General features: G+C 68.6%; 47 protein-coding genes and 2 tRNA genes. 30 read left to right on the top strand and 19 right to left on the bottom strand.

The window, feature by feature from the left end:
• Positions 1-734: 23S rRNA (guanosine(2251)-2'-O)-methyltransferase RlmB (gene rlmB / locus E4O86_RS10305; RefSeq protein ID WP_161140449.1), on the top strand; the 734-nt coding region annotated here is incomplete at its 5' end.
• Positions 735-778: 44 nt separating this feature from the next.
• Here the strand turns inward: rlmB and E4O86_RS10300 are convergent.
• Positions 779-855, bottom strand: a tRNA-Pro gene (locus E4O86_RS10300).
• A gap of 130 nt (positions 856-985) precedes the next feature.
• On the opposite strand from E4O86_RS10300, the gene E4O86_RS10295 reads away from it, so the two are divergent.
• Entirely contained in the window at positions 986-1,201 is a 216-nt protein-coding gene (locus tag E4O86_RS10295; protein WP_161140448.1) for a hypothetical protein, read from the top strand.
• Positions 1,202-1,247: 46 nt separating this feature from the next.
• Here the strand turns inward: E4O86_RS10295 and E4O86_RS10290 are convergent, their stop codons facing one another.
• The 3 genes from E4O86_RS10290 to E4O86_RS10280 all read right to left on the bottom strand — a co-directional run bounded on the left by E4O86_RS10290 (position 1,248) and on the right by E4O86_RS10280 (position 3,258).
• Positions 1,248-1,712: a DUF192 domain-containing protein gene (locus tag E4O86_RS10290; protein WP_161140447.1), complete on the bottom strand. Its 465-nt coding sequence runs from the start codon at positions 1,710-1,712 to the stop codon at positions 1,248-1,250.
• A 14-nt stretch (positions 1,713-1,726) separates the two neighbouring features.
• Complete coding sequence (locus E4O86_RS10285; RefSeq protein WP_161140446.1) at positions 1,727-2,302, bottom strand: cold-shock protein; 576 nt, start codon at positions 2,300-2,302, stop codon at positions 1,727-1,729.
• 146 nt (positions 2,303-2,448) lie between these two features.
• Positions 2,449-3,258 (bottom strand): SIR2 family NAD-dependent protein deacylase, encoded by an 810-nt coding sequence (locus E4O86_RS10280; protein WP_246206329.1) that lies wholly within the window; start codon positions 3,256-3,258, stop codon positions 2,449-2,451.
• Here E4O86_RS10280 and E4O86_RS10275 point away from each other — a divergent pair.
• Positions 3,257-3,697: a VOC family protein gene (locus tag E4O86_RS10275; RefSeq protein WP_161140445.1), complete on the top strand. Its 441-nt coding sequence runs from the start codon at positions 3,257-3,259 to the stop codon at positions 3,695-3,697. The two genes, E4O86_RS10280 and E4O86_RS10275, sit on opposite strands and share 2 nt — an antisense overlap.
• Positions 3,698-3,785: 88 nt before the next feature.
• Positions 3,786-3,861, top strand: a tRNA-Glu gene (locus E4O86_RS10270).
• 334 nt (positions 3,862-4,195) lie between these two features.
• Here the strand turns inward: E4O86_RS10270 and E4O86_RS10265 are convergent.
• Positions 4,196-6,376: a hypothetical protein gene (locus tag E4O86_RS10265; protein WP_205520821.1), complete on the bottom strand. Its 2,181-nt coding sequence runs from the start codon at positions 6,374-6,376 to the stop codon at positions 4,196-4,198.
• A 1,392-nt stretch (positions 6,377-7,768) separates the two neighbouring features.
• Here E4O86_RS10265 and E4O86_RS10260 point away from each other — a divergent pair.
• From E4O86_RS10260 to E4O86_RS10250, 3 genes are all read left to right on the top strand, one after another.
• Complete coding sequence (locus E4O86_RS10260; RefSeq protein ID WP_161140444.1) at positions 7,769-8,755, top strand: HWE histidine kinase domain-containing protein; 987 nt, start codon at positions 7,769-7,771, stop codon at positions 8,753-8,755.
• 33 nt (positions 8,756-8,788) lie between these two features.
• On the top strand, positions 8,789-9,157 hold the full coding sequence (locus E4O86_RS10255; RefSeq protein WP_343039140.1) for a response regulator: 369 nt from the start codon (positions 8,789-8,791) through the stop codon (positions 9,155-9,157).
• A gap of 330 nt (positions 9,158-9,487) precedes the next feature.
• Entirely contained in the window at positions 9,488-10,231 is a 744-nt protein-coding gene (locus tag E4O86_RS10250) for a Crp/Fnr family transcriptional regulator (protein ID WP_161140442.1), read from the top strand.
• 51 nt (positions 10,232-10,282) lie between these two features.
• Here E4O86_RS10250 and E4O86_RS10245 read toward each other — a convergent pair whose 3' ends face one another.
• The 4 genes from E4O86_RS10245 to E4O86_RS10230 all read right to left on the bottom strand — a co-directional run bounded on the left by E4O86_RS10245 (position 10,283) and on the right by E4O86_RS10230 (position 11,487).
• Positions 10,283-10,549, bottom strand: coding sequence for a hypothetical protein (locus E4O86_RS10245; RefSeq protein WP_161140441.1), 267 nt, complete (start codon positions 10,547-10,549; stop codon positions 10,283-10,285).
• Between the two features lie 91 nt (positions 10,550-10,640).
• The gene (locus tag E4O86_RS10240; RefSeq protein WP_161140440.1) at positions 10,641-10,874 is read right to left on the bottom strand and encodes a hypothetical protein; all 234 of its coding nucleotides are present in this window, start codon (positions 10,872-10,874) and stop codon (positions 10,641-10,643) included.
• Positions 10,875-11,024: 150 nt separating this feature from the next.
• Complete coding sequence (locus E4O86_RS10235; protein WP_161140439.1) at positions 11,025-11,216, bottom strand: hypothetical protein; 192 nt, start codon at positions 11,214-11,216, stop codon at positions 11,025-11,027.
• Positions 11,217-11,277: 61 nt separating this feature from the next.
• On the bottom strand, positions 11,278-11,487 hold the full coding sequence (locus E4O86_RS10230) for a cold-shock protein (RefSeq protein WP_161140438.1): 210 nt from the start codon (positions 11,485-11,487) through the stop codon (positions 11,278-11,280).
• A 453-nt stretch (positions 11,488-11,940) separates the two neighbouring features.
• Between E4O86_RS10230 and E4O86_RS10225 the strand changes: the two genes are divergently transcribed.
• The 12 genes from E4O86_RS10225 to E4O86_RS10170 all read left to right on the top strand — a co-directional run bounded on the left by E4O86_RS10225 (position 11,941) and on the right by E4O86_RS10170 (position 22,295).
• Positions 11,941-12,876 carry an ABC transporter permease subunit gene (locus E4O86_RS10225; protein ID WP_161140437.1) on the top strand — a complete coding sequence of 312 codons (936 nt, stop codon included), beginning with the start codon at positions 11,941-11,943 and terminating at the stop codon, positions 12,874-12,876.
• On the top strand, positions 12,876-14,339 hold the full coding sequence (gene livM, locus E4O86_RS10220) for a high-affinity branched-chain amino acid ABC transporter permease LivM (protein ID WP_161140436.1): 1,464 nt from the start codon (positions 12,876-12,878) through the stop codon (positions 14,337-14,339). The genes E4O86_RS10225 and livM overlap by 1 nt, the downstream gene beginning before the upstream one ends.
• Positions 14,340-14,341: 2 nt before the next feature.
• On the top strand, positions 14,342-15,280 hold the full coding sequence (locus tag E4O86_RS10215) for an ABC transporter ATP-binding protein (protein WP_161140435.1): 939 nt from the start codon (positions 14,342-14,344) through the stop codon (positions 15,278-15,280).
• Complete coding sequence (locus E4O86_RS10210; protein ID WP_161140434.1) at positions 15,277-16,017, top strand: ABC transporter ATP-binding protein; 741 nt, start codon at positions 15,277-15,279, stop codon at positions 16,015-16,017. Before E4O86_RS10215 ends, E4O86_RS10210 begins: the two co-directional genes overlap by 4 nt.
• 10 nt (positions 16,018-16,027) lie before the next feature.
• The gene (locus tag E4O86_RS10205) at positions 16,028-16,393 is read left to right on the top strand and encodes a DUF6867 family protein (RefSeq protein ID WP_161140433.1); all 366 of its coding nucleotides are present in this window, start codon (positions 16,028-16,030) and stop codon (positions 16,391-16,393) included.
• 153 nt (positions 16,394-16,546) lie between these two features.
• Complete coding sequence (locus E4O86_RS10200; RefSeq protein ID WP_161140432.1) at positions 16,547-17,653, top strand: branched-chain amino acid ABC transporter substrate-binding protein; 1,107 nt, start codon at positions 16,547-16,549, stop codon at positions 17,651-17,653.
• A 112-nt stretch (positions 17,654-17,765) separates the two neighbouring features.
• On the top strand, positions 17,766-18,773 hold the full coding sequence (locus E4O86_RS10195) for a P1 family peptidase (protein ID WP_161140431.1): 1,008 nt from the start codon (positions 17,766-17,768) through the stop codon (positions 18,771-18,773).
• A 40-nt stretch (positions 18,774-18,813) separates the two neighbouring features.
• Complete coding sequence (locus E4O86_RS10190) at positions 18,814-19,293, top strand: Lrp/AsnC family transcriptional regulator (RefSeq protein WP_161140430.1); 480 nt, start codon at positions 18,814-18,816, stop codon at positions 19,291-19,293.
• Positions 19,294-19,370: 77 nt separating this feature from the next.
• Positions 19,371-19,820: a hypothetical protein gene (locus E4O86_RS10185; RefSeq protein WP_161140429.1), complete on the top strand. Its 450-nt coding sequence runs from the start codon at positions 19,371-19,373 to the stop codon at positions 19,818-19,820.
• A 50-nt stretch (positions 19,821-19,870) separates the two neighbouring features.
• Positions 19,871-21,184: an adenylosuccinate lyase gene (gene purB, locus E4O86_RS10180; protein ID WP_161140428.1), complete on the top strand. Its 1,314-nt coding sequence runs from the start codon at positions 19,871-19,873 to the stop codon at positions 21,182-21,184.
• Positions 21,181-21,726, top strand: a complete 546-nt coding sequence (locus E4O86_RS10175) for an RBBP9/YdeN family alpha/beta hydrolase (RefSeq protein ID WP_161140427.1) — start codon at positions 21,181-21,183, stop codon at positions 21,724-21,726. The genes purB and E4O86_RS10175 overlap by 4 nt, the downstream gene beginning before the upstream one ends.
• Positions 21,727-21,818: 92 nt before the next feature.
• A complete protein-coding gene (locus E4O86_RS10170) occupies positions 21,819-22,295 on the top strand; it encodes a hypothetical protein (protein ID WP_161140426.1) in 477 nt (158 codons plus the stop codon).
• Between the two features lie 86 nt (positions 22,296-22,381).
• Here the strand turns inward: E4O86_RS10170 and E4O86_RS10165 are convergent, their stop codons facing one another.
• On the bottom strand, positions 22,382-22,705 hold the full coding sequence (locus E4O86_RS10165; protein ID WP_161140425.1) for a DUF1476 domain-containing protein: 324 nt from the start codon (positions 22,703-22,705) through the stop codon (positions 22,382-22,384).
• A gap of 201 nt (positions 22,706-22,906) precedes the next feature.
• Here E4O86_RS10165 and purC point away from each other — a divergent pair, with 201 nt between their 5' ends.
• The 5 genes from purC to E4O86_RS10140 all read left to right on the top strand — a co-directional run bounded on the left by purC (position 22,907) and on the right by E4O86_RS10140 (position 25,477).
• Complete coding sequence (gene purC, locus E4O86_RS10160) at positions 22,907-23,671, top strand: phosphoribosylaminoimidazolesuccinocarboxamide synthase (protein ID WP_161140424.1); 765 nt, start codon at positions 22,907-22,909, stop codon at positions 23,669-23,671.
• A 7-nt stretch (positions 23,672-23,678) separates the two neighbouring features.
• Complete coding sequence (gene purS, locus E4O86_RS10155) at positions 23,679-23,924, top strand: phosphoribosylformylglycinamidine synthase subunit PurS (RefSeq protein ID WP_161140423.1); 246 nt, start codon at positions 23,679-23,681, stop codon at positions 23,922-23,924.
• A gap of 154 nt (positions 23,925-24,078) precedes the next feature.
• Positions 24,079-24,756, top strand: a complete 678-nt coding sequence (gene purQ / locus E4O86_RS10150; RefSeq protein ID WP_161140422.1) for a phosphoribosylformylglycinamidine synthase subunit PurQ — start codon at positions 24,079-24,081, stop codon at positions 24,754-24,756.
• Positions 24,753-25,172, top strand: coding sequence for a hypothetical protein (locus E4O86_RS10145; RefSeq protein ID WP_161140421.1), 420 nt, complete (start codon positions 24,753-24,755; stop codon positions 25,170-25,172). Before purQ ends, E4O86_RS10145 begins: the two co-directional genes overlap by 4 nt.
• Before the next feature lie 26 nt (positions 25,173-25,198).
• The gene (locus tag E4O86_RS10140; protein ID WP_161140420.1) at positions 25,199-25,477 is read left to right on the top strand and encodes a hypothetical protein; all 279 of its coding nucleotides are present in this window, start codon (positions 25,199-25,201) and stop codon (positions 25,475-25,477) included.
• 31 nt (positions 25,478-25,508) lie between these two features.
• Here E4O86_RS10140 and E4O86_RS24025 read toward each other — a convergent pair whose 3' ends face one another.
• Complete coding sequence (locus E4O86_RS24025; RefSeq protein ID WP_246206327.1) at positions 25,509-25,652, bottom strand: DUF1127 domain-containing protein; 144 nt, start codon at positions 25,650-25,652, stop codon at positions 25,509-25,511.
• A gap of 169 nt (positions 25,653-25,821) precedes the next feature.
• Here E4O86_RS24025 and E4O86_RS10130 point away from each other — a divergent pair, with 169 nt between their 5' ends.
• The 4 genes from E4O86_RS10130 to grxD all read left to right on the top strand — a co-directional run bounded on the left by E4O86_RS10130 (position 25,822) and on the right by grxD (position 30,379).
• The gene (locus tag E4O86_RS10130) at positions 25,822-27,240 is read left to right on the top strand and encodes an aminotransferase-like domain-containing protein (protein ID WP_161140419.1); all 1,419 of its coding nucleotides are present in this window, start codon (positions 25,822-25,824) and stop codon (positions 27,238-27,240) included.
• Between the two features lie 143 nt (positions 27,241-27,383).
• Positions 27,384-29,606, top strand: coding sequence for a phosphoribosylformylglycinamidine synthase subunit PurL (gene purL, locus E4O86_RS10125; protein ID WP_161140418.1), 2,223 nt, complete (start codon positions 27,384-27,386; stop codon positions 29,604-29,606).
• A 170-nt stretch (positions 29,607-29,776) separates the two neighbouring features.
• A complete protein-coding gene (locus tag E4O86_RS10120) occupies positions 29,777-30,010 on the top strand; it encodes a BolA/IbaG family iron-sulfur metabolism protein (RefSeq protein WP_161140417.1) in 234 nt (77 codons plus the stop codon).
• Positions 30,011-30,046: 36 nt separating this feature from the next.
• On the top strand, positions 30,047-30,379 hold the full coding sequence (gene grxD, locus E4O86_RS10115; protein ID WP_205520820.1) for a Grx4 family monothiol glutaredoxin: 333 nt from the start codon (positions 30,047-30,049) through the stop codon (positions 30,377-30,379).
• 96 nt (positions 30,380-30,475) lie between these two features.
• On the opposite strand, the gene ttcA is transcribed toward grxD, so the two are convergent.
• From ttcA to E4O86_RS10095, 4 genes are all read right to left on the bottom strand, one after another.
• On the bottom strand, positions 30,476-31,357 hold the full coding sequence (gene ttcA / locus E4O86_RS10110) for a tRNA 2-thiocytidine(32) synthetase TtcA (protein WP_161140416.1): 882 nt from the start codon (positions 31,355-31,357) through the stop codon (positions 30,476-30,478).
• Positions 31,358-31,447: 90 nt separating this feature from the next.
• Positions 31,448-32,065 (bottom strand): 30S ribosomal protein S4, encoded by a 618-nt coding sequence (rpsD, locus tag E4O86_RS10105; RefSeq protein ID WP_161140415.1) that lies wholly within the window; start codon positions 32,063-32,065, stop codon positions 31,448-31,450.
• 159 nt (positions 32,066-32,224) lie between these two features.
• Positions 32,225-33,040: a glutamate racemase gene (gene murI / locus E4O86_RS10100; RefSeq protein ID WP_161140414.1), complete on the bottom strand. Its 816-nt coding sequence runs from the start codon at positions 33,038-33,040 to the stop codon at positions 32,225-32,227.
• A complete protein-coding gene (locus tag E4O86_RS10095; protein ID WP_343039139.1) occupies positions 33,033-33,821 on the bottom strand; it encodes an RNA methyltransferase in 789 nt (262 codons plus the stop codon). Before E4O86_RS10095 ends, murI begins: the two co-directional genes overlap by 8 nt.
• Positions 33,822-34,029: 208 nt before the next feature.
• Between E4O86_RS10095 and E4O86_RS10090 the strand changes: the two genes are divergently transcribed.
• A complete protein-coding gene (locus E4O86_RS10090; protein WP_161140412.1) occupies positions 34,030-35,241 on the top strand; it encodes an NADP-dependent isocitrate dehydrogenase in 1,212 nt (403 codons plus the stop codon).
• 46 nt (positions 35,242-35,287) lie between these two features.
• Here the strand turns inward: E4O86_RS10090 and E4O86_RS23935 are convergent, their stop codons facing one another.
• The 4 genes from E4O86_RS23935 to cckA form a co-directional block, all read right to left on the bottom strand.
• A complete protein-coding gene (locus E4O86_RS23935) occupies positions 35,288-37,039 on the bottom strand; it encodes a cation:proton antiporter domain-containing protein (RefSeq protein WP_161140411.1) in 1,752 nt (583 codons plus the stop codon).
• A 21-nt stretch (positions 37,040-37,060) separates the two neighbouring features.
• A complete protein-coding gene (alaS, locus tag E4O86_RS10080) occupies positions 37,061-39,724 on the bottom strand; it encodes an alanine--tRNA ligase (protein ID WP_161140410.1) in 2,664 nt (887 codons plus the stop codon).
• 173 nt (positions 39,725-39,897) lie between these two features.
• Positions 39,898-40,974 (bottom strand): recombinase RecA, encoded by a 1,077-nt coding sequence (gene recA, locus E4O86_RS10075; RefSeq protein ID WP_161140409.1) that lies wholly within the window; start codon positions 40,972-40,974, stop codon positions 39,898-39,900.
• Between the two features lie 101 nt (positions 40,975-41,075).
• On the bottom strand, positions 41,076-43,598 hold the full coding sequence (cckA, locus tag E4O86_RS10070) for a cell cycle histidine kinase CckA (protein WP_161140450.1): 2,523 nt from the start codon (positions 43,596-43,598) through the stop codon (positions 41,076-41,078).
• Between the two features lie 206 nt (positions 43,599-43,804).
• On the opposite strand from cckA, the gene E4O86_RS10065 reads away from it, so the two are divergent.
• On the top strand, positions 43,805-44,211 hold a 407-nt coding region (locus tag E4O86_RS10065), incomplete at its 3' end, for a flagellar biosynthetic protein FliO (protein ID WP_205520819.1).

Here is a 44,211-nt window from a genome sequence, read left to right as displayed (position 1 = left end):
GCGCGCCCGGCCCGCGGCGCGCCGGCGACGGGACCGTCCTCTACGGCTGGCACAGCGCGCTCGCGGCGCTCGCCAATCCGGCCCGCATTGTCCACAAGGTGCTCGCGACGCGGAACGCCGCCGACCGGCTCGCGGAGGCGGCGCCCGGCCTCGCCGTGCCGCTGGAGATCGCCGAGCCGCGGGCGCTCGACCGCCTCGCCGGGCCGGACGCCGTGCACCAGGGGATCGCGGTCGTCGCCGACCCGCTCCCGGAGGTCGCGATCGAGGACCTTTCGGAGGCCCGGCTCGTCCTCGTGCTCGACCAGGTGACCGATCCGCACAATGTCGGGGCGATCCTGCGGAGCGCGGCCGCCTTCGGCGCCGACGCCCTCGTCATGACCGAGCGCCACGGCGCGGCGGAGAGCGGCGTGCTCGCCAAGGCCGCTTCCGGCGGCCTCGAGCACGTGCCGATCGTGCGGGTCACGAATCTCGCCCGCGCGCTCGCCTGGCTCGGGGAGCGCGGCTTCGTCCGGCTCGGGCTCGACAGCGAGAACAGCGTGCCGATCGAGGCGGTGGCGGCAGTGGAGCGCATGGCGCTGGTGCTCGGCGCGGAGGGCAAGGGCCTGCGCCGGCTGACGCGCGCGCATTGCGACCATCTCGTCCGCCTCGACGTGCCGGGTGCGATCCGAAGCCTCAACGTCTCCAACGCGGCCGCCGTCGCGCTCTATGCGGTGACGCGGGCAAGGCGCTGCTGAGCGGCACGGCGGGAGGCTCGTCGGGGAGCGCCGCGGGCGGCGGCTGGTCGGGGCAGCAGGATTCGAACCTGCGACCCCCTGCTCCCAAAGCAGGTGCGCTACCAGACTGCGCTATGCCCCGACGCAGGATTTCCTAGGGATTTCGGGCGCCGATTCCAAGGGGCAAGGCGATGGCGGGGGGAAATTCGGGCGCCCAAGCCGGCCGCGACGCGCGGAAGTGATAGACTGGCGCCGCAGGAGGAGACGATGCCATGAAATTCAAGGTGAGCCGCGCGAGCGCCGGCGAGGAGCGCGCCTACCTGCCGCCGGTTCCCGGGGCGCTGCGGGTCGACGCGGCGACCGGCTTCCAGCACTGGGAGATCGAGCTGATGACGCTCGAGGACCTCGCCAGGCTGGTGGAAACGGTCGGCTGCGACCTCGTCGTCGGCGAGGGCACCATCACGGTGCTCGACGGCCGGATCGACTGACCGCCTGCGGCCCGGCCCGGAGCGTTCCGCGCGGCGGACGCGCGGCTCATCGCAGCAGCGGCGCGATCGCCGCCCCGGAGACGCGGTCGCCGGGCCTGATCCCGGCCTCCGCGGCGCGGCCGGCATTGATCTCGAGCACGAAGCGGACCGGCACCCTGGAGCTGATGATGCGGTCGGAGAGCGGCGTGGTGCGCTCGGCGACGGTCTTCACCCGGCCGTCGGCGCCGATGAAGACCATGTCGAGCGGCAGGTAGGTGTTGTGCATCCACATCGTCACTTCGCGCTCGCTGTCGAAGTCGAAGAGCATGCCCTCGTCGGCGCCCATCTCCCGGCGGAACATCAGGCCCCTGGAGCGCTGCTCGGAGGTCGTGGCGAGCTCGACCATGAAGCGGTGGGAGCCGCCCGAGGCCTCGATCTCGAGCGGAAGCCGCTCGGGGGCGGCCTGCCCCTGCGCACCGGCGGCGAAGAACAGCGCGCTCGCCAGCGCGACAATGAGCGACCATCCGGGCATGACGCGGAACTATCTCAGTGCGGAGCGGGTATCTTGCCGCCGTTATCCGGCCTGATCTCGGCCGCGGTCAACCCCTTCTCGCCCTGGCCGTAGCGCACCAGCACCTGCTGGCCGGGCCGCAGCTCCGCGATGCCGTACTGGCGCAGCGTCTCCATGTGGACGAAGATGTCCGGGCTGCCCTCGCCCTCCGTCACGAAGCCATAGCCCCGCATCCGGTTGAACCACTTCACCGTCGCCGGCACCAGCGGGCTCGACGGCGCGACTGCGCTCCGCTGCCGCCCGGACGGCAGCTGCGACGGCGGCGTCGCGGAGCTCTCGTCGAGCGAGAGGATGCGGAAGCATTGCAGGCCCTTCGGGCCCGGCACGATTTCGCAGACCACGCGGGCGCCTTCATAGGCGGTCTGGAATCCGTCGCGCCTCAGGCAGGTGACATGGAGCAGGACGTCACCCATGCCGTTGTCCGGGACGATGAAGCCGTATCCCTTGGCGACGTCGAACCACTTGATGACGCCGCCGACGACCGACAGATCGATGGCCGCGCCTTCTTGCGCGATCTCCGCCGAGAAATTCCCAGTCGCTTTCGCCACCATGATCGCCCCACTCCGTCCGAGGAACGTACAAGCGCCGCGCGGGATCGACTTGAGTTCTGCCGTCTAAGCTTGATTCGTACTCAAAAGTTAACATCGGGCCGGCAGGCCCGGACAAGCGATTTCATCCGTACAGGAACAACAAAGGCCTATTTTTCCCCGAGCTGTGGAAACAGACGCAAGAAGACAGGGCCGATCGCCTCCCGGAGGACGAGCGTCGCGACGCCGTCGAGCGGGGTCGGGTCGCGGTTGACGATGACCAGATCGGCGCCCGATTCGCGCGCCACCACCGGGATCATGGCGGCGGGATGGACCACCAGCGAGGACCCGAGCACGATCAGGAGGTCGGCGCTCTCGGCGAGCCGCACCGCCCGCTCCATCGCCGCCTGCGGCATCGCCTCCCCGAACGAGATCACCGCCGCCTTCACGAGCCCTCCGCAGGCCGGACAGCGCGGCGCGCGGCCGGTCGCGTCGATCTCGGCGCGGACGTCCTCCAGCTCGCGCCGGGCGCCGCATTCGAGGCAGCGCCCGTAGGTGGCGTTGCCGTGCAGCTCGACGAGGCGCGCGGGCGGGACGCCGGAGCGCTGGTGCAGGCCGTCGATGTTCTGGGTGACGACATTAAGGTCGCGCCCCTCCGCGAGCAGGAGCGCGAGCGCCCGGTGGCCGGCATTCGGCTCGGCGCGGGCGAACTCCGCGTTCATCACGAAGCGCCGGCGCCAGTCCTCCAGGCGCGCGGCCTCCGAGCCGACGAATTCCTGGTAGGTGATCGGCGCCATCCGGCTCCAGATCCCGCCGGGGCTGCGGAAATCGGGTATGCCCGACTCGGTCGAGATGCCGGCGCCGGTGAAGGCGACGATGCGGACCGCCTCGGCGAGGAGTTGCGCGAGCACGTCCCCTGCTCCATTGCCCGTCACGTCCATCGCCATATTCTGCCGTCCGACCGTCAAGGAGGATCCCATGCGCTATCTTCACACCATGGTTCGCGTCGCCGACATCGACAAGGCGCTCGACTTCTACTCCGGCAAGCTCGGCATGCAGGAGGTCCGGCGCACCGAGAACGAGAAGGGACGCTACACGCTCATCTTCCTCGCCGCTCCCGGGGACGCCGAGCGCGGCCGGGCAGAGCGGGCGCCGCTCCTCGAGCTTACCTATAACTGGGACCCGGAGGCATACGGGGAAGGCCGCAATTTCGGACACCTCGCCTTCGAGGTCGAGGACATCTACGAGACCTGCGCGCGCCTGATGGCGGGCGGCGTCACGATCAACCGGCCGCCGCGCGACGGCAACATGGCCTTCGTCCGCTCGCCCGACAATATCTCGGTCGAGCTCCTGCAGAAGGGCCCGGCCAAGCCGCCGCAGGAACCGTGGTCGTCGATGCCGAACACCGGCCATTGGTAGGGCGGGAGCGCCGGCCGCACCGGAAGCCGCGCCGGGCGGCCACGGACGCTTGCCGCGCAGGCCGGCCGCCCCTATAAGCCCCCGCGAAGCACCCTTCGTCTAGCGGTCCAGGACGCCGCCCTTTCACGGCGGAAACACGGGTTCGAGTCCCGTAGGGTGCACCAGAGATTTCAAGGGCTTAGCCGCCAACACGCGGCGCCCCGCCTAAATCCCGCCCAATATGACCCGGATGCGCGAGGCCACTTGTCGGCCCCGGGGTGGGCAGCCGCACGCTCAGCTCGTCAGCGGCTAGGATGATCCGGCGCCTCGCCCTCCATCCGCCGGGCATAGTTCAAGAGCGCTCGGGCACGTCCTGCCAGTCGCGAGCGTGGGCGCCGCCCCCCGGTGATCTCAGGCCGCTCCCCGCGTTGACAGCAGAGATGTTCTCTATATGTTCAATCCTACGGACCGCGACTCCTGCAGATTCTCTCGATTGCGCTGGCGCCCGTTGTTAACACCTCACTTTCGGGGCTCCGGGTCGCCGGGGATATTGATCGCCTTGGCGAGGTTCGCAGTCGGTCGCTGATGATCGTCTGCGACGACGGTGCCCGACCGGCGCCGCATAAGTGAAAGCTCATAATAGAGATCAGCCGACCCAGTCGTAATATGACGGCATGTCCACAAAGCCGCTCGGAAACCGGCGGCGTCGCTCACGCCGTCCAACAGGATGAGTAACTGCGGCACGCTCATGAACCAGCAGTTGAAGAAGGGATGCTCGACTTGCTCACGTCTGGGATAATTGAGGGCAATCTGATCCCGTATCTCAGCCAGGCTGACATTGATCTCGTCGAACCTCTTGCTAAGCTGCAGGTCGACGGGCCTGAACGTCGCATTCATCGTCGTCTCAAGAAAATGTCTCAGAACGATCCGGTCTTGAAAGCTGCCATAGTCGAGCATCGACATGGCGACCTTCTCGACCTCTCGCCCGTTAAGACTGAGGGTCCTCGTTACCCCATCACGAACGAGCTCGAGTGTCCCGGCCTGTTTAAGCCGAACTTCATGCCATCCTGCCTGCGCGTGGGCCTTCAGCAGACTACCCGCCAAATCGAGCAGCAGGTCGGCATCCATCCCGGCTTGGGCCCGTCGGGTCAGAGCCTTCTTCTTTAGTTCAAAAAATATGAGGGTTTGCGGTGTGTCCGCGATCACGTCGCACTGCCCATGCTTCGTGTCATGATCATAGTCGCCGCTCAATGTCGGGACACCGTGCGCTACGAACTCACGCTCGACAAACCGCTCCATGGCCAGACCGACGGCATTGTCTAATCCCTCTCGTTGAGGGCGCAGGGCAGCGAGAAGGGCCTCAATGAAGGCGGGTGCGCATACCGACCGATCAATCAAACAATAGCACGTGCCAAGCTTCAGAAGCGGGCGCGACGAAAAGGTGATGCCAAGCGTGTTGTCTGCAGTTGTCGGCGCGTCGGTCGGATAAGAGAATCTTCGATTGACCCCCGCAGCAGCGTGGCAAAGGACCTCGTCCAAAAGGCAATAGACAATTTCCTTCGGAATGTCGGGCATTGCCCGGCAGATGTCGCTCTTGCGCAAGATGATGGGGCCGCGAACATCGCGGATCGGATCCAGGATATGGGCGATGAGAGACAGAGCCTGATCGAGTGACCACCCACTCGTTGTCGGGGCGGCTGAGTCGAGGAAGTCGAGCATGCCTCTAGCAATGCGGTCGACGTCGGAAGGCCGAAGCTGAGGAATTCGGAACAGCGTATCATAGAGCGCGACGTCGCGCAGAAATACGAGGAGGTCCTCTGCGTCGAATGTACGGTACGCTATCGGCGCATAGGGCTGCACATCGAGGACCGCGGCATAGTTGGTCGAAAGATGGAGCAGATGCCCCCATCGTCTGTCGTCATCATCCAGCGGTCGGTCGCCTTCGAGATGCTTCGCGGCGAGTTGCAGAAGATAGCCCCATGGCACCTGGGGAGCGCCACCCCCGGTCAATGAAATGCGGGGCACCAGATGATACCGACCTTGACCAGGGTCAAAGGTGGAGGCGATCTTGGCAAAGATCCGCCGAGCAACGTTGAGGCCACCCATCTTCGCGATGGTGGTTTCGATCGCGCGGACTAGCTTGGCCTCTCCCGTCTTGCTGAGGCTGATCCAACCGGGTGAAAGGTCGATCTCATATCCCGAATCCTCAAGCGCCTTGGCAGCGCGCGCAACCGCGAATTCGCGTGCGTAAGTTCTTCCGGGCAGCGTCTGCCACGAGTTGATCTCGACATGATCACGCGCGGCGGCAATCGCGGCTTTCCAGTCGTCCCGAATACCGCTGGGTTTGTCGTCCGAGCGCATGGCGTCTTTAAGGTGGCAGAGAACCTCAAAATAGGGATTGAGCGGTACGTCCCGAAGCACATGTTCTCGAATGAGATCCGTTTGGAGCAATCGGCAGGCCTGCCAAACCGCCTTGTGGCCGGAGGCGAATGCATCGCGCATACGCGCGCAGAGCGCCTCCGAAACCTGTTCTCGCGCCAGAGATCCGGACTTGTTCAGACCGACATAGGAATAAAGTTGTTCGAGGTTCTGTCCGCAGGACGAAATGCCTGGCGGGTTAGCATCCACGATGGCGCGAAATGCCGGGAGGTCGATAGCGCACCCTTCTTTCGGCGAGGCCGGTTCGGTGTGTTCCGTCATGATATGGCGCTCATTTCAACGCAGCCAGATCAGGTGTCAAATGGTAATTCAGCGGTTCTCTCAATCCACCGCCGACGCTGACATCAACCGTACGTCCAACTTCGTGGATTCCTAGAGCACTCCGCATAGATGCGGCGGCCATTGAGGACGAGCGGTTCAAATAGAAGAATCAAGAGTATCGCTCCTCGTGACGCAAGGACATCGCGTCTCATATAAATTCCGCTCCACGATAGCCGCAGTTCACTCTCGAAAGGGCGACGGTTGCCTGCTCGGCCGCGCAGCTTACCCGGTAGCTCATGACAGCGCCGCAATTGGTGCGCCCGGTTCTGCCAGCTTCTGACGACCGCCTGGCCCACCCATCGACACCGGGGTGGCTTTTTCGCGGGACCCTGCGCGGCTGTCGCCGCGCCCTGGACGATGTGTAGGATGACGCTGCAGGTTGAACGGGCGCCAGATGGATCACGGGACGAACCTCGCGCGCATCAGCCAAGCAGTACGATGCCCGGGCTTAGTCAGCTCAACCTCGGGTCCGTGCTCCGCAAGTAGGTCTGCCAGCTGAGGCTCCGCTGCGCAGCATCGAACTGCCGAGCCTTGTCGCGGGCGACGGCTGCGGACCAGCGCGACATCAGCGCGCGCACCTCGCGCTCGCGCGCCTCTGGGGCCTAGTGAGGAGGGTCAAGGGCTAGCCTCGGTGACAAGTATCTGGAAAGACGTGTACTTCCGGATGCCAGCGTTAGCCACCGCTAGCCCAAGATGCGCCTTTCACGGCGGAAACACGGGTTCGAGTCCCGTAGGGTGCACCAGAGATTTCAATCCCTTGGAGCCAGTCGGCCGCCGCCCTGTCCGATCGACGGACGCTATACGCTGTCGGACGGCGTTGGATTTTGTCCGGAAGCTTGGGCACACCGAAGGCGCCCTCCCCTCCGCACCGTCGCGAACCGCAACTCGCCCGAAGGCCGCCCCATTTTCCTGCCGGCTTCCGATGGAACCGCGCCTATGCCGCCCGGCAGAGCTCCAGGGGCATCGCCTTCACCAGCTCCGGCTCGTCGGCGTACCAGCCATGCTGAAACTGGCGTGTTCCCGTGATCCATTCGCGCTTGCGCTCGGCCGCGGCGGTGCTTCGTGCTTGGGCCGGTCAAGCGCCAGCGCGCGGCTGGCGGCGCTCTTGCATTCAGAGGCCCGGTCCCCGTTCCCGAGCTGCCGGTGAGCCCTGATGCGTCTGCCTCCGGCTGCATGGCCGCCCCGGGGGGTGGGTTCCAGGTCGGCCGGCAACCTGCCCTCCTCCACTCTGGTCGCGACCAGTGACCATCCCGCGCTTGACCCCGGCGCGTCCGGCAGACCATGAGCAAAGGGAACTGATGGACCGCCGTCTTCTGTAGCCGAGGCGCCTTGATGAATCTGGAAGATCTCTATCGCCTCCTGCGCAGCGGCCATGTCCAGGCCCAGGGCATCGTCGACACGCTCCGAGAGCCGCTCCTCGTTATCGATCAGGCCGGGTGTGTGGTCACCGGAAACCGCGCCTTCTTCGAGAAGTTCAGGGTCGATCGCGACGACACGATCGGCCACAGCCTGTTCGAACTTGGCACGGGGCAGTGGGACATACCCGAACTGCGGCGCCTCTTGAGCGAAGTCGTTCCGAAGTCGGTCGCCGTCATCGGGTACGAAGTGACCGACGAGTTCGCTCCTCTCGGACGGCGAACGATGCTTGTGAGCGCGCGACGGCTGATCCATCCCGACAACACCAGCACAAACATGCTGGTCACGTTCGAGGACGTGACGGACCAGATCCGCAAGGAGGCCGAAAAGGACATCCTTCTGGCCGAGACGCGCCACCGGATGAAAAACCTCCTGGCCGTCGTGCGGGCGCTCGCTACCCAGACCGAGGTGGAAGGACGTTCCGCCGAGGAATATCGGGACGCTTTCCTGGGTCGCTTCGAAGCCGTCTTGCGCGCGGAGGACCTCTCCCTCGCAAACACGGCGGAGACCGATCTCGGCACGCTCGTCGGCCAGGCGCTCGAACAGGCAGGTGCCGAGCGTTGTCGCGTCGAGCCAGGGCCTCCGGTCGCATTGAAGACGGAGCAGGTCCTGCCGATCAGCATGATCCTTCACGAACTCGTCATCAACGCCAGCAAGTACGGAGCGCTTTCGACGCCCGGCGGCATCGTCCATCTCACCTGGAGCGTGGCATCGGAAGCCGGCCGGAATGAACTCTGCCTCGATTGGCGCGAGGAGAACGGACCGCCCGTGATTGCGCCCGAACGCGCCGGCTTCGGAACCCGGCTGATCGAATTCAGCGCGGAGCGGTCGCTGGGCGGTGCAGCGGAACTGACGTTCAAGCCAGCAGGTTTACGAGTTCGTGTGACCGCACCTCTGGATTAGGGGCGAGGGGTCGGCTGCGAAGGTTTGGTCATAGTGGATCCAGCTCACCAGATCCTGGTTGTCGAGGATGAGTTTCTCATTGCGATGGAGCTCGATCTGACCCTGCGGCGCGCGGGCTATGCCGTTCTCGGCCCGGCGGCGAGCGTCAGGGTGGCCCTTGATCTCCTGCAGCGGGGGTATCCCGACGCCGCCATACTCGATGTCGATCTCGCTGGTGAACGAGTCACGCCGGTGGCGGAAGTGCTCCGGCGAATGTCGATCCCCTTCATCCTGGCCAGCGGCTACGGCTCGGCGGACCTGGCCGCGGACGGGGTGCTGCGGGATGCAATCAACGTCGGAAAGCCGTTCGGAGCCGGGCGGCTTCTACGCGAATTGAACGGCCTTCTCTCTCCGACCGGATGACACGGGCGGTCACGGCTCCCCGCGAAGGGAAGCAGAACCCACCACGATCTCTGCCCGTGCCTTGCGGCGTGCGGCCGCGCCCCGCCCCCCTGTCGTCATCGCCGGATGGAGTCTCGACCTAGCCGCCAGCCCGTCCCGCGCCGTTCGCGGCTGCCGCGGGCGCGGCCGGCCGAGCCGGGACGGCAACTAACACAGGCTAAGCTCTGCGCCTAACATTCTGATAGGATCGCAACACAAACGCTGATAGGATCGAAGCATCATCAGCAGGATCTTCCAGGCGCTGATGGCTGAGAGTCCCCACGCTCCCGCCTACTCACGGTGAGCGCGGCAATGACCAGCCTTTCCATCTCTGCGATCCGTCCGTTTATCCGCAAGCTCGAAGCCTTCCGGACGATCTCGGACGAAGAACGCTCGGACCTGGAGGCGCTCCCGATGCAGATCACGGAGATCAGAGCCGACCAGGACCTCGTGCGCGAGGGCGACCGCCCGTCGCGCTGCTGCGTTCTCCTGCGCGGGTTCGGGCACACCTACAAGATGACCGAGGACGGCAAGCGGCAGATCACCGCCTTCCACGTGCCGGGCGACATGCCCGACCTGCAGAGCCTCGAACTGCAGTACCTGGACTGCAGCATCGGAACGTGCAGCCCGTCCGTCGTCGGCTTCATTCCGCACGAAGCGCTGAGGGAGATCTGCCGGTTGCGTCCGCAACTGGCGGCAGTGTTCTGGCGCACCACCCTGGTCGACGCCTCGATCTTCCGCGAGTGGATGCTCAATATCGGCAGGCGGGAAGCCTACAACCGGGTGGCGCACGTCTTCTGCGAACTGCTCGTCAGGCTGAATGCGGTGGGCCTCGCGCGCAATCACAGCTGCGAGATGCCGTTCACGCAGATCGAATTCGCCGATGCGACCGGGATCTCGACCGTCCATGTGAACCGGATGATCCAGGACCTGCGCTCGGCCGGCCTCATCGTCCTCAGGGGCGGCATGCTGACGGCTCCCGACTGGGCGGGCCTGAAGGCGGCCGGCGGCTTCGATCCGGGCTATCTGCATATGGAGCGCGCGCTGGCGGCGTGAGGTAGGGCGGCCACCTGAACCCGCGGGCCATCCGTGCCATTTGCCCCTGCGTCAGGCGAACGGAATGGAATCGGAGGCAGGTGGCGTGAGCAGCGGCTTCCGGCCCCTCACCATCAAGTCATCATCGAGACCGGTTCTCCCGACGAAGACGGAAGGCTGGGCTTCCCCGGCGACCGGCTGGTCGCGGTGCTGGTCCGATTGTCGTCCGAGCACCCGCAGGCCGGCCAGTGGTTCCTCGAAGCCGGATTGGGCCAATTCCACGGCCAAGGCGGGCCGGTGTTCGCCGATCTCGGCGCCGCGACCGCGTGGATCGAGCACCGGCTCCGGACGCGCCGCGCCGGCGGGCTGCCCGGCGGGCTGCAATGAGGCTGCATGCCGGGCCGCGGTTACCGGTCCGGGTCCGGTCGTCTCACGCCTTGCGGGCGCGGACCTTCTTCGGCGCCGCTGCGGACGCGGTCTCGCGCTCCGCCGCCTCCTTGGCGAGCCTCAACTCGCGCAGCCTGGCCGATTTCTCCCGCACCGAGGCGGCTTCCAGTTCGTAGGCAGCGAGCGCTTCGGAGCGATCCCGTTCGCGGGCGTCCCTGACGGTCTGCTTGAAGAGCGCATCCGCGTTCCTGCGGTGCTTCGTCGTCGTGTCGGCCATGCCGTCTCCCTTTCCCTTTCGCCGGCGGGCAGAAGGATCCCCGGGGTTCACCGATCGCCGGTCCCGACCGTGCGCATGACCGGCAGGGTCTGCCGCAGCGTCGCCAGGCCAACGATCCGCACCGCCCGGATTCCGCCGGCCCGCAGCGGCCTAGGCGGGCGCGAGCTGGCTCTGCCAGACGACACGCTGCTGATTTCCGTCGGTGCTCTGGACGCGGTACTGCCAGTCCCCGCGTTCCTCCGGGAGCAGCGCCACGATCTTGTAGGTCCCGGCGGCTCCCCGCATCAGGGACGATCCGGAGAGGAGAACCTTCTGGCCGACTTTGAATGCATGGCTCGGCATCGGAGTCTCCTTCGGCTCGGTGGATGAGGGGCGCGGGGGCCGCCCGCGCCTCCTCGGATCGTCAGGCGTGCTGCAGGTTCGCAGCCGCCGCCTTGCCGGAGCGGCGATCGGTCTGCACCTCGAAGGCGATCTTCTGGCCTTCGACGAGCCCGCGCATGCCGGCGGCCTCGAGCGCGGTGGCGTGGACGAAGACGTCCTTGCCGCCGTCATCCGGCTGGATGAACCCGAAACCCTTCTGCGAATTGTAAAACTTCACCGTGCCTACGGCCATGTCGTGTCCTTTCGTGACGCGCGTATGTGCAGGCGCAAAAGCGCCCGCTCTGAAAGTCGAATTTTGGAGAGAAAGTCTGAACGTGCGCCCGACATTCGCAGGCAGTACGGCCAAGTCGTCCGGCCCAAAGATCGATATGTCCAATATGGGCCTCGCCTGGCAGGAGGGCAAGGCGGAATTTTCTTTTCGGCACCATCCGTCCGGAGACGGCGAAGCCCGGAGCTACGGCAAGCCGGCCGCTGCGGCCGGACCGCGACCGTCGCGGGCCCGGCCCCGCGCGATCTCCTCAATTGGACGCAGATGCGCACCATGCGTGCGATTCGGGCAGTGCCGTTGGTTGTGCAGCCGCAAACCCCTTGCTAGGCTCACGACCATGCGGGCATCGGCCGCGCCGCGCCGGCGAGACTGCGCAGCGCCGGATGCCCGGAGGCCGAAACGGGAGCGCGGTCGCGTATGGAATATTTCCTCCAGCAGCTCATCAACGGGCTGACGCTGGGCTCCATCTACGGTCTCATCGCCATCGGCTACACGATGGTCTACGGCATCATCGGCATGATCAACTTCGCCCATGGCGACATCTTCATGGTGGGCTCCTTCATCGCGCTCGCCATGCTGGTCGTCCTCGGCGTGACGGCGGCGTCGAGCCTGCCGATCATCATCCTCGCCATCCTGCTCGTGCTGCTGATCGCGATGGTCTTCACCTCGGTCTGGGGCTGGACCGTGGAGCGGCTCGCCTATCGCCCGCTCCGCGGCTCGTTCCGGCTTGCGCCGCTCATCACCGCGATCGGCATGTCGATCGTGCTGCAGAATTTCGTCCAGGTCACCCAGGGCGCCCGCGTAAAGCCGCTGCAGCCGATCGTGACCGACGGGATCACCCTCCTGCAGGGCGGCGGGCCGGGCGGCGGCATCGTCGTCCAGCTGTCCTACATGCAGATGATCATCATCGTGACGACCGTCGCGCTGATGACGGGATTCTCCCTTCTCATCGCGAAGACGCCGCTCGGACGCGCCCAGCGCGCCTGCGAGCAGGACGCCAAGATGGCGTCCCTGCTCGGCGTCGACGTCGACCGGACGATCTCGCTCACCTTCCTGATGGGGGCCGCGCTCGCCGCCGTCGCCGGCACCATGTACCTGCTCTATTACGGCGTGATCGACTTCTACATCGGCTTCCTCGCCGGCGTTAAGGCGTTCACGGCGGCGGTCCTCGGCGGCATCGGCTCGCTTCCCGGCGCGATGCTGGGCGGCCTCCTGATCGGGCTCATCGAGACGTTCTGGTCCGGCTATTTCAGCGTCGAATACAAGGACGTCGCCGCCTTCTCGATCCTCGCCATCGTCCTCATCTTCCTGCCTTCCGGCCTGCTCGGCCGGCCCGAGGTGGAGAAGGTGTGATGGCGGAGGCCGGGAGCGTGGCGGACGCCAGCGATCTCCGTCCGGCCGGCGCCGAGATCGAGGAGGAGAAACGGCGCGACGCGGTTTCCGGCGAACCGCCGTTCAAGCAGCCCCGGCGCCGCGACGGCGGCCTGCGGGCCGCCCTCAGGGACGCGCTCTTCGCTGCGCTGGTGGCGGCGGTCCTCGGCTTCTTCTTCCTCGGCCTGCGCACCGAAATCGGACCCGGCGGCCTCGTGCTCAGCACGCGCTGGGGGCTGTTCGCGACCGCGGTAGCGATCGTCTTCGCGGGGCGCCTCCTTCTCAGGCTCTTCGTCTTCCGCGACGCCCGACCGCGCACCGTCACCGCCGCCGCACCCGGCTGGGCCGCCGCCCTGACGGCGCTCGGACGCCTCCTCGGGCCGGGCCTCCTCGTCCTCGCGCTCGCCTTCCCGTTCCTCATCCTCTGGCTGTTTCCGCAGCGGGACCGGCAATATCTCGACCTCGCGATCCTGATCCTGACCTACGTGATGCTCGGCTGGGGCCTCAACATCGTGGTCGGCCTCGCGGGTCTCCTCGACCTCGGCTACGTCGCCTTCTATGCCGTCGGCGCCTATTCCTTCGCGCTCATCGCGCAGAATTTCGGGCTCGGCTTCTGGCTCTGCCTGCCGCTCGCCGGGCTGCTCGCCGCCTGCTGGGGCCTGATCCTCGGCTTTCCGGTGCTGAGGCTCCGGGGCGACTATCTCGCGATCGTGACGCTCGCCTTCGGCGAGATCATCCGGATCATCCTGCTCAACTGGTACGACTTTACCGGGGGCCCGAACGGCATTTCCGGCATCCCGAAGCCGACCTTCCTCGGAATGGACTTCAGCCGGGGCGAGGACGGCGTGGCTGCCTTTCTCGGTATCCCCTACGATTCCATCCACCGCTTCGTCTATCTCTACTACATCATCCTCGGCCTCGCCCTTCTCACCAATTTCGTGACGCTCCGGCTGCGGCGCCTGCCGATCGGCCGCGCCTGGGAGGCCCTGCGGGAGGACGAGATCGCCTGCCGGTCGCTCGGCATCAACACCACGAACACCAAGCTCACCGCCTTCGCCACGGGGGCGATGTTCGGCGGGATCGCCGGCTCCTTCTTCGCGACCCGCCAGGGCTTCATCTCGCCGGAGAGCTTCACCTTCCTGGAATCGGCGATCATCCTCGCCATCGTGGTGCTCGGCGGCCTCGGCTCGCAGATCGGGGTGGTGATCGCCTCGGTGGTCATGATCGGGGGCATCGAGCTCCTGCGCAATCTCGGCTTCCTGCGCGACATATTCGGGCCGGGCTTCGACCCGACCCAATACCGGATGCTGATCTTCGGCCTCGCGATGGTGGTCATCATGGTGTGGAAGCCGCGCGGGCTCATCTCCAGCCGCGAGCCGTCGGCCGTGCTGAAGGAGAGGAAGCTCATCGGCGCGGACATGGTCGCCCAGGGCGAGGGCCACTGAGGATGGAGAGCGCCCGCCCCCGCTGGGATCTCGATCCCGTCCTCACCGTCGAGCACCTGATGATGCGGTTCGGCGGCTTGGTCGCCGTCAACGACCTCTCGTTCAATGTCGGCCGCGGCGACATCACCGCTTTGATCGGCCCGAACGGCGCCGGCAAGACGACCGTCTTCAACTGCGTCACGGGCTTCTACAAGCCGACCAGCGGCCGCATCGTAATGCGCCACGGCGAGAAGGTCGGGACCGGGCTCATCGAGGACCTCACCCGCTCGGGCCGCCAGTATCTCGCCCGGGACGGGCACGCGGCCTTCCTGCTGGAGCGCATGCCGGATTACGGGATCGCCCATCACGCCCGCGTCGCCCGCACCTTCCAGAACATCCGCCTCTTCGGCGGCATGACGGCTCTCGAGAACCTGCTGGTCGCCCAGCACAACAAGCTGATGCTCGCCTCCGGCTACACGATCGCCGGCGTCCTGATGCTGCCCGGCTACCGCCGCGCCAAGCAGGAGGCGATCGACAAGGCGGTCTACTGGCTGGAGCGCGTCGACCTCATCGAGCGTGCCGACGATCCGGCCGGCGACCTGCCCTACGGCGCGCAGCGGCGGCTCGAGATCGCGCGGGCGATGTGCGCGGACCCGCATCTCCTCTGTCTCGACGAGCCGGCCGCCGGCCTCAACCCGCGCGAATCCGCGGAGCTCAACGAGCTCCTGCAGTTCATCCGCGCCGAGCACGGCGTCTCGGTGCTCCTCATCGAGCACGACATGGGCGTGGTGATGGAGATCTCGGACCACGTCATCGTGCTCGATTACGGCGTGAAGATCTCGGACGGCCCGGCCGATTTCGTCCGCAACGACCCGAAGGTGATCGCGGCCTATCTCGGCGTCGAGGACGAGGAGGTCGAGTTGGTGGAGAGCGCGCTGGAGACGCGGGAGGCCGGGATTTGAGCGCGGCGAACGGCGAACGCCCGCTCCTCTCCGTCGAGGGCGTCCACACCTATTACGGCAAGATCGTCGCGCTGCGCGGCGTCGACATCGCGGTGCCGGAAGGCAAGATCGTGGCGCTTATCGGCGCGAACGGCGCCGGCAAGTCGACGCTCATGATGACGATCTGCGGGAATCCGAAGGCACGCCAGGGCCGGATCGTCTTCGACGGCGAGGACATCACCGCCCTGCCGACGCACGCGATCATGTCGCGCGCGATCGCCCAGTCGCCGGAGGGCCGGCGCATCTTCCCGCGCATGACGGTGCTGGAGAACCTCCAGATGGGCGCCGCGATCAACCGCTTCGCGACCTTCGACGAGGACCTGCGGCGCGTCTTCGACCTCTTTCCGCGCCTGAAGGAGCGGCAGAACCAGCGCGGCGGCACGCTTTCGGGCGGCGAGCAGCAGATGCTCGCGATCGCGCGCGCGCTGATGAGCCGGCCCCGCCTCCTCCTGCTCGACGAGCCATCGCTTGGTCTGGCGCCGCTCGTCGTCAAGCAGATCTTCAGCGTCATCCGGGACCTCAACCGCGAGCAGGGCCTCACCGTCTTCCTCGTCGAGCAGAACGCCTTCCATGCGCTCCGGCTCGCCGATATCGGCTACGTGATGGTCAACGGACGGATCACCATGTCCGGGAGCGGGCGCGAACTTCTCGCACGCGAGGACGTCCGGGCCGCCTATCTCGAAGGCGGACGCCATTGAGGACCCTGCCGTGACCGCGATCTGGGAAGTGTCGATCTCGGAATTCGTGTTCGTGACGATCGTGCTCGGCTGCGGCGCCGCCTGGCTGACGGGGCGCGCGACGGCGCGCGTCTGGGCCCCCTGGTGGCAGCTCGCCGTCTATGTCGTGCTGCTGGGGATCGCCACCCGCTTCATCCATTTCAGCCTGTTCAACGGGACCTTCTTCCTGCCGCTCGCCGGGTTCGGCACGGGGGTCTACTATTTCCTCGTCGACCTGGTGTTCCTCGGCATGGCGGCGGCGGCCGGGCGGCAGGTCACGCGCGCCCGCCAGATGGCGTCCCAGTATGGCTTCCTCGCCGGTCGGCCGCACGCCGCCGAGAACGCCTCGGAAGCCTGAAAATGGGCACGCATCCGGAGCGGAGGACCGGTATCTTTCGCTGGAGAAATCAGCTTAGATGCGGCCCAGGCGGGCCATTTCGGCCTTCTCGTTCCGGTCCGGTGCGCAGCTGGGAACACGTCATCGGACCTTGTTAAGTCAGAGGGAGACGACATGAAGAAAGCTCTGTTGACCAGTGCCGCCCTCACCTTCGCGCTGACCGGCGCAGCCTGGGCGGACATCCTGATCGCGACAGCGGGGCCGATGACCGGGCAGTACGCCTCGTTCGGCGCGCAGATGAAGGCCGGCGCCGAGCAGGCGGTGGAGGACATCAACGCCGCCGGCGGCGTCAACGGCGAGAAGCTGGTGCTCGAGATCGGCGACGACGCCTGCGACCCGAAGCAGGCGGTGGCGGTCGCCAACCAGTTCGCCGGCAAGGGCGTCGTCTTCGTCGCCGGCCATTTCTGCTCCGGCTCGTCGATCCCCGCCTCCGCGGTCTATTCCGAGGAAGGCATCATCCAGATCTCGCCGGCCTCGACGAACCCGAAGTTCACCGACGAGCGGCCGGGCCCGGGCATCTACCGCGTCTGCGGCCGCGACGACCAGCAGGGCGCGGTCGCGGGCGCCTATCTCGCGAAGAACTTCGCCGACAAGAAGGTCGCCATCATCAACGACAAGACCGCCTACGGCAAAGGCCTCGCCGACGAGACCCAGGCCGCCATGGAGAAGGCCGGCAAGAAGGCCGACCTCGTCGAATCCTACACGGCCGGCGAGAAGGACTACACCGCGCTCGTCTCCAAGCTGAAGCAGGCCGGCATCGACGTCCTCTATGTCGGCGGCTACCACACCGAGGCCGGCCTGATGGCCCGCCAGATGCGCGACCAGGGCATGAACACGGTCCTCGTATCCGGCGACGCGCTCGTCACCGACGAGTACTGGGCGATCACCGGCGATGCCGGCGAAGGCACGCTGATGACCTTCTCGCCCGACCCGCGGAAGAACGAGAAGGCGGCCCCGGTCGTCGAGAAGTTCCGCGCCAAGGGCATCGAGCCGGAAGGCTACGTGCTCTACACCTATGCCGCGATCCAGGCCTGGAAGCAGGCGGTCGAGACGGCGAAGTCGACCGAGTTCGAGGCGGTCACGAAGGCGCTCGACGACGGCAAGTTCGACACCGTGCTCGGCCAGCTCGAATTCGACGACAAGGGCGACGTGACGCTGCCGGGCTACGTCTTCTACAAGTGGCACGACGGCAAGTACGACTATCTCGAGGCCTCCAAGTAGGCTCCGGACCGGCGCGCCGCGCCGCCGCGAGACCATCGACGCCCCGGCGCGGCAACGCGCCGGGGCGCTTGCTTTCCGGCAAGCCCGCCCTCCGCTCGCCTCAGGATAGGCCATGACGCACACATTCCCCGTCCTCTCCGGCCTGCGGATCGGACACGCGGGCGACCCGGCGCTGAAATCGGGCGCGACCGTCCTCCTTCCGGACGTCCCCGCCGTGGCCGGCGTCCATGTCGGCGGCGGCGCGCCGGGCACGCGCGAGACCGACCTGCTGCGCCCCGAGGCGACGGTCGAGCGCGTCGACGCCATCGTCCTGTCGGGCGGGTCGGCCTTCGGGCTCGCCGCGGCGGACGGCGCGATGTCCTGGCTTGCCGGCCAGGGACGCGGCTTCGCGGTCGGGCCGGTGCGCGTGCCGATCGTGCCGGCGGCGATCCTCTTCGATCTCGCCAATGGCGGCGACAAGACGGCCGTGGCCGGCGGCGGCCCCTCGCGCTACCGCGCGTTCGGCACAGCGGCCTGCGAAGCGGCCGCGACGACGACGACGCTCGGCACCGTCGGCGCGGGCACCGGCGCCTTCACGGCCGATCTCAAGGGCGGCTTCGGCGCCGCCTCCGCCGCGCTCGCCTGCGGCGCGACCGTGCAGGCCTTCGTCGCGGCCAATCCGCTCGGCCGCGCGACGCTCGGCTCGACGCCGCATTTCAGGGCGGCGCCCTTCGAGATCGACGGCGAGTTCGGCGGGCTCGGACTTCCGTCGCCCATGCCGGCCGATGCGGGCGCCGCCGTCACGAAGCTCGGCGCGCGCGCGGGCGGCAACACGACCATCGCCGTCATCGCGACCGATCTCGCGCTCGCGCCCGCGCAGGCGACGCGGATCGCCGCCGCCGCGCATGACGGCCTCGCCCTTTCGATCTACCCGGTCCACACGCCGATGGACGGCGACACGGTCTTCGTCCTCTCGACCGGGCGCGTTCCGCTCCGCGACCCTGCGCGCGACCTCACCGAGCTTTCGGCGGGCGCGGCGGCGGCGCTCGCCCGTGCGGTCGCGCGCGCCGTCTACGAGGCCGCGCCGGCGCCCGGCGATCCCGCCCCCACCTGGCGCGAACGCTATGGCCTGACGGCCTGATCCGCGCCATGCTCGCCCGATCGTCGGCTGTTGGCGGATCATGACGGCTTCGCTCGACCTCGACCCCGGAGACATCCGCATCCTGCGCGTCCTGCAGCGGGACGCGTCGCTTCCCGTCAACGAGGTGGCCCGCCTCGCCGGCATGAGCCAGACACCAGCCTGGCGGCGGATCAAGCGGCTGAAGGAGGCCGGGGCGATCCGCGCCGTCGTCGCCCTCGTCGACCGCCAGGCGGTGGGGCTCGACTTCGTCGCCTACGCGTTCGTGAAGCTCGGCCTGCCGAGCCGGCAGAACATGGAGACCTTCGACCGGATGGTGAACACATGGGCCGAAGTGCTTCTCTGCGAGCGCATAACAGGAGCCGTCGACTACATGATCAAGGTCGTGACCCGGGACATCCAGGCCTATGACGAATTCCTCCGGTTCAAGCTTCTCGACAACGAGCTGGTCACGGACGTCCAGTCCCGGATCGTGGTCGCGACCGTGAAGGACACGCCGGCCTTGCCCTTGCGCGAATCCTGAACCCGAGCGGTTCTCCCGTCGCCCCGCCCGGCGACCTTCGCGCTCGACGGCGCGCGCGCATTCGGGCATGAGGCCGCGTGGCCCGCTCCCTCGCACTCGCCCTCCTCTTCGGCCTCGCCATGACGGCGTCCTTCGCCGTGCCATGGCTGCAGATCGGCAGGCCCGCCAGCGAGCGGTTCGCGCTCGCCTGCACGTTCCTTCTCGTCGGCGCGACGCTCGCCGGGCTGCTGACCGGCGCGGTGCTCGGCCTGCTGCGGCGCCGCGCCGCCTCCGCGCGGCTGGCGGCAGCGCTTCTGGGGCTCTTCGGCGGGACCTCCGCGCTCACCTGCTTTCTTCTCTTCCTCGAGGATATCGGCTGGGGCGACATACCGTGGAGCCTCGAGCCCGGGCATCTCGCCTTCTGGACGCTCATCCAGGCGGCGAGCGCCATCTACGCCTATCTCACCGTCATGGGCTGGCTGCTCCTGCCGGCCGGCGTGCCGCTCACATTCCTCTTCGCATATCTTCTGATGCGTTCCGCGCGTTGAACCGGACCGCCACGGTCTGGTACGGCAACGCCTTCGGAGAAGGTCGACACATGATCCCACGCTACAGCCGGCCCGAAATGGCCGCGATATGGTCGCCGGAGACGCGCTATCGCATCTGGTTCGAGATCGAGGCGCACGCCCTCGACGCGATGGTGGCGCTCGGCCTCGTGCCGAAGGCGGCCGCCGAGACGGTCTGGGCGAAGGGCGGCGCCGCCACCTTCGACATCGACCGGATCGACGCGATCGAGCGCGAGGTGAAGCACGACGTCATCGCCTTCCTGACCCATCTCGCGGAGATCGTCGGTCCGGAAGCGCGCTTCGTGCACCAGGGCATGACCTCGTCGGACGTGCTCGACACCTGCCTCAGCGTGCAGCTCGTCCGCGCCGCCAACATCCTCCTCGCCGACCTCGACGCGCTGCTCGCGGCGCTCAAGCGGCGGGCGTTCGAGTACAAGACCACCCCGACGGTCGGCCGGTCCCACGGCATCCATGCCGAGCCGACCACCTTCGGCCTGAAGCTCGCGCAGGCCTATGCCGAGTTCGCGCGCGCGCGCCGGCGCCTCCATGCCGCGCGCGAGGAGATCGCCACCTGCGCGATTTCCGGCGCAGTCGGCACGTTTGCCAACATCGATCCCCGCGTCGAGGAACATGTGGCCCGCGCCATGGGCCTGCATCCCGAGCCGATCTCGACCCAGGTCATCCCGCGCGACCGCCATGCGATGTTCTTCGCCACGCTCGCCGTGATCGCCTCCTCGCTCGAGCGGCTCGCCACCGAGGTGCGGCACCTGCAGCGCACCGAGGTGCTCGAGGCGGAGGAATATTTCTCGCCGGGGCAGAAGGGCTCCTCGGCCATGCCGCACAAGCGCAACCCGGTGCTCTCGGAGAACCTCACCGGGCTCGCCCGCATGGTCCGCGCCTACGCGCCTCCCGCGATGGAGAACGTGGCGCTCTGGCACGAGCGCGACATCTCACATTCCTCCGTGGAGCGGATGATCGGGCCGGACGCCACGATAACGCTCGATTTCGCGCTCGCCAGGATGACCGGCGTCATCGACCGGCTGGTGGTCCATCCCGAACGCATGCAGCAGAACCTCGACCGCCTCGGCGGCCTGGTGAACTCGCAGCGCGTGCTGCTGGCGCTGACGCAGGCCGGCGTATCGCGCGAGGACGCCTACCGGCTGGTGCAGCGCAACGCGATGAAGGTCTGGACGGAGGGCGCCGACTTCCTGACCGAGCTCCTCGCCGACCAGGACGTGCACGCCGCGCTTTCGGAAGAGGATATCCGCGACCAGTTCGATCTCGCCTATCATACGAAGCACGTCGACACGATCTTCCGGCGCGTCTTCGGGGTCGAGGCCGAATGAAGGCATCCGAAGCGGACATCCTGATCGTGCCGGGCCTCGGGGGTTCCGGTCCCGATCACTGGCAGAGCCGGTGGGAGCGGAACCTCTCCACCGCCCGGCGGGTCGAACAGACCGACTGGGAACGGCCCGACCCGGTCGAGTGGCCGGCGGCCCTGATCGCCCAGGCGAAGAGCGCGGAACGGCCGGTCGTCATCGTGGCGCACAGCCTCGGCGTGCTCGTCTGCGTCAACGCGGCAAGGCATCTCCGCGGCGTCGTCCGCGGCGCTTTCCTCGTCGCGCCGCCGGACCCCGCGGGCGCCGCCTTTCCGGAGGCGGCCTCCGGCTTCGCGACGGTTTCCACCGATCCGCTGCCGTTCCCGTCCTTCGTCATCGCGAGCCGGACGGACCCGTACTGCCTTTACGAGACGGCGGGAGACATGGCGAACGCATGGGGTTCGCTCCTCCTCGACGCCGGAGACGCCGGGCACATCAACACCGTGTCGGGACACGGTCCGTGGCCGGAGGGAACCCTCGTCTTCGCCCGATTCCTGCAGCATCTCTGACCTGCGGGGACGCCGCCGCCGCCCCGGAACGGAGCGGAACGAACGCCGAATCCAGCCGTTGCCTACCCGATGAACCGCTCGGGAGAAGCGCAATGGCTGTTGCCAGACAGACGAGACCCACCGATCCCGCCGCCGAGCGGGAAGCAGTCGCGAACGATCCGACCTTTCCGCGGCCGGCGGATGCGCAGCTGCCGGAAGCGGATCCCCTGCTCGGCAGCCCGGATACCGGCGTGGCGCCGGCCCAGGCGCTCCGGGAGGGGGACGCGACCATTCGCGGGGACCGCGTGCATCCGATGCCGCCGACCCGGCGCGACTACGGCTGGCGTGCGATCCTGCTCGGCGTCGCGGCCTTCGCCATCATCTTCCTGATCGCGATCTTCGCGGGCATCTTCGAGCTGGGCAGCGACGAGGCGAGCGCCCCGCCCGCGCCGATCGCCGACAGCCCCGGCGACAACAACGTGATCGACAACGATTCCGAGACCGGCGGCGCCGCGCCGGGCGGGATGACCGCCGAGCCGAACGCGGCCGACGTGCCGGGCGGCGGCACGCCCGCCCAGCCGAACCAGTAGCACCGATAGCGAACCGGGCACGCAAAAACGCCGGCACGTCGAAAGACGCGCCGGCGTCGGCGAATTCGGCGGCCGGCGGGCCGCGATCAGCCTTCCTTCTCGATCTGCTCCACGGCGGTGGCGAGCAGTTCGTCCATGGTCCGGCGCAGCTGGTGATCCGAGCAGGTGACGCCGGCGGCATCGAAATCCGCGCGGATCTTGCGGAAGACGTCCTGATCGCCCGGCTCGGAGACGTCCGAGCGCACGACCTCGCGCGCATAGGCCTGCGCGTCGTCGCCCGTCCGGCCGAGCTTCTCGGCCGCCCAGACCCCGAGCAGCCTGTTGCGGCGGGCGGTTGCCTTGAAGCGCAGTTCCTCGTCGCGCGCAAACTTCGCCTCGTAGGCGTCCTTGCGATCCTCGAACGTCGTCATCACATACTCCTCGCCCGCTGTCGGCCGTTCCTTAGCGGCGCCTTTGTTGGCGCGCAACGCCGCCGGATTCGGCGCGTTGGCGTTTAGATTGTAACGGAGCGGGCTTTCCGCTAGGTTCCGGCCGCGCGAGGGTCGCTCGACGGCCGCGGCCTGATATAGACCCTTGGGCTCATGATCCACCGATTCACTCCGAAGACTCCTATGACCCGTCGCCGCCGAATCTACGAAGGCAAGGCCAAGATCCTTTACGAGGGTCCGGAGCCGGGCACCCTGATCCAGCACTTCAAGGACGATGCGACCGCCTTCAACGCCAAGAAGCACGAGATCGTCGACGGCAAGGGCGTGCTGAACAACCGGATCTCGGAGTACATCTTCAACCATCTCAACGCGATGGGGATTCCGACCCACTTCATCCGCGCGCTCAACATGCGCGAGCAGCTGATCCGCGAGGTGGAGATCATCCCGCTCGAGATGGTGGTGCGGAACGTCGCGGCCGGCTCGCTGTCGCAGCGCCTCGGCATCGAGGAGGGCACGCCGCTGCCGCGCTCGATCATCGAGTTCTACTACAAGAACGACGAGCTCGGCGATCCGATGGTCTCCGAGGAGCACATCACGGCCTTCGGCTGGGCGAGCCCGCAGGAGATCGACGACATGATGTCGCTCGCGATCCGCGTGAACGACTTCCTGTCCGGCCTCTTCCTCGGCGTCGGCATCCGCCTGGTCGATTTCAAGATGGAATGCGGCCGGCTGTGGGAGAACGATCTCATGCGGATCGTCGTCGCCGACGAGATCTCGCCCGATTCGTGCCGGCTCTGGGACATCGAGACCAACAACAAGCTCGACAAGGACCGCTTCCGCCGCGACATGGGCGGCATGCTGGAAGCCTACCAGGAGGTGGCGCGCCGGCTCGGCCTCATCAATGCCAACGAGCGCGTGACGGGCTCCGGCCCGGTCCTGGTCCAGTAAGCCGGGCATGAGGGCGCGCGTCTTCGTCACCCTGAAGTCCGGGGTGCTCGACCCGCAGGGCCAGGCGATCCAGGGCGCGCTCGGCGCGCTCGGCTTCGCGGGCGTGCAATCCGTCCGCCAGGGCAAGGTCTTCGACATCGAGCTCGCCGACGGCGCCGATGCCGAGACCGAACTGAAGGCGATGTGCGAGAAGCTCCTCGCCAACACCGTGATCGAGAACTACCGGGTGGAATTCGGTTCGGACCGGGGCTGACCCGCATGGCCGAGGTCACCAGGGATCCGATCCACGCGCGGCCGGAGGGGCTCCGAAAGCGGGTGGCGGAGTGCCCACGCGGCCTCCGCGGGCATATTGCCGCCCCGCAGGCGGATATGACGACGCGGCCGATCGACACGGAACCGGAGACAGCATGAGATCCGCCATCATCCTCTTCCCGGGCACCAACCGCGAGCGCGACATGGCCGCCGCGCTGAAGCGCGCCTCCGGCCGCGATCCTGCGATCGTCTGGCACGCCGAGACAACGCTCCCCGCGGTCGACCTCATCGTGCTGCCGGGCGGCTTCTCCTTCGGCGACTATCTCCGCGCCGGGGCGATCGCGGCACGCTCGCCGGTGATGGCCGAGGTCGTGAAGCGGGCGAACGAGGGCGTGCTCGTGCTCGGCGTCTGCAACGGTTTCCAGTCGCTCTGCGAGGTAGGGCTCCTCCCCGGCGTGCTGATGCGCAACGCCTCGCTGAAATTCGTCTGCCGCGAGGTGAAGCTCGAGATCGCGAACACCCAGACGCCGTTCACGCATGCCTACCGTCCGCGCCAGATCATCCGCTGCCCCGTCGCGCACCATGACGGCAACTATTTCGCCGACGAGGCGACGCTCGACCGGCTGGAGGGCGAAGGCCGCATCGCCTTCCGCTACGCCGAGGGGACCAATCCCAACGGCTCGCGCCGGGATATCGCCGGCATCCTCAGCGAGCGCGGCAACGTGCTCGGGATGATGCCCCACCCGGAGGACATGACCGACGAGGCGCATGGCGCGCTCGACGGGCTCGGCCTCTTCCGGAGCATCGCCGGGATCGGGGAGATGGCCGCGTGAAGCCCTGCGAGCTCCGCTTCGGACCCGCGAGCGCCGCGGCGCTCATCGCGGCCGCCCTCCTCGCCGGCTGCACGCCGAGCCCGGCGCCGCAGCGCGACTACATCCTCTACCGCGCGAGCGGCAATCCCATCGCCGTCTCGGAGCATGTGAGCGAGCAGGTCCGTGCCTGCTGGTTCGGCGCCGACCGCGCGTCCTTCGCCGGCTACGCCTACACGCCCGAGATCGACAGCGGGCGCGCCCGCGTGCTCGTCGTGCCGGCCAACGACCCGACCGGGCTTCCGAAGCTCGTCGTCGAATCCACGCAGGCCGGCTACGGCACGGACGTGAAGCTCTTCGGCCCGCTTCTGGCGGGGCCGCAGGGCGCGCGCATCCAGGCCGACGTCGCCCGCTGGTCCGCGGGCACCGCGGGCTGCTGATTTCGCCGTTCGGCCAGGGGGAGCCGATGCCGCATCGAATGGTCCTCGCCCTCGCGCTCATCGCGGCGGCAACCACGCCCGTCCCGGCCCTCGCGGACAAGGCCGCGGCGGGCGCCTGCGCGAACGGGCTCTCGCCCGACGCGAGGCTGATCTACGAGGAGGCCTATCCGGGCGTCGCCGCCGGCGGGGATCTCGTCGGGACCATCAGGCAGGCCGCGACCGGCCTCGTGAAGGGCGGCCGGATTCCGCGGAACTCGGCACGCAGCGCCGCCCAAGAGGCCGGAGCCTGCCTGAAGCGCCTCTGAGCGCCGCGGGAACGCCGGCCGTCGCCTGACCTCAGTCCCAGAACGGACGCAGTCCCTCCCGGTGGGCATCGGCCCGCGACAGCCCGATATCCTTCAGCTGGTCGTCCGTAAGGGCCAGGAGCGCGCGCCGACTGCGGCGCTTCGCGGCCATGGTCGCCAGACCCTCCGAGACCATCGCGGCGACTCCACGCCAACCGGCCGCCCGGCCGGGCAGGAAGGCTTCTGCGATCTTTGCGATCCGGAATGTATCTATTGTAACCATCGGCCCGGCCTGATCATCTATATTGTCGGGTGCTTCCTCATGCATTGACTCGGCATTCGGGGCAAGCTAGATAATTGTCACCATGACAACTTGGTGTCCCGACCTATCCGCCGGAACGGGTCCGCTCTATGTGCGCCTGGCCGACCTCATCGAGCGCGACATCGACAGCGGCCGGCTGACGGCCGGGGCGAAGCTGCCGCCGCAGCGCAACCTGGCTTTCGACCTCGGGGTGACGATCGGGACCGTCAGCCGCGCCTATGCGCTCGCCCATGAGCGCGGGCTGGTGAGCGGCGAAGTGGGCCGCGGCACCTATGTCAGGCAGCGCCGCACGCCGGACTTCCCCGCGGCCGCCGCGTCGGCGCCGGAGATGCCGGCGATCGCGCCGGGCCATGCGGGCCCGCAACCGGCGCTTCGCCTCGACAGCACCGCCGCGCCCGAGATCGGGGTCGCGCCGGTGCTCGAGCGGATCAGCGCCGAGATCTGCCGGGAGGCGCCGGACGGCGTGACCTCCTACATCCGCACGATCCCGACCGCCTGGCTCGAGGCGGGGGCGCGCTGGCTCGGGCGCGACGGCTGGCATCCGGACCCGGCGAGCATCGTCCCGAGCCAGGGCGCGCATGCGGCGATCATGTCGGTGATCGCGGCGACGACGATGCCGGGCGACAGGATCGCCTTCGAGCCGCTGACCTACGCCTCGATCGCGCGGAGCGCCGCGCTCTCCGGGCGGCGCGCGAGCCTCGTCGCCGCCGATGCGGAGGGCGTCGTGCCGGACGATCTCGAACGGGTCTGCGCCCAGCAGCATCCGAAGGTCCTCTTCCTGATGCCGGCGCCGCAGAACCCGACGCTCGCCATGATGGGGGAAGAGCGCCGCCGCGCGATCGCGGAGATCGCCCGGCGGCATCAGCTCTGGATCATCGAGGACGCCGTCTATGGGGTGCTGCTCCAGGACGGCGTGCCGCCGATTGCATCGATTGCACCCGAGCGCGTCTTCCATGTCGGCAGCCTGTCGAAGGCGGTCGCCGCCGGCCTGCGCGGCGGCTGGGTCGCGTGCCCGCCGAACTTCGCCGGCCGGGTGACCATGGCCCACAAGATGATCACGGGCGGAAAGCCCTTCCTGATGTCGGAGCTGGTGGCGCGGCTCGTGAATTCCGGCCTCGCCTTCGAGCTCGCCGCCGCGACCCGGGCGGACATCGCGCGCCGCGTCGCGCTCGCGCGCGAAACCTTCGCGGGGCTCGACGTGCGCCTCCACGACGCGGCGCCCTTCCTCTGGCTGACGCTCCCGGAGCCCTGGCTTTCCGGCACGTTCAAGAACGCCGCGGCAGCGGAAGGCATCCTCATCGACGAGGAGGACGAATACAAGCCCGCCCGCTCGGACATTGCCTATCACGGCGTCCGCGTCGGGTTCTCGACCGTCCCCGCCTTCGACCATCTCGCCACCGGCTTCCGGATCTTGCGCCGGCTGGTCGACCAGGGCCCCTCCGCCTACGACAGCTACAATTGAGCCGAAAGGCGGGAAGCTCGCGGGCGCGGTCGGTTCCGTGTTTCCTGCGGGAACATCAAGGCTGCCGCCGATGGCCGGGCGAGGCTTTGCAGCCGGCTGTTCCGCCCTTATGGAACGGGGGAACCAAGGACGTCCCGCCTCACATGACCGACGACATTGCCATCACCCCCGCGCTCGTCGCCGAGCACGGGCTCAAGCCCGACGAATACGAGCGGATTCTCGGCCTGATCGGGCGCGAACCGAGCCTCACCGAGCTCGGCATCTTCTCGGCCATGTGGAACGAGCACTGCTCCTACAAGTCCTCCAAGCGATGGCTGCGGACGCTGCCGACCACGGGCGCGGTCGTCGTCCAGGGTCCCGGCGAGAATGCCGGCGTGGTCGACATCGGGGACGGGCTCGTCGCCGTCTTCAAGATGGAGAGCCACAATCATCCCTCCTACATCGAGCCGTACCAGGGCGCGGCGACCGGCGTGGGCGGCATCCTGCGCGACGTCTTCACCATGGGCGCGCGGCCGGTCGCCGCGCTCAACGCGCTGCGCTTCGGCGAGCCGTCGCATCCCCGCACCCGCCACCTCGTCGCGGGCGTGGTCGCCGGCATAGGCGGCTACGGCAATTCCTTCGGGGTCCCGACCGTGGGCGGCGAGGTGAACTTCCACCGCCGCTTCAACGGCAACTGTCTCGTCAATGCCTTCGCCCTCGGCATCGCCAGGAGCGACGGCATCTTCTACTCGAAGGCGAAGGGCGTCGGGCTCCCCGTCGTTTATCTCGGGGCGAAGACCGGCCGCGACGGCGTCGGCGGCGCGACGATGGCCTCCGCCGAGTTCGACGAACGGATCGAGGAGAAGCGCCCGACCGTGCAGGTCGGCGATCCCTTCACCGAGAAGCGGCTGCTCGAGGCCTGCCTCGAGCTGATGGCCTCCGGCGCGGTGGTCGCGATTCAGGACATGGGCGCCGCCGGGCTCACCTCCTCCGCCGTCGAGATGGGCGCCAAGGGCGATCTCGGCATCGAGCTCGACCTCGACCGCGTGCCGACGCGGGAGGAGGGCATGACGGCCTACGAGATGATGCTCTCGGAAAGCCAGGAGCGCATGCTCATGGTGCTGAGGCCGGAGAAGCGCGCCGAGGCCGAGGCGATCTTCAGGAAGTGGGGCCTCGATTTCGCGGAGGTCGGCCGCACCACCGACGACCTGCGCTTCCGCGTGCTTCGCCACGGCGCGGTGATGGCGGACCTGCCGATCAAGGAGCTCGGCAACGAGGCGCCGCAATACGACCGGCCCTGGCGCGCGCCGGCTCCGCTGCCGCCGCTCGGCCCCGCCGGCCTTCCCGGCACGTCCTGGACGGAGGCGCTGCCGAGGCTTCTCGGCTCGCCGGACCTCTCCTCCCGCCGCTGGGTCTGGGAGCAGTACGACCACCTCGTCCAGGGCAACACCGTGCGCAAGCCCGGCGGCGACGCGGCGGTGGTCCGCGTCGAGGGAACGGAGAAGGCGCTCGCGCTCTCCGTCGACGTCACGCCGCGCTATGTCGAGGCGGATCCCTATCAGGGCGGCATGCAGGCGGTGGCCGAATGCTGGCGCAATCTCACCGCCGCCGGCGCCGACCCGCTCGCGGTGACCGACAATTTGAATTTCGGCAATCCCGAGAAGCCCGAGATCATGGGCCAGTTCGTCCGGGCGGTGGAGGGCATCGGCGAGGCCTGCCGCCGCCTCGCCTTTCCGATCGTCTCCGGCAACGTGTCGCTCTACAACGAGACGCAGGGCGAGGCGATCCTGCCGACGCCGGCGATTGCGGGCGTCGGGCTTCTGCCGGACTGGCGCCTCGCCGCCGCCCTCACCTTCGCGCAGGCGGGCGACGAGATCCTGCTGATCGGCGCGCCGGCCGGGGCGTGGGGAACCCATCTCGGCCAGTCCGTCTGGCTCCGGGAGATCGCCGGCCGCGAGGAGGGTCCGCCGCCGCCCGTCGACCTCGACGCGGAGAAGCGGAACGGCGACTTCGTCCGCGACCTGATCCGCACCCGGCGCGCGACCGCCGCGCACGACCTTTCCGACGGCGGCCTCCTCGTCGCCGTCGCGGAGATGGCGCTCGCCGCCGGCCTCGGCGCCGAACTCGCCGAGCCGCGCGGACCGGCGGCGGCCGCCCTGTTCGGCGAGGATCAGGGGCGGTATCTGGTAACCCTCCGCACCGACGAGGCGGCGCCGGTGCTCGAGGCGGCCGCGGCCGCAGGGGTGGCGGCCTGCCGCATCGGGCGCGTGAGCGGCCGCGCCGAACTCCGGGTCGGCGGCGAGGCGGTGTCTCTCTCGGATCTCCGCGCCGCGCACGAGGGCTGGTTTCCCGCCTTCATGGATGCGCCCGACGCGCTTACCGACTAGGCGCCCGCGCTCCGGGGCGCCGCCGTGCCGCAGCCGCGCGGCCGCGTGCAGAGCCCGCGCCTGCACGCGCTCCGCGCGCGCATGCAATTGACGCGGCGCAGCGAGGCGCCCACATTGGAGTGCGCCGGCGTTCGCGAGTCCGACGCCGGAGCGTCTGCGAGGAACCTCTCATGCCGATGAGCGCCAGGGACATCGAGCGTCTGATCCGGGAAGCGCTGCCGGATGCGCACGTGCGGATCCGGGAGCTCGCTGCGGACGGCGACCATTATGCCGCCGAGGTCGTCTCCGAGCAGTTCCGCGGCAAGAGCCGTGTCCAGCAGCACCAGATGGTGTATGAGGCCTTGAAGGGAAATATGGGCGGAGTCCTGCACGCGCTTGCGCTGCAGACGAGCGCCCCGGACTGAGGCGGCCGCCCCCGCCCGCGTGATCAGGAGCAGAGATTGAGCACCCCCATCCACGACTGGATCGACGCCCAGGTGAAGGCGAACGACATCGTGCTCTTCATGAAGGGCACGCCCTCCTTTCCGCAGTGCGGCTTCTCCGGACAGGTGGTCCAGATCCTCGATTATCTCGGCGTGCCCTATGCGGGCGTGAACGTGCTGGAATCGGACGATCTGCGCCAGGGCATCAAGGAATACAGCAACTGGCCGACCATCCCGCAGCTCTACGTGAAGGGCGAATTCGTTGGCGGGGCCGACATCATCCGCGAGATGTTCCAGGCCGGCGAACTGCAGGGCCTGTTCGAGGAGAAGGGCGTCCAGAACGCCGCCTGACGCCGCGCGCGGCAGGGCCTACGGTTCCGCCGCTCCACGCTCGCGCTGGGCGCCCTGGACGCCGTCGGCGTCCTCTCGATCCTCCCCCTGCGCCGCCTATTCGGCCGCCTCCGGTGCACGCGCCTCGGCTGCGAGGCCGGCAAAATCGAACAGCGACGGATCGAGGAGGTGGGACGGGCGCGCATTGGCGAGCGCCCGGACCATGTTGCGCTTGGTGCCCGGCCTGGCGCGCTCCCAGTCCTCGAGCATCGCCTTCACGCGGGCGCGCTCCATCCCCTCCTGCGAGCCGCAGAGGTCGCACGGGATGATCGGGAACCGGAGCGCCTCGGCGAAGCGCGCGAGATCGGCCTCGGCGGAGAGCGCGAGCGGCCGCAGCACAAGGAGATCGCCCTCGTCGTTCCGGAGCTTCGGCGGCATCGCTGCGAGCCGCGCTCCGTGCAGCAGGTTCATCAGGAACGTCTCGAGCACATCCTCGCGGTGATGGCCGAGCACGATCGCGCTGCAGCCTTCCTCCCGCGCAATCCGATAGAGATGCCCGCGCCGCAGCCGCGAGCAGAGCGAGCAATAGGTGCGGCCCTCGGGGACGGTTCGGGTCACGACCGAATAGGTGTCGCGCCGCTCGATCCGATGCGGAATGCCGTGCGCCGATAGAAAGTCCGGCAGGACGCGGGCCGGGAAGCCGGGCTGCGCCTGGTCGAGATTGCAGGCGAGGAGATCGACCGGCAGCAGCCCCCGCCATTCGAGATCGAGGAGGAGCGCGAGCAGCGACCAGGAATCCTTGCCGCCCGACAGGCAGACGAGCCAGCGCGCGCCGGGCTCGACCATCGCGTAGCGTGCCAGCGTCTCGCGCATCTCGCGCATCAGCCGCTTGCGCAGCTTGCCGAACTCGACGCCCTCCGGCGCATGGCGGAAGAGCGGCGGCGCGCCCTCCCCGCCGGGATCGCGATCTTCCGCTTCGAGGCTCGCTCCGGTCGACATCGGACCGCTATGACAGAACCGTCCGACCGCGCCAAGGCCAACGAAAAAGGCCGCCCGGGGGCGGCCTCGATCGATTGGCCGGAGGCCCGATCAGCGCGAGTAGAACTCGACGACCAGGTTCGGCTCCATCAGGACGGGATAGGGGACGTCGCTGAACGCCGGCACGCGGGCATAGCGGGCGGTCATCTTGGAATGATCCGTCTCGATATAGTCCGGAACGTCGCGCTCCGCGAGGTCGACCGCCTCGAGCACCATGGTGAGCTGCTTCGAGCGCTGGCGCACCTCGACCACGTCGCCGACCTTGCAGCGATAGCTCGGAATGTTGACCTTGCGGCCGTTGACGCGGACATGGCCGTGATTGACGAACTGGCGCGCGGCAAACGGCGTCGGCACGAACTTCGCGCGGTAGACGATCGCGTCGAGGCGCGATTCGAGCAGGCCGATCAGGTTCTCCGACGTGTCGCCCTTCATCCGCGACGCCTCGTCGTAGACCTTGCGGAACTGCTTCTCGGAGATGTTCGCGTAATAGCCCTTCAGCTTCTGCTTGGCGCGCAGCTGCGTGCCGAAGTCGGAGAGCTTCTGCTTGCGGCGCTGGCCATGCTGGCCGGGACCGTATTCGCGCTTGTTGACGGGGCTCTTCGGGCGGCCCCAGACATTCTGGCCCATGCGGCGATCGAGCTTGTACTTCGCCGAACTGCGCTTGCTCATTCTCTTCCTTACCGTTTCGTGCGTGTCGAAACGCGCCCATCCTCTGCCGCGGCTGCGGCCGACAGGGAACCGGCGAGAGCTCGCCGCCGCCTCGGAAGGCGGTGCCCGCAAACAGGCAAAAATCCCACGGGTGCGTCTGCGCTCAAGGCGCGACCGGGCTCACTTAGGGGTTCTCGCCGCCCCTGTCAAATTCCCCACCGGGAGCCCGAGCCTCGCGAGGACGCGCTCCAGGCGCGGCGGCGGCCGGCGCCCGCTGGTGAAGACGGCGAAGGAAGGCGCGGTCCCGCCCTCGCGGCCGGCACCGAGGACGGCCTCCAGCCGGCGCGCGATGGCCGCGGCCGGATCGATCCAGGTGACCGGCCACGGCGCCACGCGCTCGAAGATCGTCCGCAGGAACGGGTAGTGCGTGCATCCGAGCACCACGATGTCGGTCCGGGCGCCGTCGACCTCGATGAAGCAGGGCTCGATCTGGGCCCGCACGGCCGCTTCGTCGACCGGCTCGCCGCGCATGTGCGCTTCCGCGATCGCGGCGAGATCGGGGGCGCCGACGAGGCGCACGTGGCAGTCCTTGGCATAGGTCCTGATGAGCTCGCGCGTATAGTCGCGCCGCATCGTCCCGGGCGTCGCGAGCACCGCGATCACCCCGGTCCGGGTGCGTTCGGCGGCGGGCTTCACCGCCGGCACCGTGCCGACGAAGGGGATATCGAAGCGTGCGCGCAGCGGCGGCAGCACGAGGGTCGACGCCGTGTTGCAGGCGATCACCACGGCCGCCGGATCGTGGGCCGCGACGAGATCCGCCATGAGCGCGACCACATGGTCGACCAGGGCGCCCTCCTCCCAGTCGCCATAGGGAAAGGCGGCGTCGTCGGCCACGTAGAGCACCGGGAGGTCCGGCAGCCGCTCGCGGATCGCGCGGTGGACGGAAAGCCCGCCGACCCCGGAATCGAAGACGATGACCGGCTTCGCCTCAGTCATTCTCGTCCGCGCGCCGTCGCTTCTCGTGCCGGCGTTCGAGGGCCGCGACGACGCCCCTCAGCACCTTGATCTCCGGTTCCGTGAAGCCTGCCCGCTGCAGGATCGCGCGGAGGTTCGCAACCATGGTCGGCCGCTTGTCCGCGGTCCGGAAATAGCCGGCCTCGTCGAGCGCCGCCTCGAGATGCTCCATCAGCCCGATGAGCTGCGCCTTGGGCGCGGGCGTGGCATCGAACGCCGCGACCGGCGCGCGGGCGGTGATCCGTCCGTCGAGGCCGGCGCTCATCCATTCGTAGCTCATCAGCAGCACCGCCTGGGCGATGTTGAGGGAGGCGAAGGCCGGGTCGACCGGGAAGGTCACGATCGCATCCGCGAGCGCGATCTCCTCGTTGGTGAGGCCCCAGCGCTCGCGCCCGAACAGGATGCCCGTCGCCTGCCCTGCCGACGACCGGCCGCGCAGCGCCGCAGCCGCCGCACGGGGACCGACCACCGGCTTGGGCAGGCCGCGGTTGCGGGCCGTCGTCGCGTAGACGTAAGCGAGATCCGCGACCGCCTCCTCGGTCGTGGCGAACAGCTTCGCCGCGTCGATGACGTGATCGGCCCGGCTCGCCGCCGCGCGCGCCTTCTCGTTCGGCCAGCCGTCCCGGGGCGCGACGAGACGGAGATCGGCAAGGCCGAAATTGGCCATGGCGCGCGCCGCCGCCCCGATATTCTCGCCGAGCTGGGCCTCGACCAGGATGATCGCCGGGCCCGGCCCGGCCTCGTTCGAAGGCTTCTGCTGCACGTCGACCGGCCGCTCCTCACCCGCGGCCCTTCGAGCATGAACCGGCCGCGCGGCCGCTCTCTTCCCCCGATCGCCCGCTTCTGTCCAGCCGGCATGCGGACGCTGTATACAGCGGTTGGCGGCATCGGGGCGCTTTGCTATAGGGGCGCGACGTTCCCTTCCCCTCCCGCGCGCGGTGCCGGCACCCGCTTTCGTGAAAGGCTGATTGATGGCGAAGATCAAAGTCGCGAACCCGGTGGTCGAGCTCGACGGCGACGAGATGACCCGGATCATCTGGCAGGCGATCAAGGACAAGCTGATCCACCCTTATCTCGACATCGATCTCCTCTACTACGATCTCAGCATCGAGAAGCGGGACGAGACCGACGACCAGATCACGATCGACGCCGCCGAGGCGATCCGCAAGCACGGCGTCGGCGTGAAGTGCGCCACGATCACGCCCGACGAGGGCCGGGTGAAGGAATTCGGCCTCAAGAAGATGTACCGTTCGCCGAACGGCACCATCCGCAACATCCTGGGCGGCGTCATCTTCCGCGAGCCGATCATCTGCCGGAACGTGCCGCGCCTCGTGCCGGGCTGGACGAAGCCGATCATCATCGGCCGCCACGCCTATGGCGACCAGTACCGCGCCACCGACATGCTCATTCCCGGCAAGGGCCGCCTGACGGTCCGGTTCGAGGGCGAGGACGGCAAGGTGATCGAGCACGAGGTGTTCAAGTTCCCCGGACCGGGCGTCGCGCTTTCGATGTACAACCTCGAGGATTCGATCCGCGACTTCGCCCGCGCCTCGATGAATTACGGCCTGATGCGCGGCTATCCGGTCTACCTCTCCACGAAGAACACGATCCTCAAGGTCTATGACGGCCGCTTCAAGGACATCTTCCAGGAGGTCTACGACAGCGAGTTCAAGTCGGAGTTCGAGAAGGCCGGCCTCACCTACGAGCACCGGCTCATCGACGACATGGTGGCGGCGGCGCTGAAATGGTCGGGCGGCTATGTCTGGGCGTGCAAGAACTATGACGGCGACGTCCAGTCCGACACGGTCGCCCAGGGCTTCGGCTCGCTCGGCTTGATGACCTCGGTCCTGATGACGCCGGACGGCAAGACCGTCGAGGCCGAGGCCGCGCACGGCACGGTCACCCGCCATTACCGCCTGCACCAGCAGGGCAAGGAGACGTCGACGAACTCGACCGCCTCGATCTTCGCCTGGACCCGCGGGCTCGCCCATCGCGCCAAGCTCGACGACAATGCCGAGCTGAAGCGCTTCGCCGAGACGCTCGAGAAGGTGACGGTGGACACGATCGAATCGGGCGCGATGACGAAGGACCTCGCCGTCCTCGTCGGCCCCGACCAGCAATGGCTCTCCACCACCGGCTTCCTCGACAGGATCGACGAGAACCTCCAGAAGGCGATGGCCTGACCGATTCCGGGACGCGGACCGACCGCCCGCGTCCCGGACCTTCCGATCACACGGTTTCCGGCTCCAGGAGCGCGGCCTGCCGGCTGCGCTCCTCGTCGAGCCGCCTCAGCACCTCGTCATCCGGAACGCCCAGGCCCTCGAGCACGCGGCCGGCGAGCTGCAGGCTTCCTTCCAGCGCCTCCGGGATCACGATCGCGCCGAGATCGGCGAGCGCGCGCGCATGCTCTTGGTCGCGCGCCCGGGCGAAGACCGGCGCATCCGGACGCCGGCGCCGGATCGACCGTACCATCCGCTCGGCCGCGGCCGGCGCATCGACCGTGACGATGAAGGCACGCGCCCTGTCGGCACCGGTGCGCTCGAGCATTTCCGGCCGCGCCGCGTCTCCGAGAAAGACGGCCCGCCCCGCGCGCATGTGTTCGCCGCAGAGCTCCGCATTCGTGTCGATGGCCACGACGGGCACGCCCTCCCGCTCCAGGATGCGGGCGATCATCTGGCCGACCCGGCCGAAACCGCCGACGACGACATGGTCCAAGGTGCCCGACAGGTCCGGACCCGCCGCGGCGGCCTCGTCCTGCCTCCGCTGGAGACGTGTTGCGAGCAGCCGGCCGAGACGGCCGAGAAGCGGCGTGACGAGCATCGAGAGCGACACGAGGATCGTGACAAACTGGGCCAGTTCGCCGCCGGCCGCGCCGTTCGACTGCGCCACGCGCACGACCACGAAGGCGAACTCGCCGGCACCGCCGAGGAGGAGCGCGACCTCGAGCGCGACCGCCGGCGCAATCCCGAAAAGCCGCGCGGCGGCGAAAAGGATCAGCGCCTTGATGGCGAGGAGCGCGGCGAGCGCGAGGAGAAGGAGGTGGATCTGCTGCCAGAGATAGAGGAGATCGACCCCCATCCCCACGCTCATGAAGAAGAGGCCGAGCAGCAGGCCCTTGAAGGGATCGATGTCGACCTCGATCTGGTGCTGGAATTCGGTCTCCGCGAGGAGCGCGCCGGCAAGGAACGCGCCGAGCGCGAGCGACAGGCCCGCCGCCTCCGTTCCGACCGCGAAGCCCACCACGGCGAGCATCGTCATCGCCATGATGAGCTCGCGGCTGCCAGAACGTGCCGCCTGGGCGACGAGAGGCCGCAGCACGAACCGGCCGACGAGGACGATGATCCCGATCGCGAGCACGGCCTTGGCGCCCGCCCAGGCGAGCGCCGCCGCCGCGCCGCCCGCCGTCTCCGACGCGCCGAAGCCGAGCAGGCCGACGATCACCAGAATCGGCACGACCGCGAGGTCCTGCATCAGGAGGACGGAGAGGCTGATGCGCCCGGTGCCCGTGGCGAGCCGGCGCTCTTCCACGAGCACCTGCATCACGATCGCCGTCGAGGAGAGCGACAGCGCGAGCGCCACGACGAGCGCGGCGACCGCGGGCAGGCCGAGCAGAAAGGCCGTAAGGCCGGTCGCCGCCGCGGCGCCGAGCACCTGCGCCGAGCCGAGGCCGAAGACGTAGCGGCGGAGCTCCCAAAGCCGGCGCGGCGAGAGCTCGAGCCCGAGCACGAACAGGAGGAACACGACGCCGAACTCGGCGAACGGCTTGATCCGCTCCGGATCCCGGATCACCAGGACGGAGAGGATCGGTAGATCGCCGGTGAGGCCGCCGAGCGCGTGCGGGCCAAAGGCCATGCCCGCGACCAGGAAGGCGAGCGTCTCGCTGACCCGGAACCGCCGGAAGAACGGGACGATGATACCGGCCGCGAAGAGGAAGGCGAGCCCGTCCTCGATCCAGGCCGAGTTTGCGACGGCGGCTTCCACCGGAGGTCCCGGCGCGGCCCGCTAGGCGGCGCCGGCCCGCTCCGAGAGCGCCGCCGTGATGGCGTCGAGCGAGGCGGCTGCCCGGCTCGCATCCGGCCCGCCCGCCTGCGCGAGATCGGGCCTGCCGCCGCCGCCCTTGCCGCCGAGCGCCTCGGCGCCGACGCGGACGAGATCGACCGCGCTGATCCGGTCGGTCAGGTCGTCGGTGACGCCGACGACGAGCCCGGCCTTGCCCTCGTTGATCGCGACGATCGCGACCACGCCCGAGCCGACCTGGCGCTTGCCCTGGTCGACCAGCCCGCGGAGATCCTTGGGCGCCACGCCTTCCACCGAGCGCGCCATCAGGTTCACGGACCCGACCTGGCGGACGGCAGGCTCGCCGCCGGAGCCGCCGAGCGCCATGCGCTTCCTCGTCTCGGCGAGCTCGCGTTCGAGCCGCCGGCGCTCCTCGATCAGCGTTCCGACGCGCTCGACCGCCTCGTCGGGCCTGACCTTGAGCCGCGCCGCTATGTCCCGGACCCTGCGGTCCTGCTCGACGAAATAGCGGCGCGCCGCCTGGCCGGTGAGCACCTCGATGCGCCGCACGCCGGCCGCCACCGCGCTCTCGCCGATGACCGCGATCAGGCCGATCTCGCCCGTCCTCTGGACATGCGTGCCGCCGCAGAGCTCGACCGAATAGGTCTTCCCCGCGTCGCCGGGCGTCCGTCCCATCGAGACCACCCGGACCTCGTCGCCGTATTTCTCGCCGAAGAGCGCCATCGCGCCCGACGCGATCGCCCCGTCGCGATCCATCAGCCGCGTCTCCACGGAGGAATCCTGCAGCACGACGGCGTTCGCCATGTCCTCCACCGCCAGCAGCTCCTCCTCGGTCAGAGGCTTCGGATGGGCGAAATCGAACCGCATCCGCTCGGGCGCGACGAGCGAGCCCTTCTGCGTGACATGCGTCCCGAGAACGGCGCGCAGCGCCGCATGGAGCAGGTGGGTGGCCGAATGGTTGCTCCGGATGGCGGCCCGGCGCGCGCCGTCGACCGCCAGGTGGACGGCATCGCCCGTCTTCAGGACGCCCGCCTCGAGCCGGCCGTAATGCACCCAGAGCCCGTCGGCCTTCTTCTGGGTGTCCGTCACGCGGAAGCGCGCGCCGAGCGTGGAGAGAATCGTGCCGGTATCGCCAACCTGACCACCGGATTCCGCGTAGAACGGCGTCTGGTTCACCACCACGGCACCCTCCTCGCCGACGGAGAGACGGTCCGTCTCAACACCGCCCGCGACGAGCCCGAGCACGACGCCCTCCGCACTCTCCGTCTCGTAGCCCAGGAATTCGGTGGCGCCGATCCGCTCGCGCAGCCGGAACCAGACGGTCTCGGTCGCCGTGTCGCCGGAACCGATCCAGCTCGCTCGGGCCTCCGCGCGCTGCCGCTCCATGGCATCGTTGAAGCCCATCAGGTCCACGCCGATGCCGCGGTTCTTCAGCGCATCCTGCGTGAGATCGAGCGGAAAGCCGTAAGTGTCGTAGAGGCGGAAGGCGGTCTCGCCGTCGAGCGTGTCGCCGCGCCCGAGCGAGGTCGTCGCGGCATCGAGCAGCGACAGGCCGCGCGCGAGCGTGCGCTGGAACCGGCTCTCCTCGAGCTTCAGCGTCTCGCCGACGAGCGCCTGCGCCCGCCTGAGCTCCGGATAGGCGTCGCCCATCTCGTGCACCAGCGTCGGGACGAGGCGATAGATCGAAGGCTCCTCGGCGCCGAGGAGATGGGCGTGCCGCATCGCCCGCCGCATGATCCGGCGCAGCACGTAGCCGCGCCCCTCGTTCGACGGCAGCACGCCGTCGGCGATCAGGAAGCTCGCGGCGCGCAGATGGTCCGCGATGACGCGCGGGCTCGCCCGGTTGATGGCGTTGGTCGGCCGTCCGGTCTGCTCGTGGACCGCGGCGATCAGCGTCCGGAAGAGATCGATGTCGTAATTGTCGTGGACGCCCTGCAGCACGGCGGCGATCCGCTCCAGGCCCATGCCGGTGTCGATCGAGGGGCGCGGCAGCTCGATGCGCTCCTCCGGCGTCACCTGCTCGTACTGCATGAAGACGAGGTTCCAGATCTCGATGAAGCGGTCCCCGTTCTCGTCGGGCGAACCGGGCGGGCCGCCGGGAATGCCTTCGCCGTGGTCGTAGAAGATCTCCGAGCACGGCCCGCACGGGCCGGTCTCGCCCATCGCCCAGAAATTATCGCTGCTCGCGATCCGCACGATCCGGGATTCCGGCAGGCCCGCGATCCGGCGCCAGAGCTCGAAGGCATCGTCGTCGCTCGCGAACACCGTGACGAGGAGACGGTCCGCGGCGAGGCCGAACTCCTTCGTCACGAGGGTCCAGGCAAGCTCGATCGCGCGCGCCTTGAAATAGTCGCCGAACGAGAAGTTGCCGAGCATCTCGAAGAAGGTGTGATGCCGGGCTGTATAGCCCACATTGTCGAGGTCGTTGTGCTTGCCGCCGGCGCGCACGCATTTCTGCGCCGTGACGGCCCGTGGCCAGGGGGCCGCCGACTTGCCGGTGAAATAGTCCTTGAACTGGACCATCCCGGCATTGGTGAACATCAGGGTCGGATCGTTGCGCGGAACGAGCGGGCTCGAGGCCACGGGCTCGTGCCCCTCGCGCGCGAAAAAGTCCAGAAACGCGGTGCGGATGTCGTTGACGGTGGCCATTGAGCACTCTTGACTGCGGCGACGTCCGGCCGCGCTGCGCATTTAAGCGCAGGCGTCTGGCCTGTCCAGCAAACCGCCCCTGAGCCGCCGCATGGCCGCCACAGGTCTGCCGCGGCGCCCCGGCCGGATCCGGAGCGCGCGCCCAATGGAAACCGTGCGGCCGTGCGGCCCGGTCACGCCTCCTCGGCGAGGTCTCCCGGCTCCGCGTCGAGGAGCTGGCTCGCGATCAGGCCCGAATGCCGCCGGATCGCCTGCTCGATCTCGTCGGCGATGTGGGGATTGTCCTTCAGGAACTGCTTGGCGTTCTCCCGCCCCTGCCCCAGCCGCTGGCTGTCGTAGGAGTACCAGGCGCCGGACTTCTCCACGATACCCGCCTTCACGCCGAGATCCACGAGCTCGCCGCGCTTGGAGATGCCCTCGCCGTACATGATGTCGAACTCGACCTGCTTGAACGGCGGCGCCAGCTTGTTCTTGACCACCTTCACCGTGGTCTGGTTGCCGACCACCTCGTCGCGATCCTTGATGCTACCCACCCGCCTGATGTCGAGCCGGACGGAGGCGTAGAACTTCAGCGCGTTGCCGCCCGTCGTCGTCTCCGGGCTCCCGAACATCACGCCGATCTTCATGCGGATCTGGTTGATGAAGATCACCATGCAGTTCGAGCGCGAGATCGACGCCGTGAGCTTCCGCAGGGCCTGGCTCATCAGCCGCGCCTGGATGCCGGGCAGCGAATCGCCCATCTCGCCCTCGAGCTCGGCGCGCGGCGTGAGCGCGGCGACCGAATCGATCACGAGCACGTCGATGGCGCCCGAGCGCACCAGCGTGTCGGCGATCTCGAGCGCCTGCTCGCCCGCATCGGGCTGCGAGATCAGCAGTTCGTCGAGATCGACGCCGAGCTTGCGCGCATAGACCGGATCGAGCGCATGCTCCGCGTCGATGAAGGCGCAGACGCCGCCGCGCTTCTGCGCCTCGGCCACGGTATGGAGCGCGAGCGTGGTCTTGCCCGAGGATTCCGGCCCGTAGATCTCGACGATGCGCCCGCGCGGGAGACCGCCGACGCCGAGCGCGATGTCGAGGCCGAGAGACCCCGTCGGGATGGTCGCGATCTCGACCACCTTGCCCTCGCGGCCGAGCCGCATGATCGAGCCCTTGCCGAATGCCCGCTCGATCTGGCTCAGCGCCGCGTCGAGCGCCCTGTTCTTGTCCATGCTGCCCTTGTTTCCGTCGACAACCTTCAGTGAATTCACCATCCCGACCACTCCCGTTCAAGGGCATTTCCGATTGCCGGAAACCTTGCGCTGCAGAATATGTACACTGTTTGTTCCCATCCGTAAAGGTCCGCCCGCCGGCCTCACCCGCCGGTGAGGCTCTTCTTCACCGCGGTGGCGAGCTCCTTGAGCGAGAACGGCTTCGGCAGGAACTGGAAGCTCTCGCCTTCGGGCAGATGCTTCGCGAACGCCTCCTCCGCATAGCCGGACACGAAGATCATCTTCACGTCCGGCTGCCGCCTCCGGAGCTCGTTGAGGAGCGTCGGCCCGTCCATTCCCGGCATCACCACGTCGCTGATGACGAGATCGACCGGCTGGTCGAGGCCGCTCATGATTTCCACCGCCTCGCTGCCGGACGCGGCCTCGAAGATCTGGTAGCCGCGCGCGGAGAGCGCCCGCGAGGCGAAGGCGCGCACCGCCTCCTCGTCCTCGACGAGCAGGATGCGCGCATTGCCGGTCAGGTCCGCCGGCCCCGCCGCGGCGGGCCCGCTCGCCTTCTCCTCGGCCTCTGCCGGCTTCTGGTAGCGCGGCAGCAGGATCCGGAAGGTGGTGCCCGCCCCCTGCTTGCTGTCGACATAGATGTAGCCGCCCGTCTGCTTGATGATGCCGTAGACGGTGGAGAGGCCGAGACCGGTGCCCTTGCCGACCTCCTTCGTCGAGAAGAAGGGCTCGAAAATCTTCTCCATCACCTCCGGGCTCATCCCGATGCCGGAATCCGCGACCTCGATCATCACGTAGTCGCCCGGCCGGAAGCCCTGCTCGCGGGAGCCGGCCGTCTCGGCCTCCGGCACGTTCCGCGTGCGGATCGTCAGCGCCCCGCCTTCCGGCATCGCGTCGCGGGCGTTGACGGCGAGGTTCACGATCACCTGCTCGAGCTGGTTGAGATCGGCCCGGATCGGCCAGAGGTCGCGCCCGTGCTCCACCTTGAGCTCGATGCGCTCGCCGAGCAGCCGGTCGAGAAGCACGGAGATGTCGGACAGCACCTCGGCGAGCTCGATCGTCTGCGGCCGCAGCGTCTGCCGGCGCGAGAAGGCAAGCAGCTGACGCACCAGGCCGGCGGCCCGGTTCGCGTTCTGCTTGATGTTCATGATGTCCTGGAAGGCCGGATCGGTCGGCCGGTGGCTCGTCAGGAGCAGGTCCGAGAAGCCGATGATCGCGGTCAGCACGTTGTTGAAGTCGTGCGCGATGCCGCCGGCGAGCTGGCCGACGGCCTGCATCTTCTGGCTCTGGGCGAACTGCGCCTCGAGCGCGCGCTGCTCCGTGGTCTCAAGCGCGTAGATGACGGCCGCCTCCTCGCCGTCATTGCCTTCCACGATCGGGCTGACGAAGAAGCGGGCGCTGCGCTCGGGCGAATCGGCGAAGGCCGCATCGACGGGCGGGATCTCGTTCTGGCCGGCCATCGCGGCGTCGATCGCCGCCGTCAGCGAGGCGCGGTCGCCGGGCTGGACCACGTCGGCGGGCAGGCGCGGCTTGCCGTCCGTGCCGTTCCGCCCGAACAGCATCACGAAGCGCGCATTGGTCAGGCCGAGGCGGCCCTGGCGATCCACCGAGGCGATCGCCATCGGCGTGTTGTTGAAGAAGCGCGCGAAGCGCATCTCCGCGATCCGGCCGGCCTCCGCGTCGTCCCGCAGGCGCATGTCGAGGACGAGGGTGCGCGAGGCGCCGACGGTTCCGTCGGCCGCCACCGGCACCCGGTGGAGGAGCCGTACCGGCAGCCGCGTCCCGTTCGCGCGGACGAGATCCACGTCGAGCGTCTCCGCGCCCGAGCCCCCGCGCGCCGGATGGGTCGCCTGCAGGATCGACAGGCTCTCCACGGTCAGAAAGCTGCGTATGTGGTGGGCCCCGGGCTCGAACTCGGCGAGGTCGATCCCGAGCCATTCGGCGAGCGTCGCATTGATGTAGCGGATGCGGCCGTCCGGCTCGAGCGAGAAGAACCCGGCCGGCGCATGGTCCAGATAGTCGATCGCGTTCTGGAGCTCCCGGAAGATGTTCTCCTGGTGCTCCCGCTCGCGGGTGATGTCGGCGACGAGCCAGGCCGCACGCGCGCTGCCGGTCTCAAGCGGATTGACCCTGATCCGGTACCACCGCACGGTGGCCGAGCGCCCGCCGATGCCGCCCGGCATCCGCACCTCCTCGCTCGCGCGCCGTCCCTGGTCCATGGCGCCCGAGAGGCGGTAGATCGCCTCGGCAGCGTCCGGATTGCCGGAAAAGAGCCGCTCGACGGTGGGGAGGTCGTCGGCCGCCTCGGTCCCCGCAAGCTTGAGATAGGCCGGGTTCGCCTGCATCGGCCGGCCGTCGGCGCCGGTGATCACGGCACCCTCCCCGAGGGCGTCGAGGAAGGCCTCCGCATTCGCGGTCTGCCGCTCGGCGGCGGGCTCCCCGCTCCGGAACGAAAGAAGGCCGGCCGCGGCGGCGAAGATGGCGACGACGCCCATCGTGGCGAGCAGGCCGAGCGCCGCCAGCACCACGAGATTCGCCGCGGCCGGCGGCAGGACGACATAGGCACCCGCCGCCACGACGAGCGCAAGCGCGAGCAGAAGCAGGACGATCGGATTGCCCGGACGGGCGCTTCGCATCGTGCTCACTGCGTCCGTTTCGTCTTTCATCATCGCCCGTGATCCCGCGCCAGACAGGCGACCGATTCGGCGCCCGAAGGCCGCGCGCGACCTTGTACCGCGATGCTCCGCATTTCAACGTCAGGACGCCGAAACGCATGCGCTTCCGCTCGCCGATTTGAATCGGGCCGGCGCGAAGGCTATTCCTGCCGGAGCGTTTCCGCCGCGGCCGCGTTTGCGGGCAAAGGGAGAGTGGAATGGGCGAGCTGCTGTCTGCAACCTTCGGCATCGAGTCGCCGGTGGCGACCGTCGCCGCCGCGCTCGCCGTCATCGTCCTGCTGGGTCTCGTCTTGCTGTTCCTGCGGCAGACCTTCGCCGGCCGGCCGCGGCGGGCCTCGGGTCAGGGTCCGCGCCTGGCGGTGGTGGACCACGTCGCCGTCGACGACCGCCGCCGCCTCGTGCTCGTGCGCCGCGACAGGATCGAGCATCTCCTGATGATCGGCGGTCCGAGCGACATCGTGATCGAGGCCGGCATCGGCGCTTCGGCCGCGACGGCGCAGCCGGCGAAAGCCGCGGGGGAGCCGGCACGGCCGGCGGGACCTGCCCGGATCGAGCCCGTGCCGCGTCCGGCACGGCAGGAGCCGGCCGGCGGCGCCAAGGCGCA

Source organism: Propylenella binzhouense (assembly GCF_009866965.1).
Lineage (GTDB): Bacteria > Pseudomonadota > Alphaproteobacteria > Rhizobiales > Afifellaceae > Propylenella > Propylenella binzhouense.
The sequence above is the reverse complement of the archived record's forward strand: the minus strand, read 5'-3'. Positions and strand labels throughout refer to the sequence as shown.

What these genes read in the sequence shown, in the direction of transcription:
- E4O86_RS10170 (WP_161140426.1), top strand. Translation starts at nt 21,819, where the DNA reads ATGGCTGTTGCCAGACAGACGAGACCCACCGATCCCGCCGCCGAGCGG.
- E4O86_RS10250 (WP_161140442.1), top strand. Translation starts at nt 9,488, where the DNA reads ATGACCAGCCTTTCCATCTCTGCGATCCGTCCGTTTATCCGCAAGCTC.
- E4O86_RS10295 (WP_161140448.1), top strand. Translation starts at nt 986, where the DNA reads ATGAAATTCAAGGTGAGCCGCGCGAGCGCCGGCGAGGAGCGCGCCTAC.
- murI (WP_161140414.1), bottom strand. Translation starts at nt 33,040, where the DNA reads ATGACTGAGGCGAAGCCGGTCATCGTCTTCGATTCCGGGGTCGGCGGG.
- E4O86_RS10290 (WP_161140447.1), bottom strand. Translation starts at nt 1,712, where the DNA reads ATGCCCGGATGGTCGCTCATTGTCGCGCTGGCGAGCGCGCTGTTCTTC.
- purC (WP_161140424.1), top strand. Translation starts at nt 22,907, where the DNA reads ATGACCCGTCGCCGCCGAATCTACGAAGGCAAGGCCAAGATCCTTTAC.
- rpsD (WP_161140415.1), bottom strand. Translation starts at nt 32,065, where the DNA reads ATGAGCAAGCGCAGTTCGGCGAAGTACAAGCTCGATCGCCGCATGGGC.
- purL (WP_161140418.1), top strand. Translation starts at nt 27,384, where the DNA reads ATGACCGACGACATTGCCATCACCCCCGCGCTCGTCGCCGAGCACGGG.
- E4O86_RS10240 (WP_161140440.1), bottom strand. Translation starts at nt 10,874, where the DNA reads ATGGCCGACACGACGACGAAGCACCGCAGGAACGCGGATGCGCTCTTC.
- E4O86_RS10140 (WP_161140420.1), top strand. Translation starts at nt 25,199, where the DNA reads ATGCCGCATCGAATGGTCCTCGCCCTCGCGCTCATCGCGGCGGCAACC.
- purQ (WP_161140422.1), top strand. Translation starts at nt 24,079, where the DNA reads ATGAGATCCGCCATCATCCTCTTCCCGGGCACCAACCGCGAGCGCGAC.
- E4O86_RS10265 (WP_205520821.1), bottom strand. Translation starts at nt 6,376, where the DNA reads ATGACGGAACACACCGAACCGGCCTCGCCGAAAGAAGGGTGCGCTATC.
- E4O86_RS10260 (WP_161140444.1), top strand. Translation starts at nt 7,769, where the DNA reads ATGAATCTGGAAGATCTCTATCGCCTCCTGCGCAGCGGCCATGTCCAG.
- alaS (WP_161140410.1), bottom strand. Translation starts at nt 39,724, where the DNA reads ATGGCCACCGTCAACGACATCCGCACCGCGTTTCTGGACTTTTTCGCG.
- E4O86_RS10130 (WP_161140419.1), top strand. Translation starts at nt 25,822, where the DNA reads ATGACAACTTGGTGTCCCGACCTATCCGCCGGAACGGGTCCGCTCTAT.
- purS (WP_161140423.1), top strand. Translation starts at nt 23,679, where the DNA reads ATGAGGGCGCGCGTCTTCGTCACCCTGAAGTCCGGGGTGCTCGACCCG.
- E4O86_RS10230 (WP_161140438.1), bottom strand. Translation starts at nt 11,487, where the DNA reads ATGGCCGTAGGCACGGTGAAGTTTTACAATTCGCAGAAGGGTTTCGGG.
- E4O86_RS10280 (WP_246206329.1), bottom strand. Translation starts at nt 3,258, where the DNA reads ATGGGATCCTCCTTGACGGTCGGACGGCAGAATATGGCGATGGACGTG.
- E4O86_RS10120 (WP_161140417.1), top strand. Translation starts at nt 29,777, where the DNA reads ATGCCGATGAGCGCCAGGGACATCGAGCGTCTGATCCGGGAAGCGCTG.
- E4O86_RS10225 (WP_161140437.1), top strand. Translation starts at nt 11,941, where the DNA reads ATGGAATATTTCCTCCAGCAGCTCATCAACGGGCTGACGCTGGGCTCC.
- E4O86_RS10215 (WP_161140435.1), top strand. Translation starts at nt 14,342, where the DNA reads ATGGAGAGCGCCCGCCCCCGCTGGGATCTCGATCCCGTCCTCACCGTC.
- livM (WP_161140436.1), top strand. Translation starts at nt 12,876, where the DNA reads ATGGCGGAGGCCGGGAGCGTGGCGGACGCCAGCGATCTCCGTCCGGCC.
- ttcA (WP_161140416.1), bottom strand. Translation starts at nt 31,357, where the DNA reads ATGTCGACCGGAGCGAGCCTCGAAGCGGAAGATCGCGATCCCGGCGGG.
- E4O86_RS10200 (WP_161140432.1), top strand. Translation starts at nt 16,547, where the DNA reads ATGAAGAAAGCTCTGTTGACCAGTGCCGCCCTCACCTTCGCGCTGACC.
- E4O86_RS10235 (WP_161140439.1), bottom strand. Translation starts at nt 11,216, where the DNA reads ATGCCGAGCCATGCATTCAAAGTCGGCCAGAAGGTTCTCCTCTCCGGA.
- recA (WP_161140409.1), bottom strand. Translation starts at nt 40,974, where the DNA reads ATGGTGAATTCACTGAAGGTTGTCGACGGAAACAAGGGCAGCATGGAC.
- E4O86_RS10190 (WP_161140430.1), top strand. Translation starts at nt 18,814, where the DNA reads ATGACGGCTTCGCTCGACCTCGACCCCGGAGACATCCGCATCCTGCGC.
- cckA (WP_161140450.1), bottom strand. Translation starts at nt 43,598, where the DNA reads ATGAAAGACGAAACGGACGCAGTGAGCACGATGCGAAGCGCCCGTCCG.
- E4O86_RS10175 (WP_161140427.1), top strand. Translation starts at nt 21,181, where the DNA reads ATGAAGGCATCCGAAGCGGACATCCTGATCGTGCCGGGCCTCGGGGGT.
- purB (WP_161140428.1), top strand. Translation starts at nt 19,871, where the DNA reads ATGATCCCACGCTACAGCCGGCCCGAAATGGCCGCGATATGGTCGCCG.
- E4O86_RS10275 (WP_161140445.1), top strand. Translation starts at nt 3,257, where the DNA reads ATGCGCTATCTTCACACCATGGTTCGCGTCGCCGACATCGACAAGGCG.
- E4O86_RS24025 (WP_246206327.1), bottom strand. Translation starts at nt 25,652, where the DNA reads ATGGTCTCGGAGGGTCTGGCGACCATGGCCGCGAAGCGCCGCAGTCGG.
- E4O86_RS10285 (WP_161140446.1), bottom strand. Translation starts at nt 2,302, where the DNA reads ATGGTGGCGAAAGCGACTGGGAATTTCTCGGCGGAGATCGCGCAAGAA.
- E4O86_RS10165 (WP_161140425.1), bottom strand. Translation starts at nt 22,705, where the DNA reads ATGACGACGTTCGAGGATCGCAAGGACGCCTACGAGGCGAAGTTTGCG.
- E4O86_RS10090 (WP_161140412.1), top strand. Translation starts at nt 34,030, where the DNA reads ATGGCGAAGATCAAAGTCGCGAACCCGGTGGTCGAGCTCGACGGCGAC.
- E4O86_RS10195 (WP_161140431.1), top strand. Translation starts at nt 17,766, where the DNA reads ATGACGCACACATTCCCCGTCCTCTCCGGCCTGCGGATCGGACACGCG.